General features: G+C 47.4%; 61 protein-coding genes, 1 tRNA gene and 1 pseudogene (1 of these 63 cut by a window edge). 36 read left to right on the top strand and 27 right to left on the bottom strand.

Annotation, left to right across the window (positions count from 1 at the left end):
* Positions 1-181, bottom strand: the 5' portion of a protein-coding gene (locus HNY42_RS15655) for a winged helix-turn-helix transcriptional regulator (RefSeq protein WP_012371654.1). 140 nt of this gene lie to the left of the window's left edge; only the first 181 of its 321 coding nucleotides appear in the window; its start codon is at positions 179-181; the stop codon falls past the left edge of the window.
* Positions 182-364: 183 nt separating this feature from the next.
* Between HNY42_RS15655 and HNY42_RS15650 the strand changes: the two genes are divergently transcribed.
* Positions 365-763, top strand: coding sequence for a DoxX family protein (locus HNY42_RS15650; RefSeq protein ID WP_131971983.1), 399 nt, complete (start codon positions 365-367; stop codon positions 761-763).
* Positions 764-784: 21 nt separating this feature from the next.
* The gene (locus tag HNY42_RS15645; RefSeq protein WP_131971986.1) at positions 785-1,378 is read left to right on the top strand and encodes a flavin reductase family protein; all 594 of its coding nucleotides are present in this window, start codon (positions 785-787) and stop codon (positions 1,376-1,378) included.
* 69 nt (positions 1,379-1,447) lie between these two features.
* Here the strand turns inward: HNY42_RS15645 and HNY42_RS15640 are convergent, their stop codons facing one another.
* Positions 1,448-1,840, bottom strand: a complete 393-nt coding sequence (locus tag HNY42_RS15640) for a hypothetical protein (protein ID WP_131971989.1) — start codon at positions 1,838-1,840, stop codon at positions 1,448-1,450.
* Positions 1,840-3,741, bottom strand: a complete 1,902-nt coding sequence (locus tag HNY42_RS15635; RefSeq protein ID WP_188004850.1) for an ABC-F family ATP-binding cassette domain-containing protein — start codon at positions 3,739-3,741, stop codon at positions 1,840-1,842. Before HNY42_RS15635 ends, HNY42_RS15640 begins: the two co-directional genes overlap by 1 nt.
* 156 nt (positions 3,742-3,897) lie before the next feature.
* On the opposite strand from HNY42_RS15635, the gene HNY42_RS15630 reads away from it, so the two are divergent.
* The 11 genes from HNY42_RS15630 (at position 3,898) to HNY42_RS15580 (ending at position 12,552) form a co-directional block, all read left to right on the top strand.
* Positions 3,898-4,557 (top strand): redox-sensing transcriptional repressor Rex, encoded by a 660-nt coding sequence (locus HNY42_RS15630; RefSeq protein ID WP_012371649.1) that lies wholly within the window; start codon positions 3,898-3,900, stop codon positions 4,555-4,557.
* A complete protein-coding gene (locus HNY42_RS15625) occupies positions 4,557-4,760 on the top strand; it encodes a twin-arginine translocase TatA/TatE family subunit (RefSeq protein ID WP_026827260.1) in 204 nt (67 codons plus the stop codon). The genes HNY42_RS15630 and HNY42_RS15625 overlap by 1 nt, the downstream gene beginning before the upstream one ends.
* 7 nt (positions 4,761-4,767) lie before the next feature.
* Positions 4,768-5,547 carry a twin-arginine translocase subunit TatC gene (gene tatC / locus HNY42_RS15620; RefSeq protein ID WP_131502471.1) on the top strand — a complete coding sequence of 260 codons (780 nt, stop codon included), beginning with the start codon at positions 4,768-4,770 and terminating at the stop codon, positions 5,545-5,547.
* A gap of 107 nt (positions 5,548-5,654) precedes the next feature.
* A tRNA-Ala gene (locus HNY42_RS15615) sits at positions 5,655-5,727 on the top strand.
* A gap of 245 nt (positions 5,728-5,972) precedes the next feature.
* The gene (locus HNY42_RS15610; RefSeq protein WP_188004849.1) at positions 5,973-9,716 is read left to right on the top strand and encodes a S8 family serine peptidase; all 3,744 of its coding nucleotides are present in this window, start codon (positions 5,973-5,975) and stop codon (positions 9,714-9,716) included.
* Between the two features lie 160 nt (positions 9,717-9,876).
* The gene (locus HNY42_RS15605) at positions 9,877-10,035 is read left to right on the top strand and encodes a hypothetical protein (protein WP_014971497.1); all 159 of its coding nucleotides are present in this window, start codon (positions 9,877-9,879) and stop codon (positions 10,033-10,035) included.
* A 94-nt stretch (positions 10,036-10,129) separates the two neighbouring features.
* On the top strand, positions 10,130-10,579 hold the full coding sequence (locus tag HNY42_RS15600; protein ID WP_131972001.1) for a hypothetical protein: 450 nt from the start codon (positions 10,130-10,132) through the stop codon (positions 10,577-10,579).
* A 14-nt stretch (positions 10,580-10,593) separates the two neighbouring features.
* Entirely contained in the window at positions 10,594-11,070 is a 477-nt protein-coding gene (locus tag HNY42_RS15595; RefSeq protein WP_188004847.1) for a hypothetical protein, read from the top strand.
* 20 nt (positions 11,071-11,090) lie between these two features.
* Positions 11,091-11,552, top strand: coding sequence for a hypothetical protein (locus HNY42_RS15590; protein ID WP_188004845.1), 462 nt, complete (start codon positions 11,091-11,093; stop codon positions 11,550-11,552).
* An 18-nt stretch (positions 11,553-11,570) separates the two neighbouring features.
* A complete protein-coding gene (locus tag HNY42_RS15585; RefSeq protein WP_188004844.1) occupies positions 11,571-12,044 on the top strand; it encodes a hypothetical protein in 474 nt (157 codons plus the stop codon).
* 22 nt (positions 12,045-12,066) lie between these two features.
* Positions 12,067-12,552, top strand: a complete 486-nt coding sequence (locus HNY42_RS15580; protein WP_188004843.1) for a hypothetical protein — start codon at positions 12,067-12,069, stop codon at positions 12,550-12,552.
* Between the two features lie 55 nt (positions 12,553-12,607).
* Here HNY42_RS15580 and HNY42_RS15575 read toward each other — a convergent pair whose 3' ends face one another.
* The 4 genes from HNY42_RS15575 to HNY42_RS15560 form a co-directional block, all read right to left on the bottom strand.
* The gene (locus HNY42_RS15575; RefSeq protein WP_188004842.1) at positions 12,608-13,615 is read right to left on the bottom strand and encodes a FecCD family ABC transporter permease; all 1,008 of its coding nucleotides are present in this window, start codon (positions 13,613-13,615) and stop codon (positions 12,608-12,610) included.
* Complete coding sequence (locus HNY42_RS15570; RefSeq protein ID WP_188005469.1) at positions 13,612-14,619, bottom strand: FecCD family ABC transporter permease; 1,008 nt, start codon at positions 14,617-14,619, stop codon at positions 13,612-13,614. The genes HNY42_RS15575 and HNY42_RS15570 overlap by 4 nt, the downstream gene beginning before the upstream one ends.
* Positions 14,620-14,682: 63 nt before the next feature.
* Complete coding sequence (locus HNY42_RS15565) at positions 14,683-15,594, bottom strand: iron-hydroxamate ABC transporter substrate-binding protein (protein ID WP_131972014.1); 912 nt, start codon at positions 15,592-15,594, stop codon at positions 14,683-14,685.
* Between the two features lie 3 nt (positions 15,595-15,597).
* Positions 15,598-16,389 carry an ABC transporter ATP-binding protein gene (locus HNY42_RS15560; protein ID WP_131502463.1) on the bottom strand — a complete coding sequence of 264 codons (792 nt, stop codon included), beginning with the start codon at positions 16,387-16,389 and terminating at the stop codon, positions 15,598-15,600.
* A gap of 184 nt (positions 16,390-16,573) precedes the next feature.
* Between HNY42_RS15560 and HNY42_RS15555 the strand changes: the two genes are divergently transcribed.
* The 4 genes from HNY42_RS15555 to HNY42_RS15540 all read left to right on the top strand — a co-directional run bounded on the left by HNY42_RS15555 (position 16,574) and on the right by HNY42_RS15540 (position 20,050).
* A complete protein-coding gene (locus HNY42_RS15555; RefSeq protein WP_131972020.1) occupies positions 16,574-17,632 on the top strand; it encodes an NAD(P)/FAD-dependent oxidoreductase in 1,059 nt (352 codons plus the stop codon).
* Positions 17,633-17,788: 156 nt separating this feature from the next.
* Positions 17,789-19,084, top strand: a complete 1,296-nt coding sequence (locus HNY42_RS15550) for a cation:dicarboxylate symporter family transporter (protein WP_188004841.1) — start codon at positions 17,789-17,791, stop codon at positions 19,082-19,084.
* 364 nt (positions 19,085-19,448) lie between these two features.
* Positions 19,449-19,736, top strand: coding sequence for a hypothetical protein (locus tag HNY42_RS15545; protein WP_119924022.1), 288 nt, complete (start codon positions 19,449-19,451; stop codon positions 19,734-19,736).
* A 20-nt stretch (positions 19,737-19,756) separates the two neighbouring features.
* On the top strand, positions 19,757-20,050 hold the full coding sequence (locus HNY42_RS15540; protein WP_026831838.1) for a DUF2089 family protein: 294 nt from the start codon (positions 19,757-19,759) through the stop codon (positions 20,048-20,050).
* A 48-nt stretch (positions 20,051-20,098) separates the two neighbouring features.
* Here the strand turns inward: HNY42_RS15540 and HNY42_RS15535 are convergent, their stop codons facing one another.
* Both HNY42_RS15535 and HNY42_RS15530 read right to left on the bottom strand, forming a co-directional pair.
* A complete protein-coding gene (locus HNY42_RS15535; protein ID WP_026831839.1) occupies positions 20,099-20,332 on the bottom strand; it encodes a DUF4305 domain-containing protein in 234 nt (77 codons plus the stop codon).
* 21 nt (positions 20,333-20,353) lie between these two features.
* A complete protein-coding gene (locus tag HNY42_RS15530) occupies positions 20,354-21,046 on the bottom strand; it encodes a CPBP family intramembrane glutamic endopeptidase (RefSeq protein ID WP_188004840.1) in 693 nt (230 codons plus the stop codon).
* Between the two features lie 220 nt (positions 21,047-21,266).
* Between HNY42_RS15530 and groES the strand changes: the two genes are divergently transcribed.
* The 4 genes from groES (at position 21,267) to HNY42_RS15510 (ending at position 25,584) form a co-directional block, all read left to right on the top strand.
* On the top strand, positions 21,267-21,551 hold the full coding sequence (gene groES, locus HNY42_RS15525; protein WP_012371631.1) for a co-chaperone GroES: 285 nt from the start codon (positions 21,267-21,269) through the stop codon (positions 21,549-21,551).
* Between the two features lie 19 nt (positions 21,552-21,570).
* A complete protein-coding gene (groL, locus tag HNY42_RS15520) occupies positions 21,571-23,208 on the top strand; it encodes a chaperonin GroEL (RefSeq protein ID WP_188004838.1) in 1,638 nt (545 codons plus the stop codon).
* A 490-nt stretch (positions 23,209-23,698) separates the two neighbouring features.
* Positions 23,699-24,910: an AAA family ATPase gene (locus HNY42_RS15515; protein ID WP_188004837.1), complete on the top strand. Its 1,212-nt coding sequence runs from the start codon at positions 23,699-23,701 to the stop codon at positions 24,908-24,910.
* Complete coding sequence (locus tag HNY42_RS15510) at positions 24,907-25,584, top strand: hypothetical protein (protein ID WP_188004835.1); 678 nt, start codon at positions 24,907-24,909, stop codon at positions 25,582-25,584. The genes HNY42_RS15515 and HNY42_RS15510 overlap by 4 nt, the downstream gene beginning before the upstream one ends.
* 193 nt (positions 25,585-25,777) lie before the next feature.
* Here HNY42_RS15510 and HNY42_RS15505 read toward each other — a convergent pair whose 3' ends face one another.
* Both HNY42_RS15505 and HNY42_RS15500 read right to left on the bottom strand, forming a co-directional pair.
* A complete protein-coding gene (locus HNY42_RS15505) occupies positions 25,778-26,017 on the bottom strand; it encodes a hypothetical protein (RefSeq protein WP_188004833.1) in 240 nt (79 codons plus the stop codon).
* A 70-nt stretch (positions 26,018-26,087) separates the two neighbouring features.
* A complete protein-coding gene (locus HNY42_RS15500; protein WP_188004831.1) occupies positions 26,088-26,801 on the bottom strand; it encodes an LTA synthase family protein in 714 nt (237 codons plus the stop codon).
* Between the two features lie 172 nt (positions 26,802-26,973).
* Between HNY42_RS15500 and HNY42_RS15495 the strand changes: the two genes are divergently transcribed.
* The 5 genes from HNY42_RS15495 to HNY42_RS15475 all read left to right on the top strand — a co-directional run bounded on the left by HNY42_RS15495 (position 26,974) and on the right by HNY42_RS15475 (position 31,105).
* The gene (locus HNY42_RS15495) at positions 26,974-27,516 is read left to right on the top strand and encodes a GNAT family N-acetyltransferase (protein WP_188004830.1); all 543 of its coding nucleotides are present in this window, start codon (positions 26,974-26,976) and stop codon (positions 27,514-27,516) included.
* 241 nt (positions 27,517-27,757) lie between these two features.
* Positions 27,758-28,333 (top strand): TetR/AcrR family transcriptional regulator, encoded by a 576-nt coding sequence (locus HNY42_RS15490; RefSeq protein WP_188004828.1) that lies wholly within the window; start codon positions 27,758-27,760, stop codon positions 28,331-28,333.
* 74 nt (positions 28,334-28,407) lie between these two features.
* On the top strand, positions 28,408-29,256 hold the full coding sequence (locus HNY42_RS15485) for an alpha/beta fold hydrolase (protein ID WP_188004826.1): 849 nt from the start codon (positions 28,408-28,410) through the stop codon (positions 29,254-29,256).
* 33 nt (positions 29,257-29,289) lie between these two features.
* Positions 29,290-30,291: an NADP-dependent oxidoreductase gene (locus HNY42_RS15480; RefSeq protein ID WP_188004824.1), complete on the top strand. Its 1,002-nt coding sequence runs from the start codon at positions 29,290-29,292 to the stop codon at positions 30,289-30,291.
* A 31-nt stretch (positions 30,292-30,322) separates the two neighbouring features.
* A complete protein-coding gene (locus HNY42_RS15475) occupies positions 30,323-31,105 on the top strand; it encodes an SDR family NAD(P)-dependent oxidoreductase (protein WP_188004823.1) in 783 nt (260 codons plus the stop codon).
* Between the two features lie 63 nt (positions 31,106-31,168).
* On the opposite strand, the gene HNY42_RS15470 is transcribed toward HNY42_RS15475, so the two are convergent.
* Entirely contained in the window at positions 31,169-32,968 is a 1,800-nt protein-coding gene (locus tag HNY42_RS15470) for an LTA synthase family protein (RefSeq protein ID WP_188004821.1), read from the bottom strand.
* Between the two features lie 271 nt (positions 32,969-33,239).
* Here HNY42_RS15470 and HNY42_RS15465 point away from each other — a divergent pair, with 271 nt between their 5' ends.
* The 3 genes from HNY42_RS15465 to wrbA all read left to right on the top strand — a co-directional run bounded on the left by HNY42_RS15465 (position 33,240) and on the right by wrbA (position 37,123).
* On the top strand, positions 33,240-35,273 hold the full coding sequence (locus HNY42_RS15465) for an acyltransferase family protein (protein ID WP_188004819.1): 2,034 nt from the start codon (positions 33,240-33,242) through the stop codon (positions 35,271-35,273).
* A gap of 107 nt (positions 35,274-35,380) precedes the next feature.
* Positions 35,381-36,415, top strand: coding sequence for a DUF2332 domain-containing protein (locus HNY42_RS15460; protein ID WP_188004818.1), 1,035 nt, complete (start codon positions 35,381-35,383; stop codon positions 36,413-36,415).
* 105 nt (positions 36,416-36,520) lie between these two features.
* Positions 36,521-37,123, top strand: coding sequence for an NAD(P)H:quinone oxidoreductase (gene wrbA, locus HNY42_RS15455; RefSeq protein WP_131502452.1), 603 nt, complete (start codon positions 36,521-36,523; stop codon positions 37,121-37,123).
* Positions 37,124-37,167: 44 nt separating this feature from the next.
* On the opposite strand, the gene HNY42_RS15450 is transcribed toward wrbA, so the two are convergent.
* Positions 37,168-39,606 carry an ATP-binding protein gene (locus HNY42_RS15450; protein WP_131972035.1) on the bottom strand — a complete coding sequence of 813 codons (2,439 nt, stop codon included), beginning with the start codon at positions 39,604-39,606 and terminating at the stop codon, positions 37,168-37,170.
* Positions 39,607-39,859: 253 nt separating this feature from the next.
* Between HNY42_RS15450 and HNY42_RS15445 the strand changes: the two genes are divergently transcribed.
* Positions 39,860-40,033, top strand: coding sequence for a hypothetical protein (locus HNY42_RS15445; protein WP_188004817.1), 174 nt, complete (start codon positions 39,860-39,862; stop codon positions 40,031-40,033).
* 54 nt (positions 40,034-40,087) lie between these two features.
* On the opposite strand, the gene HNY42_RS15440 is transcribed toward HNY42_RS15445, so the two are convergent.
* Positions 40,088-41,101: a zinc-binding alcohol dehydrogenase family protein gene (locus HNY42_RS15440; RefSeq protein WP_131972915.1), complete on the bottom strand. Its 1,014-nt coding sequence runs from the start codon at positions 41,099-41,101 to the stop codon at positions 40,088-40,090.
* Positions 41,102-41,281: 180 nt separating this feature from the next.
* Here HNY42_RS15440 and HNY42_RS15435 point away from each other — a divergent pair, with 180 nt between their 5' ends.
* On the top strand, positions 41,282-41,719 hold the full coding sequence (locus tag HNY42_RS15435; protein WP_131502450.1) for a hypothetical protein: 438 nt from the start codon (positions 41,282-41,284) through the stop codon (positions 41,717-41,719).
* 53 nt (positions 41,720-41,772) lie between these two features.
* Here HNY42_RS15435 and HNY42_RS15430 read toward each other — a convergent pair whose 3' ends face one another.
* From HNY42_RS15430 to HNY42_RS15415, 4 genes are all read right to left on the bottom strand, one after another.
* Positions 41,773-42,270 carry a PCYCGC motif-containing (lipo)protein gene (locus HNY42_RS15430; RefSeq protein WP_131502449.1) on the bottom strand — a complete coding sequence of 166 codons (498 nt, stop codon included), beginning with the start codon at positions 42,268-42,270 and terminating at the stop codon, positions 41,773-41,775.
* A 93-nt stretch (positions 42,271-42,363) separates the two neighbouring features.
* Positions 42,364-43,281 carry a metal ABC transporter substrate-binding protein gene (locus HNY42_RS15425; RefSeq protein ID WP_188004815.1) on the bottom strand — a complete coding sequence of 306 codons (918 nt, stop codon included), beginning with the start codon at positions 43,279-43,281 and terminating at the stop codon, positions 42,364-42,366.
* Complete coding sequence (locus HNY42_RS15420; protein WP_131502447.1) at positions 43,278-44,138, bottom strand: metal ABC transporter permease; 861 nt, start codon at positions 44,136-44,138, stop codon at positions 43,278-43,280. The genes HNY42_RS15425 and HNY42_RS15420 overlap by 4 nt, the downstream gene beginning before the upstream one ends.
* Entirely contained in the window at positions 44,135-44,875 is a 741-nt protein-coding gene (locus HNY42_RS15415; RefSeq protein ID WP_131502446.1) for a metal ABC transporter ATP-binding protein, read from the bottom strand. The genes HNY42_RS15420 and HNY42_RS15415 overlap by 4 nt, the downstream gene beginning before the upstream one ends.
* Positions 44,876-45,110: 235 nt before the next feature.
* Between HNY42_RS15415 and mgtE the strand changes: the two genes are divergently transcribed.
* Positions 45,111-46,463 (top strand): magnesium transporter, encoded by a 1,353-nt coding sequence (mgtE, locus tag HNY42_RS15410; RefSeq protein ID WP_131502445.1) that lies wholly within the window; start codon positions 45,111-45,113, stop codon positions 46,461-46,463.
* Positions 46,464-46,534: 71 nt separating this feature from the next.
* Here the strand turns inward: mgtE and HNY42_RS15405 are convergent, their stop codons facing one another.
* The 5 genes and pseudogenes from HNY42_RS15405 to HNY42_RS15385 all read right to left on the bottom strand — a co-directional run bounded on the left by HNY42_RS15405 (position 46,535) and on the right by HNY42_RS15385 (position 50,428).
* Positions 46,535-48,103 (bottom strand): glycosyltransferase, encoded by a 1,569-nt coding sequence (locus HNY42_RS15405; protein ID WP_131972039.1) that lies wholly within the window; start codon positions 48,101-48,103, stop codon positions 46,535-46,537.
* Between the two features lie 106 nt (positions 48,104-48,209).
* Complete coding sequence (locus HNY42_RS15400; RefSeq protein WP_131502443.1) at positions 48,210-48,842, bottom strand: hypothetical protein; 633 nt, start codon at positions 48,840-48,842, stop codon at positions 48,210-48,212.
* 14 nt (positions 48,843-48,856) lie between these two features.
* Positions 48,857-49,183, bottom strand: coding sequence for a potassium channel family protein (locus tag HNY42_RS15395; RefSeq protein ID WP_014971462.1), 327 nt, complete (start codon positions 49,181-49,183; stop codon positions 48,857-48,859).
* Positions 49,180-49,533, bottom strand: a pseudogene (locus HNY42_RS15390) (GGDEF domain-containing protein); the annotation flags it as partial. The pseudogene HNY42_RS15390 and the gene HNY42_RS15395, both read right to left, overlap by 4 nt.
* A gap of 55 nt (positions 49,534-49,588) precedes the next feature.
* A complete protein-coding gene (locus tag HNY42_RS15385) occupies positions 49,589-50,428 on the bottom strand; it encodes an SDR family NAD(P)-dependent oxidoreductase (RefSeq protein WP_188004813.1) in 840 nt (279 codons plus the stop codon).
* 131 nt (positions 50,429-50,559) lie between these two features.
* On the opposite strand from HNY42_RS15385, the gene HNY42_RS15380 reads away from it, so the two are divergent.
* Genes HNY42_RS15380 through HNY42_RS15370 form a run of 3 tightly spaced genes read left to right on the top strand, consistent with a single transcriptional unit; the run spans position 50,560 to position 52,807 of the window.
* Positions 50,560-51,321: a DeoR/GlpR family DNA-binding transcription regulator gene (locus tag HNY42_RS15380; protein ID WP_188004812.1), complete on the top strand. Its 762-nt coding sequence runs from the start codon at positions 50,560-50,562 to the stop codon at positions 51,319-51,321.
* Positions 51,318-52,358: a Gfo/Idh/MocA family oxidoreductase gene (locus HNY42_RS15375; RefSeq protein WP_188004811.1), complete on the top strand. Its 1,041-nt coding sequence runs from the start codon at positions 51,318-51,320 to the stop codon at positions 52,356-52,358. Before HNY42_RS15380 ends, HNY42_RS15375 begins: the two co-directional genes overlap by 4 nt.
* Positions 52,355-52,807 carry a heme-degrading domain-containing protein gene (locus tag HNY42_RS15370; protein ID WP_188004810.1) on the top strand — a complete coding sequence of 151 codons (453 nt, stop codon included), beginning with the start codon at positions 52,355-52,357 and terminating at the stop codon, positions 52,805-52,807. Before HNY42_RS15375 ends, HNY42_RS15370 begins: the two co-directional genes overlap by 4 nt.
* Before the next feature lie 57 nt (positions 52,808-52,864).
* Here HNY42_RS15370 and HNY42_RS15365 read toward each other — a convergent pair whose 3' ends face one another.
* The 4 genes from HNY42_RS15365 to HNY42_RS15350 all read right to left on the bottom strand — a co-directional run bounded on the left by HNY42_RS15365 (position 52,865) and on the right by HNY42_RS15350 (position 54,660).
* Positions 52,865-53,344 carry a DMT family transporter gene (locus HNY42_RS15365; protein WP_188004809.1) on the bottom strand — a complete coding sequence of 160 codons (480 nt, stop codon included), beginning with the start codon at positions 53,342-53,344 and terminating at the stop codon, positions 52,865-52,867.
* Positions 53,345-53,357: 13 nt separating this feature from the next.
* Positions 53,358-53,786, bottom strand: a complete 429-nt coding sequence (locus HNY42_RS15360) for a DMT family transporter (RefSeq protein ID WP_188004808.1) — start codon at positions 53,784-53,786, stop codon at positions 53,358-53,360.
* 70 nt (positions 53,787-53,856) lie between these two features.
* Positions 53,857-54,174 carry an ArsR/SmtB family transcription factor gene (locus HNY42_RS15355; RefSeq protein ID WP_114597294.1) on the bottom strand — a complete coding sequence of 106 codons (318 nt, stop codon included), beginning with the start codon at positions 54,172-54,174 and terminating at the stop codon, positions 53,857-53,859.
* A 36-nt stretch (positions 54,175-54,210) separates the two neighbouring features.
* A complete protein-coding gene (locus tag HNY42_RS15350) occupies positions 54,211-54,660 on the bottom strand; it encodes a GNAT family N-acetyltransferase (RefSeq protein ID WP_131972051.1) in 450 nt (149 codons plus the stop codon).
* 170 nt (positions 54,661-54,830) lie between these two features.
* Here HNY42_RS15350 and rpoE point away from each other — a divergent pair, with 170 nt between their 5' ends.
* A complete protein-coding gene (rpoE, locus tag HNY42_RS15345; RefSeq protein WP_131502435.1) occupies positions 54,831-55,355 on the top strand; it encodes a DNA-directed RNA polymerase subunit delta in 525 nt (174 codons plus the stop codon).
* Positions 55,356-55,406 lie beyond the last annotated feature (51 nt).

Genomic DNA, 55,406 nt, shown 5'->3' with positions numbered 1-55,406 from the left:
CCTTCATGCGCTCCGTCAGCATACGACCAGATAACTCTGGAATCGCATCTTGAATTTCGTTGAAACGACAGGTCTTCGTCATGAGATGACGTAAAATCAAGCCCGTCCACTTCTTGCCCAAAATTTCAAAGGCATGTTCGACTTTCGGACAAAGGGCAGTCGGAATCAATGTTTCTTCCATCAGCACTCATCCTTTCTATAGTCTTAGTATACCCACTCTGATTCAAAATTACGAATTATTTTACTTAAAGTAATAAAATAAACAAAAACAAATCTGTTTACTTTTAGTAAGTGTTAGTTTATAGTCGTATTTAGGTTACTAAAAGTAATTAAAAAACATTAAGTAAAAGGAGTTTTGATCAAGATGATGGATTTAGGATTATTTCTTATTCGATTGGTGATTGGATTAACATTTGCAGCACACGGGACACAAAAATTGTTTGGCTGGTTCGGCGGGCACGGGATTGCAGGGACGGGCGGCTGGTTCGAATCGATCGGGATGAAACCGGGTAAAATGCTTGCGCTTACGGCAGGACTGGCAGAACTGATTGGTGGTTTACTATTTGCCGGTGGATTGTTCTTATGGTTCGCGGCAGCACTGATTATCGGGTCGATGCTCGTTGCAATCATCAAGGTGCACGGGCAAAATGGTTACTGGGTGACACAGAACGGGTACGAATATAACATGGCACTGATCGTCATCGCCCTTGGCGTCGCCTTGATTGGTGCCGGAGACTATTCACTCGCAGCCATGCTCGGGTGATCAGAGAAAGCGGGTAAAAAGATGAAGTTTGATGCACAGTCACTCAGTCCAAAAGAAAACTATAAATTGTTGATCGGGAGTATCATCCCGAGACCGATTGCCTTTGTCACGACGAAAGGAGCGGACGGAACGGTCAATGCCGCCCCGTTTTCCTTCTTCACCGTCGCTTCGAGCCATCCGCCGCAACTGTTGATTGCCGTCCAAAAGACGGATCAGGGCGAAAAAGACACCGCTAAAAATATTTTGTTGAATAAAGAGTTCGTTATCCATATCGTCAGTGAAGAGATTGTCGAAGCCGTCAATGAAACGGCAGCACCTCTTGCTTACGGGGAAAGTGAATTGAACCGGACGAATCTTACGCTGATCGACAGCGATTTGATTGATGTCCCGGCGGTCGCGGAAGCGAAAATCCGGTTTGAGCTGAAACTGTCACAACACATTGAACTGGAAACAGCTGACTTATTAATCGGCGAAGTCATCCGGTATCATGTCGCGGATGAACTCGAGGAGTCGTTCCGGATTGATGCCGACGGTTTAAAAGCAATTGCCCGTCTTGCCGGCAATGATTATGCGAAAATCGGTGATATCTTCACAATTACCCGTCCAACGAAATAAGATAAAGTCATGCCAAATAGACGAGGGAAGCAGATTCGATGTCTGCTTCCCTCGTCTATTTTTTGTTGCTTACTCCATGTTATGGCGTTTACTGTACTGGAAACCGTCGAGTAGATAAAACAGGACGGCGAGCGCCCAAATCCCGACACAGCTGATTAAAAAGGCCGCTAATGGGGAGACGGCACCGTAATACATGATGATCATCGGATCATTCAGTTCGACGAACGACTGAATCGTCAGCAACGTGCAGATCAGACCGGATAATAAACTGATGAACAGTCCGCTCCATGTCTGAATGACAAGACCGATCATACAGGAAATCAGGATAAACAACGGATAAACGGCATTAAACGCATCCGGACGAATGAAAGCCGAGACGTAGTCCGCATACATCGGAACGAAGTAGAGGACACCGGACAATAGTCCTTGGATCAGATTGATCAGATAACTTTTCGAGCGCATCAGTGGAACGACTCCCACTGTTCCATCAAATCAAGCAAGTCGACATCAATCTGATCGCGTTCTGCCGAAAGGGCGGTCGCTTTCGGAATATCATTAAAGACTTCCGGTTCGCACAACAACTGTTCGATTTCGACCGACCGGTTCTCCAACCGTTCAATTTCTTGTTCGAGCTTCTCCAGCTGTTGTTTCTTTTTGCGCGCTTCTTTTTGCGCCTCTTTATCAATCGTCTTCGTCGAAGCGACTTTGATCGCTTTCGCTTCTTCTGCTTCGAGGCGGGCGATTTCTTCCTTCTCGGCTTTTTTCTCCATATAATACGAGTAGTCACCGAGGTAATCGGTCACGCCGTCTGTACTCATCTCGATGACACGTGTCGCGACGCGGTCGATGAAGTAACGGTCGTGGGAGACGAACAGTAACGTGCCTTCGTAATCGACAAGTGCATTTTCGAGGACCATTTTCGAATCAAGATCCAGGTGGTTCGTCGGCTCATCCAGCACAAGCAGATTCGTTTTCCGTAACTTCAGCTTCGCGAGCGCCAGACGTCCGCGTTCACCGCCCGACAATTCATGGACGAGCTTGAAGACATCATCGCCGCTGAACAGGAACTGCCCGAGAACGGACCGGACTTCCTGTTCGCGCATCAACGGCCATTCGTTCCAAATTTCATCAATGACCCGATTGCGGTCGTTCAGTTCCGCCTGCTCCTGATCGTAGTAGCCAATCGAGACGCCAGTACCGAAACGATAGTCACCGAACAGCGGTTTCAGACGGCCGACAAGCACTTTCAGTAACGTCGACTTGCCGATTCCGTTTGGTCCGACAAGCGCCAGTGATTCCGCACGTTGCAGCCGGAACGTAATGTTTTTCGAGACGGCTTCTTCGTAGCCGACAGCGAGTTGATTGACCTGCAGCACATCATTGCCGCTCTGCTTTTCAATCGGGAATGACAGAACCGTACTGCGTTCGTCACCGTCCGGACGGTCGATCCGGTCGACTTTTTCGAGACGCTTGCGGACACTTTGCGCCCGTTTCGTCGTCGTCGCACGGGCGATGTTACGCTGGATGAAGTCCTGCATCTTCGCGATGTCTTCCTGCTGCTGTTCGAACTGTTTCATTTCCTGTTCGTACAGTGCCGCTTTTTGTTCGAGATACTTCGTATAGTTGCCTGTGAATTTCCGCGACACGTTCCGGGACAATTCATAGACGACGTTGACGACTTGATCGAGGAAATAGCGGTCATGGGAAACGATCAGGACAGCACCACGGTAACCGGACAGGTAGCTTTCGAGCCAGGACAACGTATCGATGTCGAGGTGATTGGTCGGCTCATCGAGAATCAACAGTTCCGGTGCCTGGAGTAACATCTTCGCCAGGGCAAGCCGGGTCCGCTGTCCACCGGAAAGCGTCTGAATCCGGCGGGAATAATCGTCCGGATAAAAACGCATCCCGTGTAAGACAGAGCGGATGTTGGCTTCGAACTGATAGCCGCCGGCTTCCGAGAAGTCGTGTTGCGCTTGATCGTACGTTTTCAGGAGACGGTCATAGGCAGTCGGATCATTTAAAATGTGCTCCATGCCCATTTCGATTTCCATCCGACGAAGCGCCCGTTCCTGATCCTGCAGATGCTCAAAGACGGTCAGCATCTCGTTCCAAATCGATTCGTTCGACTCGAGTCCGCTGTCCTGCGCGAGATAACCAATCCGGACTTCCTTGCTTTTCATGATCTCCCCCGAGTCATGTGACAGCTCCCCGGCGATGATTTTTAAAAGTGTCGATTTTCCGGCACCGTTTCGTCCGACGAGGGCAATCCGGTCCCGTTCCTGTACTTCGAGTTTAATATTGTCTAAAATCGGCTCTACGCCGAATGATTTTGAGAGTTGGTTTACTTGTAAGAGAATCATATCCATCCATCCTTCCACCCTTTAGTCTATCACGAAAAATCCTGCCGAATATAATATTTGTTACTCTATGTGAAGTGGTTTACAATCAAGGAGAGTAGAATTCTTTGCATTGATTTGGGTGCCACGTCAGAACGTGGCCGAAGGGGGAACTGCAGTATGAATGGGCCAGACACAAAAATACCACAAGCAACGGCGAAACGACTGCCGTTATATTATCGTTTTATCCAAAGTCTCTATAACTCCGGCAAGCTGCGCGTCTCGTCAGCAGAGCTCAGCGAAGCGGTCAAAGTCGACTCTGCGACGATCCGTCGTGACTTTTCCTACTTTGGGGCGTTAGGGAAAAAAGGGTACGGTTATAACGTTCAACATTTGTTAACATTTTTCCGAAAGACACTCAACCAAGACGAGGTCACGAATGTCGCCTTAATCGGGGTCGGACATCTCGGAACAGCGTTTGCAAATTATAACTTTTTAAAGAATAATAGTACTCGTATCGTCATCGCGTTTGACGCCGATGAAGACAAGGTCGGAACAACGACGCAGGACGTTCCGATTTATCACGTCTCGGATATGAAAGAACAAATCAAAGCGAACCATGTCGATGTCGCCATCTTGACGGTACCGTCGCAGTTCGCGCAGTCAGTAGCGGATGAGTTAGTTGAGTACGGTGTGACCGGCATTCTGAACTTTACACCGGCCCGGTTGAATGTCCCGGCCCACGTCCGGGTGCATCACATCGATCTGTCAATCGAGCTGCAGTCGCTCGTCTATTTCATGAAGCATTATTCGCAATCAGCTGAAGGAGTGAAATCATAATGGAAAACTTAATCCCGTTAACACTTGGTATTGGACCGGCAAGCATCGCCTTGATCGGTGTCGTCGCCCTCATTATCTTCGGACCGAAGAAATTACCGGAACTCGGCCGCGCGGCCGGTCAAACGTTAAAAGAGTTCAAGAGTGCGACACACGGCATCATGGAAGATGATAAGGATAAAAAGGACGAAATGAAAGAGAAGTGAGTGAATCATGGCGATCGATCAAGAACAGAGTGTGACATCGCACTTAGATGAACTGCGTAAGCGGATCATCTGGTCGCTCATCATCGTGGTAGTCATGTTTATCGCAGCCTTTCCGCTCGTCCGGCCGCTCGTCCGTTTCTTACAGGCCGACTTAAAGGAACTCGGAATCGGTTTAAATGCGTTTAACGTCGTTGATCCGTTGATGTTATATCTGAATCTTGCGTTCATCATCGCAATCGTCTTGGCGTCCCCGTTTTGGATGTACCAGCTTTGGGCGTTCATCCGTCCCGGTCTGCACGACCAAGAACAAAAAGCGACGTTGACGTACATTCCCGTGACGTTTTTCTTATTCCTTGCGGGTGTTTCCTTTTCTTATTTTTGGCTGTTGCCGTTTTTACTGGAAGTATCAACGGAACTCGGACAAGAGCTTGGGATTGAACAGGTCATCGGGGTCGAGAACTATTTCAGTTTCCTGATCCGGTTGACGATTCCGTTTGGTCTGTTGTTCCAGTTACCGGTCGTGACGATGTTTTTGACACGGCTCGGACTCGTAACGCCGTTCTTCATGCGGAAGAATCGGAAGTATGCGTATTTTGCGTTGTTCGTGATCGCGGCGTTGATCTCACCGCCCGACATTACGTCGCATTTGATGATTTCTGTTCCTTTGTTCATCCTCTATGAAATCAGTATCATCATCTCGGCACGGACGTATAAAAAAGTGCTGATCCTGGAGCAACAGGCTGAACTGGAACGACAAGCGGATATGATGCGTGAGCTGAACAAATAACGGAAGATTCTCCTTTGCCGGTAAGGTGAGGGAGATTTTTTTGTAAGCGGTCTAATTTTATATTGAAAAAATGAACAGCAATGGGTATACTCATTATAGAAACACACGGGGGCTTAGCTCAGCTGGGAGAGCGTTTGGCTGGCAGCCAAAAGGTCGTCGGTTCGAGCCCGATAGTCTCCATATTGCTTTACCTGCCGAAACCTTGGGAAACCAAGGTTTTTTTTGTCCTTTTTTATTCACCTGTAAGAAATAGATAAGGGAATATAAGGATTTATTCATTTTGTGATGTAATAAACAAACAAATATTTTTAAAAAGCACCAAATTTAAATTGTATATTAAGCGAAAGTTAATTAAACTAAAAATACAGAATTTTCGTTTAATACGTTTTTGCTCCACATTACATTTTTGGAAAAGAGGAAAAGGAATGAAGAAAAAGAAGATTGCTCTGATGGCGGCTGCCCTCATGACATCTTCCAGCCTAGTTCATGCTGAGGGACACGTGTCATCACAAAAAGTGGATGTACAAAAGCCACAAGCACTCTCACTGAAAAAAGCGGGTCAAGAAAAGTCATACAGTCAAAACGAAAAAGTACGGATTGTCGTCGAGCTCGATCAAAAAGCAGCGATTGAACACGCGCAGGCACAAAATAAGCGTTACAGCACGTTAAGCAACACGGAAAAAATTATTCTTAAGAATCAAATCGTCAACAAACAGAAGGAAGTCAAAGCGGCAATTGCCCAAAAAGACATTTCTGTTTCGTATAAAGAAAGCTTCACGACCGTATTGAACGGGTTCAGCGGGGAAGTCAAATATGGTGAAATCAAGGAACTGAAAAAATTAAGCGGGGTCAAAAACGTACATATCGCACACGAATATGCGCGTCCGGAAGTCGAAAAGGGCGCAACACCAAACATGTTACATAGTAAAGACATGGTCAATGCGAAGCAGACATGGCAGGACTACGGCTATAAAGGGGAAGGAACGATCGTTGCCGTCATCGATACGGGAATCGATCCGACGCACAAGGACATGGTCCTCAGTCCGGAGACGAAAGTCGATTTGACGTCGTCAAAAGTCGAAAGCTTTAAATCGTCAAAAGGTTTAAAAGGAAACTACTTCACGGAAAAAGTACCGTACGGCTATAACTATGCGGATCATGACAGCGAAATCCGTGATCTTGGGCCAGGCGCTTCGATGCACGGGATGCACGTCGCCGGTACAGTGGGTGCCAACGGCGATGAAACGAACGGTGGAATCAAAGGGGTTGCACCGGAAACACAACTCCTCGCGATGAAGGTCTTCGGCAATGATCCAGGGATGCCGTCGACATTCAGTGATATCTATATCAAAGCGATTGATGATGCGATTGCGCTAGGAGCAGACGTCATCAACATGAGTCTTGGTTCAACGGCATCCTTCGTCCAAAAAGATGATCCGGAACAAAAAGCAATCGTCAATGCGATGAACAACGGTATTTTGTGTGCAATTTCAGCCGGAAACTCGGCATTTGCCGGAAGCGGCGCCGGAAACCCGTACGCGTCGAATCCAGACGTCGGTGTCGTCGGCTCGCCGGGCTTAATCAGCGAATCGCTGCAAGTCGCGTCAGTTGAAAACACACAGCTGACACTCGAAGGAATGGCATTGACGGTCGACGGGCAGGACGCAGGTTACCTCGCTTATCAGAAACAAGACTCGCCGAATCCGATTGCGGTCTTTGATAAAGAGAAGATGGATGTCGTCTATGTTGGTGACGGCAGTGAACCGAATTATGCTGGCAAAGACGTCAAGGATAAAGTCGTCTTCGTCGTCCGGAACGGCAGCTTCAACTACGGCATGATTCAAGCGGAAGCCGAGAAACAAGGCGCGGCCGGTGTCATCGTCCGCGGACGTGTCGATCATGGCGATTACGTCAGCATGGCACTTAATAAACCTACGATTCCGCTCGTCTCGTTAAGCATTGCCGACGGAAACGAACTCGAAGCGAAAGCGAAAGACGGCAAGGCATTGACAGTGACGTTTGACGGAAAAGCAGTCTCGACACCAAACCCGGTCGCAGGCGAAATGTCTGACTTCACATCATGGGGTGTGACGCCGAACCTTGACTTCAAGCCGGAAATCACGGCACCGGGCGGGAAAATCTACTCAACACTCAACGATAACGAATATGGCGTCATGAGCGGAACATCGATGGCAGCACCACACGTCGCCGGTGGAACAGCACTCGTCATGCAGCGGATCGACAAGGACTTCAAGGTCAGTGGAGCGACACGTGTCAAACTCGCGAAGACGATTTTAATGAACACGTCACGTCCGCAGCTCGATAAAGGAAAATACAATGCGGAAGCAAAAACCGGTAACTATTATTCTCCGCGTCGTGAAGGTGCCGGACTGATGGACTTACGTGCGGCGATGAAAACACCGGTCGTCGTTACGGAAACGAAGTCGGGTGAAGGAAAAGCCGCCTTGAAACAAGTCGGCGACAAGTTCAGCTTCACGTTAGACCTGAAGAACTACAGCAATGAGAAGTTGACGTATAAACTTGCCGGAACGGTCCAATCGGATCTCGCCGTCCAAGGTCAAAATTTCCTGGAAGCCAACGGTATATTCAAAAAAGGAACAGTTGATGCGGTTGACGCCAACAAAGGCACGTTCCCGATCTCCTTCACGGTCGGCTCGAAGAAAGCAAGTTCAGTCGCGATTAACGCGAAGAGTACAACAAAAGTCAACGTTACGGTTGATTTAAAAGATACAGTCGATTGGGCAAACGGTGCACCGCTTGAGTCAATCTTCGAAAACGGCTACTTCGTCGAAGGATTCGTCCGTCTGATCGATACGAACAGCAAAAATCCTGAGTTGACAGTTCCGTACGTTGGTTTCAAAGGAGCATGGGACAAAGCACCAATCCTTGATGCACCACTCTACGATGACAACACGTTCTACGGCGTCACAGGTCTTGCGACAGAAGTGAAGGATAACTTCAACCTCCTCGGAACGAATGCTGCAGGCGACGTCGTTAAAGAAAAAGTCTCGTTCTCACCGAACGGTGACGGCAGTGCCGATGAGGCCTTCCCGGTCCTGTCATTCTTACGGAATGCGAAAAAAGTCGAGTACTCGATTCTTGACCGCAATAAATCAACACTCCGCAAACTCGAAACGCAGTCAGACGTCATCAAAAACTATTACGATGGCGGATCGGAAGATGGTTTCACACCGGTGACGAATGCGGCGTGGGATGGAACGGTCAACGGTTCAAAAGTCAAAGATGGTCTGTACTACTACCAAGTGAAATCGGTCGTCGATTATCCGAATGCGAAATGGCAGACGGCTCTATTCCCGATCTACATCGATACGAAAATTCCGGCTGCGACTGTTAAATGGGATGCTGACAAAAAAGCAGTTTCCTGGACAGCCGGTGACCAAGGAACGGGTGTCGCTTCATTCGATATCCTGGTCGACGGAAAAAGTGTCTTGAAACAGCCGCTCGCTCCGTCTGTTAAAAACTACACGCTGACGGATCTGCCAAGCCGGGCGAAAGTCACGTTCGTCGTATCAGATTATGCCGGTAACAGCGTGAAGAAAAACGTCAATACATCAGGTGTCGATAAAGCGGTTCCGAATGTCCAAATCGATACACCGGAAGCACTGGGCTTAACGACATCCCAACAAGTGAAGGTCTCAGGAAACGTTTCTGATGAGTCTGACGTCAAATCATTCAAAATTAACGGAAAAGCCGTTAAATTACGCTGGGATGCGGTTCAACAACACTATGCATTCAGCCATGACATCACGTATACGACGGATGGTGTGAAGTCGTTTAAAGTCGAAGGCTATGATGGAAAAGGTAATCGTGTTGCCTTCAGCCGTCAAGTCATCATCGACTCGGAGCGTCCGACAATCCGTGTGACAGCACCAAAAACGGTTTCAAGCAAAACGAAAACAGCTAAGATGACGATCGTCCTGCGCGACAACTACGATGAGTTACGCTTTGATCTGAACGGTAATGCGGAATACCGCCGTTCGTTCAAAGAACCGTATGAAATGCGTGCCTTCAAGAAAACAATCTACAAGACTGTTACCTTGAAAAAAGGTCAAAACGTCTACAACTTGAAATTAAAAGATCTCGGTGGCCATGTCGTCGAGAAGAAAGTTGTCATCACGAAGAAATAAGGATTTGAAGACAGTGTTGGTTCCGGTAAAGCTTCACCGGGATCGGCACTGTTTTTTGTTTGGAGGTCCAGTGTGTTACAGAAAGGCTTTCGGTGTTTATCAAGTTCCGGGAATGGGAAATTTCTTTATAGGATAGGTTATTTTTTGAGGGGGAACTCGTATGAATCCATTTACTACACTCATTGCCTTCATCGTCGGCTGTCTGGTCCTCTATCTCGGAATTCGGGATAAGAACGGTTGGTTGATTGGTGTCGCAATGATTCCGCTCGCCATCGTTGCGTACAGTGTCATCTATCTGATCATCCAGGTCTCGGCCTAGAAACTTCTTTTGCAGAAGTTTCTTTTTTTTTGAAACATAACTGGTAAAATGTAAGTATATGACAGTAGAGAACAAACGAAAGGAACGTGCCCGAATGGAAACTGTAACGGTTCAACAAACCGAATTAAAGGTGCTCTATCAAAACATGCATCAACGAACGACCGCTAAATTATGGGGTGTCCTGGCCCTGTTTTTATTCGTCAGCAATATGATCGAACGACCGTTGCTTGCCTTAATCATTCCGATTCTGTATTTCATATATGATGTAGTGATGCAACGCCGCCGTTTTCAAATCGTTGCCCGTCACACGTCAAAAAAATCAGCAGACCGTCTGTTCCGTCTGCATGTCGGCGTCGGCCTGTTTCAATACGGAGCGCTGGCTGCGTTGATTGTTCTCACGGCTAATCGTTCGAGCACGGTCTTTTTGCTCGGACTGTGTCTTGGCGTCATCCCGTTTTACTGGCTCTGCCGACGCTTCTTGACGTACCGTTCCAAACAGATTGATCCGACCTATATCAGCGAAACAGAGATTCAGCAAGGATAAAGGAGGAAAGCCGGATGCAAACGGCACGGGACGAACGGTTACACGAACTGACGCTTGCTTATATCGACAAGAGTCAACTGCAAAAGAACGTCTGGGTGATGGCGGCAGTAGCGGCGACGCTCGGCATTTTTTCGGAAACGATGGATTCAGCCCTTTACTTTGGTCTGTTGCCGCTTGTCTATCTGATTTTTGATTTCCCGTTCCAGCTGGAAAAACGCAGGATTTTAGAACGGTATCTCTCCAAAAATCAGATCATGACACAATCGATGCTGTGGCTCGGAATTCAGATTATGTTATATGGCTCATTGCTCATGGTTGTACTCGAAACGAAAGGTCTGTCCTTATGGAAGATGACTTTTTGGATCATCTTGATTCTCGCTCCAATTTATTTTGCGACCGATTGGCTGTTTAAGAAAATGGCACGGTCAGGTGATCCCGACTTCGTCAGTGATCAGGAAGTGCATAAGCACGTGAAGTATCTGGAAGAATGACATCTAAAGGAGAGAACATCATGCGCACGGCACGGGATGAACGGTTACATGAGTTGACACTGGCTTACATGGAGAAAGACCTTTTAGGAACGAAGTGGTTATGGACAGTTCTACTTTTGATGGGTATCGGGATTTTAATGACATGGTTTGATTCGGTTCTGTTGACGCTGTTATTTCCGGCTGCTTTCCTTGGATCCAATCTTCGTTATCAAGTCAAAAAACTTCAAATTCTTGAATCGTACATTGGTGAAGAACTGGCAACCAGACACTGGCGGTTTTGGCTTGTCCAAAACGTTGTCTTAAGTGTTACTTTTGCAATCCTTTTGGTACAGACGGTGAAGATGTCGTTTTGGCAGATGTGGGGGACGATTCTTATTATTTTGGTCCCGATTTACTTGGTGTCTGAATGGTGGTTTAAAAGCCGTATGCGACGCGATGATCCGGATTTTGTCAGTGATCAGGAAGTGTACAAAAATGTGTAAAGTAGGAGCGAAAATCAAATGAACACACTGCTTGAAAAAAATACACGGTTAAACTTGCTTGGACCGCCGCTCAAAAAACTTCAACATCTGACGCCGGTTCCTGTTTTGGTCCTCGCATTGATTGGTTGGTTCATTCCGGGTTTTTGGGAGACCGGACTGTTTACGTTGTTTGCGATTACGGTACTTTGCCTCGCAGGTGTCGTCCGGGAAATCATGCGTTTGCGGATTTTAAAACGACGTCTGCCGGCTGAATTGTATCAAGAGACCGTCTTGAAGGTCGGTCGGGCTTCGATGCTCGGCTATCTTGTCCCTATCCTTTTATTCTATGCAGGAATGATCTTTCCCCAGTATTCAAGTGTTTCCTTCACCTTGATTCTGTTCTGGGTGTTTGCGATTACGTTGTATGTTTCCCGATTAAACAAGATAGCGAAACAACTTGATCCGGCGTTCGTGACGATGTGGGAAGTCGAGCATTACCGGAAAAGAAGATGATTCGATGGGAGGGGAGAATGTCATGGAAGAGATTGCGCGGCAACGAAAACAAGACTATCTGCGCTTCACGAAACGCGCCCGGCGTGTCCAGATGGTATTTTTTCTACTCGTTTTGGTGATCTTTTTGTTTTTGGCAGATGATTTAAACTTCTCCGAAGCCTCGATGCATTACTTTTTACTGATTCCCGTCCTCGGCTACCAATGGACAGTCCGCTTGTTAAAATACCGTTACTTCACGAAACGTTTTGACCGGATGGAAGTCTGGGATCACCTCGGGTTACCGTACATCGTCGTTACGATTACCGAGCTGCTACTTGTCGTGGCGTCCCAGTTCTTGATTCCGTATGTGTCGCGACCAACGCTGATCGGACCGATTCTTGTCTTTTTACTGTCCGTCTTGTCACTCGACCGTCTCGTCGATTCCCGGATCAAACGACTCGATCCGACGCATTTATCGGAACGTGAGCTGATTCTCGCGGAACGGGAAGCACGGCGCGTTAAATATTGAACAACAAAAAAACGAGTAGCGGAGTAAATATCCGGACCTCGTTTTTTTGCTGTATTCACTTTTTCAGAAGCAGATAAATAAAGTACGGGGCACCAATCAGGGCAACGACGATACCGGCAGGCACGCCGTCCGGATCGGCAATGTTGCGTCCTATTGTATCGGCCAGGACGAGCAAAAATCCGCCGATTAACAGGGCAATCGGTAAAAACCATTGATGGCGAGGACCGACGAGCGCACGGGCAATGTGCGGCGCCATCAAACCGATAAAGGAAATCCCACCGGTGACAGAGACGGCGGATGCAGCGAGTGCGACAGCCGTCAGCAACAGTTGAATCCGTTCCTTCTCAATCGACACGCCGACGCCAATCGCAACCGGTTCATTCAAAGCGAGCAGATTGAGCTTATTCGCTTTATAGAGCGTAAACGGAATCAGGACGATCAGCCACGGCAGTAAAGCATAGACAAACGTCCAGTCCGTCCCCCAAATGTTACCGGCAAGCCACTTGGCGATGAAGTCAACTTTCTCACGTTTCGTTGATGAAATCAGAATGACCATGATTCCGGACAATGCCATCGAGAAACCGACACCGATCAAAATCAACCGGATCGGTTGTAAGCCGCGATTCCGGTCGTAAGAGAGCGCGTAAATCGCGACAGCGGTCACTAAAGCACCTAAAAATGCAGCAACCGGTAATCCGTAAATGAATGAGCCGACATCGACCGGGAAGTAGAGGAAGAAAATCGCCACCGCGACACCGGCTCCTGTATTGATCCCGATGATTCCAGGGTCCGCCAATTCATTACGAGTGATGCCTTGTAAAATCGAACCGGACAAGGCGAGTGCCATTCCCGCAAGTAATGTAATGATAATTCGTGGCAGACGGAGCGAGAACAGGACAAAATCTTCTTTAAATGACCCTTGACCAAACAGTGTCGGAAGTAGGCGATCGTAAGAGAGCGACGCAGGACCCAGGCCGATACTGACGACAATCGTTCCGAGCAATAACAGACTTAATAATAAAAAGATCAGGCGTTGACGGTTGCGTAAACGGGTTTCCATCATGAGAATGCGTGACCTCCTTTACGAACAATCAATAAGAAGAACGGTAAACCGAGCATCGAGACGATGGCGATGACCGGGGTCTCATACGGCGCAAACAGCGTCCGTCCGATTGTATCGGCGAGCAGCATGAACGTCGCCCCGAATACAGCTGTCATCGGCAGAATGTAACGGTAATCGGTCCCGACGATCGCCCGGACGATATGCGGAATCATCAATCCGATGAAGGCTATGTTGCCGACTAAGGCGACGGCGGCACCGGCAAGCAGGATGACGACGACGTACAACACGGCTTTGATCCGGGTGATGTTTTGACCAAGACCGAGTGCGACTTCTTCCGACAGGCTGAGAATCGTCAATTGACGTGAGAAAATCATCGCAATCAATGTACCGATGATGATGACCGGCGTGATGGCTTGCAGTTGTCCCCAGGTCGTGCCGACGAGACCGCCTGACGTCCATTGCGAGACGTCCTGAGCAATCTTAAAGTAAATCCCGATCCCTTCAGCGATCGCATATAAGAACGCTGAAATCGCAGAGCCGGCAAGAACGATTCGGAGCGGCGAAAAGCCGCCTTTCCGGGAAGCCCCGATACCGAAGACGAGTGCGGCACCGAGTGCTGCTCCGAGGAAACAGGCGAGCATGATGCCGTAATAGTTGATACCGGGAATAAAGACGATTGCTAAGGCAAGCGCCGCATTGGCACCGGCTGTTAGACCGAGCAGACCGGGATCAGCCAGCGGATTCCGAGTCATTGCCTGCATGATCGCACCCGAGATACCGAGTGCAGCACCGACCAGAATGGCGGCCAGTTCACGCGGGAGACGGATTTCCTGAATGATTTTTGCTTTATCGTTAAGCGGACCAAACGTCAAGGCGTTCCAAACTTCACGAATGGACGTATCGGCAGCCCCGAACGTCATCGACAGCCAAAACATGATGACAAACAGAATCAGTCCGAATGAGATTTTTAAGCCGAAAGGTAGTCGAGCGGATGACACAGGTATCGCCTCCAGTTTGTATGAATCCAAAAAAGGAGGGAGCGATGAGGCTCCCTCCTTTAGTATACGTTACGCGCCCAGGAAATTTTTCTTGAAGAATTCGAGTTGACGTTCCAATGTGAGTGGATCGTTAAAGTAGAATTCTTTTGAATCGACTTCGAAGACGTGGTTATTTTTGACGGCAGGGATATTTTTGTACGTGTCCGTTTCTGTAAACGAGTTATCAGCTTCCGCAGTTTTGCTGAAGATCAGGTAGTCGCCTGCATATTCTGGTAAGACTTCAGGTGATAACGCATAATAACCGTCTTTTAATGCCATCTCCGTGACTTTTTTTGGCATTTTCAGCTTCATCTCTTGATAGAGAATTTCTGTCCCGCGGCCCCAGTTGTCGCCGAAGACATAAAGTTGTTTTTCGAAGCTTTCGATGACGGAAACCGTCGCATCTTCACCGATTTTGGCTTTGATTTCTTTACCGGCATCTGCTGCACGTGTTTTGAAGTCTTTGACCCAGTCACGTGCTTCCTGTTCTTTGTTGAGCAATTTACCGATTTCGATGTGTTGCGTCAAGTAATCAACTTTTCCGTATGTGTACGTGACAGTCGGTGCGATTTTTTTGAATTGATCGATGTTTTTTGTCGTATCGTAACCAATGATGAGATCGGGTTCGAGTTCGATGACTTTTTCAACATTTTCTTCCGATACTTCTTGGACATCTTTCAAATCAAACTTCGGATTCGATTTTGACCATGAATCGACACCGACGAGCGGGACGTCGAGTGCCATGACGTTGCCGGCGAAACCGGCCAGGACGACGACACGTTTTGGATCAGCCGGGACTTCGATGTCACCTTTTTCGGATTTATAGGTAATCGTTTCTTTTTTTGTATCAGCGGATGATGTCTCTTCTTTTTTCTCCGTGTTGCCACAGGCGGCAATCACAAGTGTTAACAATAAAAGAACCGGTAATAACAGTTTTTTCATGATTCAATCTCCCTTAATTAAGTTGTAGGTGACGCACATCGGTTTATTCGTGCGCGGATCACGACCGATTTCGGCATCGATATGGAATACATCTTTGAGGACGTCCTTTGAGATGACTTCCTCACACGTTCCGGCTTTGACGACTTCACCGTGTTTCATGGCGATGATGTAATCGGCGAAACGTGCCGCTTGATTCAAATCGTGTAACACCATCACGATGGTCCGACCTTCTGTCCGGTTGAGCTGTTCCAGTAACTCCAGGACTTCAAGCTGGTGAGCGAGATCGAGGTAGGTCGTCGGCTCATCAAGGAAGATGATGTCGGTTTCCTGCGCGAGTGCCATCGCAATCCAGACCCGTTGCCGCTGACCACCGGACAAAGCGTCGACAGGACGATGCTTAAACGCCATCGTGTCTGTCGCTTCGAGTGCCCAATCGATGATCTCGTAATCGTGTTTCGTCAGACGACCAAAACCTTTTTGATAAGGAAATCGACCGTATGAGACAAGCTCTGCGACCGTCAGACCACTTGCGCTTTCCGGTGTTTGCGGCAGGATAGCCATTTTCCGGGCAAGCAGTTTTGTACTTTCCTTCGCAATATCGAGACCATCGAGCAACGCACGCCCTGATTGATGGGGTATGATCCGGGTCATCGCTTTTAATAACGTCGATTTTCCGCATCCGTTTGCCCCGATGATCGTCGTGATTTGTCGATCGGGAATCTGGACCGTCAAGTCTTTGACGATGGTACGATCTCCGTAACCGATGCTGATTTCTTCCGTTGCTAGACGTACCATACACACAGACTCCTTTTCGGTTAAAATCGTATTCGTTGATAATGATTATCACTATCGTCCACCTAACCATACCAGTTTCATAAAAACGCTGTCAACATTTTTTCTTGTCTTCAAGACATGTTCACGTTATCATTGGAAATGAGAATGATAATCAGTCGTATCGAATCGTGAGGGAGTGAGCGAGATGGAACAGCAGGAATTGTTCGATGTAACGGTAATTGGTGGAGGCCCGGCCGGGTTATACTCTACTTTCTATAGTGGACTACGCGGAATGAAGACGAAATTAATCGAATATCAGGCAGAACTGGGTGGAAAGATTCACGTCTATCCGGAAAAGATGATTTGGGACGTCGGAGGTCAGCCACCTATTACCGGTGCAAAGCTGATGGAACAGCTGGTCGAACAAGGACTGACGTTTAATCCGACAGTCCATTTGAACGAAAAAATCATCTCCATCACGAAAGATGTGTTCGGCAACTTCGTACTCGAAGCAGAGTCGGGGACGATCCATTATTCGAAAACGGTCATCGTTGCCGTTGGAGGCGGGATCCTCAACCCGCAGAAGCTGAAAATCGAAGGCGCAGAACGGTATGAAGTGTCGAACTTGAACTACACTGTCAAATCGATTGAACGGTTTAAGGATAAGACCGTCATTATTTCCGGCGGGGGGAACTCGGCAATCGATTGGGCGAACGAGCTCGAACCGGTCGCAAAAAAAGTTTACGTCACATACCGGAAAGACTGCTTCACGGGGCATGAAGCGCAAGTTGAACAGCTCGTCAACAGTTCCGCTGTTTGTCTGCTCAACACGACAATTCATAAGCTGGTTGCGAGTGACGACCATCACCGGATTGCCTCGGTCGAACTGATTGACTGTACGACGAACGAGACGGTGACGCTGGAGATTGATGAAGTCATCATCAATCACGGCTATGAGCAGGATGCCGAGTTGCTTTCGAACTGCGATCTTGAGTTGCAACAGGTCGATGATTTTTACATCGCCGGGACAGCATCGAGTGAATCAAGTGTGCCTGGTCTCTATGCAGCGGGTGATATTCTGTCGCATGATGGCAAAGTTCATCTCATCTCCGGTGCATTCCAGGATGCAGCGAATGCTGTCAACCGGGCGAAGAAGTTTATTGAACCGGAAGCACCGAAAGTCGCGATGGTGTCGTCGCATAATGAAGTCTTTAAAAAGCGGAATCGAGAATTGATTCAGGAAATGGTGAACCAGAATCATTAACAAACAGAGCAAAAACGTGTTTCTACAGCCTTTTCGGTTGCGGAAGCACGTTTTTTGTCTGTTCTGTACTACTACAGAATGATTTGACATCTAGCTGTATTTAGGACAAAATTCACTTATGTGTTTTTTAAATGTGTGAAATTAAGGAGGCAGATTATGTCAGCAACAAAGCGCAAACCACTTGGTCTTGCTTGGCAGATTTTAATCGGATTGATTCTCGGGATTACCGTCGGTGGTATCTTTTACGGGAATCCACATGTCGCGGAGTGGCTGAAGCCAATCGGTGATATCTTTATCCGGATGATGAAAATGATCGTCGTCCCAATCGTCTTTACGACAATCGTGCTCGGTGTCTCATCGGTCGGAAGTCCAAAAAGTCTGGGACGCCTTGGCGCGAAGACGCTCGGTTACTTTACAATCGTCACGATGATTGCTATCTTTACCGGATTATTCGCAGCAAACCTTGTTGAGCCGGGAGCCGGTATCAATATGGCGACGCTTGAAAAGACGGACATCTCAACGTACGTCGCAACGGAAGAAACGACGAAAGATCAAGGTCTTGTCGAAAAAATCGTCAATATCGTGCCGACGAACATCCTGGACGCGATGGTGCGCGGTGATATGCTGGCCATCATCTTCTTCTCGGTTCTGTTTGGACTCGGTGTCGGATTTGCGGGCGAAAAAGGCTTGCCGGTCGTCCGCTTCTTCGAAGGTGTCGCAGCGACGATGTTCAACCTGGTTAACATCGTCATGAAGTTCGCACCAATCGGTGTATTCGCCTTGATTGGTGTCACCGTCTCGACGTTCGGAATCGAATCACTCGGTTCATTGTTTAAATTGATTGGAACATTATATGTCACGGCGCTTCTTTTCATGGTCATCGTCTTCGGATCGATCATGAAGTGGGTCGGCATCCGGGTATCGGATTTCGTCCGTGTCTTTAAGGATGAATTGCTCCTGACGTATTCGACGGCATCGTCGGAAACAGTGTTACCACGCGTCATGGAGAAACTGGAGAAGATGGGTGTGCCAAAATCGATCGTCAGCTTCGTTGTTCCGACGGGTTACTCATTTAACCTCGATGGATCAGCACTTTACCAAGCCATGGCTGCGTTGTTCATCGCGCAGATGTACAACATTGATTTATCGATCGGCACGCAGTTGACGCTTGTCTTCGTTCTGATGCTGACGTCAAAAGGAATGGCTGCTGTACCGGGAGTTTCGTTTGTTGTGTTGCTCGCAACACTCGGAACGGTCGGGATTCCACCAGAAGGTCTCGCCTTCATCGCCGGGATCGACCGGATCATGGATATGATGCGTTCTGTCGTCAACGTGACAGGGAACACGCTCGCATCACTCGTCATCGCGAAGTGGGAAGGTGTCCTTGATTCCGACCAACTCGACGAGTTCATGTCGACGGAAGGTAAGCAGGATAAAGTGAAAAGTGCATAATAGGTACGACAGCAGACCAGATGAATCGTCATCTGGTCTTTTTTTGTATTCGTAGAACGATGGTGTCGTTTTTGTCACGCCCGCTTTTCTCGGGCGGAACGCAAGCCGCGGTCGTCTCTGACGACCGGGTCTCGCCTGTTCCTGACGGAAGCGGTGCTTCCTTTTCCCGTAGAAGTCGGGCGAAACACACGCTACCTCTGTTGAATGGGTTGAATATCAGATTGTCAAAATATATCAAATCGTATCGTTTATGAATAAAGTAATGAATTTATCACGATTGTTTAAAATAAGTTGAATAATGTTTAAATAAAAATTAATATTATTGATATAGAACGGTGGATAGACAACAAAAGGAGGAAAACAAGTGGATATATTTATTTCGGTAATGATCACGATTGGATTGTTTGGAGGACAGTTTTATCTCGCAAGAAAAAGTAATTGGCTCGGAGTGATTCTGCCTGTACTTGCCTTAGTGGCAGGAGCATACATATACTTTTATACAGGGGAGCATTCCGATGACCGTGAATCATTGATTCGGGTTGGCACGCTCATGCTGACGTCAACCTTAGTCAGTATATCAGTGGAGGGAAACAACTCGCGCAAGAAAAAACTGCAACGCGAAAAGGACCGCCTCGATATTCAAGATTTGTAAGAGAGAAGTGAGGGAAAACGATGGAACGACAAGATGTACCTGCTTGGGTACTGGCTTTAGAACAAGAACATCTCGAATTCATCCGGAAGTTCGTCTTAAACTCCGGTTCTCTAAAAGACATGGCAACTTCTTATCAAGTATCATATCCGACCGTCCGGACGAAGTTGAACCAATTGATTGAACGAATCGAGTCCGTGCAACAAGAGGACGTCGAATTCATCAATATGATCAAGAATCTCGTCCTCGACGAACGGTTAAATCTCGATATCGCGAAAGTGATCATCGACTCCTACCGAAAAGATCAGACAAAGTGAAGGAAAACAAAAATGAGATCCCCGATTCCTCGGCGATCTCATTTTGTATTATTTCTTGTCGTCCTTTTTTTCCTGTTCTTTCTTGATCATCTTCTTAGCTGCCATCCGGAAGCGGAAGATGAGGTAGAGACGGTAAAAGTCGACGGCTGCGAACAGCGTCAAGAGAATCGTCCAGAAGTTGAAGACGGTTCCTGCCTCGATTGAGTTGCTGTACGCGAGGTACATGAACAGAATACCGAAAATGGCATAAAAGAATGCCATGAAGTTTGAACCTTGTCGCATGAAAACACTACCTTTCGTTAATTAAGTCGTTGCGTAGAGGGCAAGCACGACGATGCCGTTGTTAAAGACGTGAATGGCAATCGGTGCGATGATGCGGCGGGTCTTGACGAAGACGAGCGAGAAGACGAAGCTCATCGCGACGTAAATCAAGAACTTGTTGTCGCCGTGGATCAGACCGAAGATGATTCCACTGAGAACGAAGCTGAAGATGAAGTTCAGTTTCGTCGACAAGTTTCCGAACATGATGTGGCGGAACAGAAACTCTTCCATGATCGGACCAAGCAGGACGACCATCAGTTGGAGAATCGGAATGACCTGGATCGCTTGCATGATTTGATCCGTATTTTGTGATTTCGCGATGTTTTCAATCCCACCGGACAACCAGGCATCAATCAAGTTGACGCTGATTAAAGAGACATACAGTAAGACGATTCCGATTCCGATCCACTTTAACGTATCCATCGTATCGGTTTGGTTGCCCTCTGCTTTCCACTTCTGCCAGTCAGGACGTAGACAATAGAAGGAAACGATGACGGCTACGGTAAAACCAATCGCGAGCCACCAGCCGAGAACACCCGGAATTTGGCTTTTTGACAGGAAACTCGGAAAGGTTGCTGGGACAAGTTGCACGATTAAATAAATCACAATCGGAATGATGTGACGGATTTGCCACTTCTCTGCCATGTTGAACGGCAGATTGACGGAATTTTTCATCGGTCGGGACACAACTCCTTTGTAATGAAGGTACTGTCCCGATTGTAACAAACAAACCGACCGGGCGCACGAATGGTGATGGTTCAAAGATGTCGATTTCGGGAAAACGGATAAGGGTTCGGGCTTGAATTCCAACTGGAAACCGTTTAAGATAAAAATATGTTAGCACTCCAATTAAGTGAGTGCTAAAAAACAGTCATGTTCAAGGAGGATGTTTCGCATGTTAAAACCACTTGGTGATCGCATCGTGATCGAAGTCGTTAAAAAAGAAGAAACAACACTCGGAGGAATCGTTCTTCCTGGGTCAGCGAAAGAAAAGCCGCAAGAGGGTAAAGTCGTCGCTGTCGGTACAGGCCGTGTGACGGAGCAGGGTGTCCGTGTACCACTTGAAGTGAATGTCGGGGACCACGTCATCTATGCGCAATACGCAGGGTCAGAAGTGAAAGTCGATGGCAACGAATACTTAATCTTACGCGAAAGCGATATTTTAGCAGTAGCAAACTAATCAAAGGGGGATTTCAGTCATGGCAAAAGATATCTTATTCAGTGAAGAGGCACGCCGGGCGATGCTTCGTGGAGTAGACGCATTAGCGGACGCAGTCAAGGTGACGATCGGACCAAAAGGACGGAACGTCGTCCTCGAACGTAAATTCGGTTCACCACTCATCACGAATGATGGTGTGACGATTGCAAAAGAAATCGAACTCGAAGATCACTTCGAAAACATGGGCGCGAAGCTTGTGGCAGAAGTCGCATCGAAAACGAATGAAATCGCAGGGGATGGTACAACAACAGCGACAGTCCTCGCACAAGCGATGATCCGTGAAGGACTTAAAAACGTCACAGCGGGTGCGAACCCGATGGTCATCCGTAAAGGGATCGAAAAAGCAGTCCGTCGCGCCGTCGAAGAACTGCACGCGATTGCGAAACCAATCGAAGGCAAAGAAGCGATCGCACAAGTGGCGGCGATTTCGGCAGCTGACGAAGAAGTTGGTCAATTGATTGCCGAAGCGATGGAACGTGTCGGTCAAGACGGTGTCATCACAATCGAAGAATCACGCGGCTTCACGACGGAACTTGATGTCGTCGAAGGCATGCAGTTTGATCGTGGCTATGCATCACCATACATGATCACGGATTCCGATAAAATGGAAGCGGTCCTTGAGAACCCGTACATCTTGATTACGGACAAAAAGATTTCGAACATCCAGGAAATCCTGCCGGTTCTTGAGCAAGTCGTCCAACAAAACAAACCACTCTTGATCATCGCGGAAGATGTCGAAGGCGAAGCACTCGCGACACTCGTCGTCAACAAACTCCGTGGAACGTTCAACGCCGTTGCGGTTAAAGCACCTGGTTTCGGAGACCGTCGGAAAGCGATGCTCGAAGACATCTCAATCGTCACTGGCGCAGAACTGATCACAGAAGAACTCGGTCTTGATCTGAAAGAAACACAAATCACGCAACTCGGCCGTGCGTCGAAAGTCGTCGTTTCAAAAGACAACACAACAATCGTCGAAGGAAACGGACACAGTGATTCAATCACAGCCCGTGTCGGTACGATCCGTTCACAAATCGAAGAAACGACAAGCGACTTCGATCGTGAAAAACTCCAAGAGCGTCTCGCGAAACTCGCAGGCGGCGTAGCCGTCGTCAAAGTCGGCGCCGCAACGGAAACGGAACTGAAAGAACGGAAACTCCGGATTGAAGATGCGCTCAACGCGACACGCGCAGCCGTCGAAGAAGGAATCGTTGCCGGTGGAGGAACAGCCTTCATCCACGTCACGAAAGCCGTTGAATCGATTTTGGCTGTCACAACAGGCGACGAAGCAACGGGGGTCAACATCGTTCTTCGTGCGCTCGAAGCACCACTCCGCCAAATTGCGGAAAATGCCGGTCAAGAAGGTTCCGTCATCGTCGAGCGTCTCAAGCATGAAGCGCAAGGCATGGGTTACAATGCCGCAACAGACGAGTATGTCGACATGATCGAAACAGGAATCGTCGATCCGGCGAAAGTAACGCGTTCAGCACTTCAAAACGCAGCCTCTGTTTCAGCCATGTTCTTAACGACAGAAGCCGTCATCGCCGACAAACCGGAACCAGCCGGTGCACCTGCAATGCCTGATATGGGCGGCATGGGTGGAATGGGCGGAATGATGTAACTTTCATTCTATACTTTTATACAGTGCTATTTGTGACTCGCTAAAAAGAATTTTAACATTCAAAAAGCTAATTTATTCGACATTTTGGTTTCGAATAAGTTAGCTTTTTGATATATATGTGGGTATTTTATTAATTTAATATTAGCTATTATAGTTTTACCTAAATATAAAACATGTGGACATTTATTATGTTTATGGATTAAAGGAATAATAAAAAATATTGAATGATTCAACTTATCAATGGAAAAAGAAGTTTAAACTTAGTTTTGAAATAAATTTTAATAATCCATATCAAGGTATTTTTATTTAGTGAAAGGTAGTAAAATTGTTTGATAAGTAGATAATAAAAAAGAGAAGATATTTTTTTATCTTAGGTATATTATATTAAATCTATTAAGAAGACATAATTATTTTGAAGGTGATACTTATAAAAGTGAATTTTGAAATAGTTAACTATTAAAGAAAAAATAAATAACTGGAGGGTTCTAAAATGAAAATAAAAATCTCTCATTTTAAGTCTCTTTTAAATGTATCTTTTGATCCAGGAGTAGTTAATGTGTTTATAGGATCAAATGGTAGCGGTAAAAGTGCTATTTTAGAAGCGTTGGGAGTATTAAGTGCAGCTATTTCAGGAAATGTGAATGATTCAGTTTTATACAACAAGGGTGTAAGACTAGGAACCCCTTCTCTATACAAATCTTCTTTTAAAGATCAAAAGAGACTATCATTAAATATTGAATTTGATATAGATTGGGAAAACAAAAATGATCATTGGAATTATAAGGTTAATTTGAGTAATCCTATAGAAAAACCTAATCCTAATTGGAACTACTACACTGAAAAGCTTGAGAAAAATAACAAAAAAATTTTAGGTAGATCTAGAGCTTCGAAATTCCAACTTAATAATTTTCCCAAAATGGAGTTAGACTCTTCTAAAGGATTACTTTCATTTGCTCAAGGGATTGAATCTGACGAAACAGATTTTGCGAGTGATTTATATGATTCGATTAAAGATTATGCAATATACACTCCTAATACAACTACTTTAAGAGGAGTTCAAATTGATCCTTTTCAAAAAGAGCCTCTAGGGCTTTTAGGAGGTCAGCTTTCTAAAGTAATAGAAGATTTAATGAATTTAGACGAGGAATTATTTGGAACTATGGATTTAGATGATTTACTAGAGCTGATTTCTTGGACTAATGAAGTTTCGACAGGAAAAGTTTCTAAAGGAATCATATCTCCAAATGTCCCGACAACTCCGAAAACTATTAAATTTACTGATAGATTTATGAGAGAGGGACGAAACGAACTTACTGCTTATGATGCTAGCGAGGGTTCATTATATGTTTTATTCTTATTATCGCTAGTGATGCATGAATCTTCACCTAGAATGTTAGCTGTTGATAATTTTGATCAAGCACTAAATCCAAGACTGGCTAGAAAAGTTACAAAGTTTTTTTGCGATGAGGCAATAAAACATAACCGAAGATGCTTTTTAACTACGCATAATCCCTTAGTTTTAGACGGCTTAGATTTAAATAATGACGAAATAAGACTATTTACTGTAGATCGAAATTATTACGGTCATACAGTTATAAATAGAGTAGAAATTAATAGTAATTTAAGAGAACTAGGTTCAAAAGGATACAGTTTATCAGAACTTTGGATTGAAGGAAGATTAGGAGGAATACCTAATATATGAGTCAAAAAATTATAGGTATAGTCTCGGAAGGACCAAGAGATTTTGATGTTTTTAATGCAATTATAGAGCACTTATCTCCGAATACCTTTAGATGTATTCCAATTCATCCAGTACAATCAGAAACTAGCGGATTTGGATCTCATGGAGCAGGATGGAAGGGTGTACTTTCTTGGTGTAGTCAATTCAATAGTAATGAGGATATTGAAACTTATTTAAATTCATTTCAGCCCTCAATAGATGCATTGATTATTCATATAGATGCAGATATTGCTCGTGAATCTGAGATAAACTGTTATCAAGATTGTGAAAACATGTTACTAACAATAAGGTCATTAACAGATTTGTTAAAAAACCATATGAGTATTAATGAATCAGATAGTAACGAACGGATTATATTTTGTATACCCAGCGACAATACAGAAGCATGGATTTTGTGTGCATTTAGTCCTGAATTAGATAATCCTCCAGACAGTATTATCGAATGTATTAATAAACCAGACCTAAGATTAGCAACTCACCCCCTATCTCTATTAAAGCTAAAAAATGGAAAACCCAAAAAAAGCGCTAATAAATATTTAGAAATATTGATACCGAAAATGATATCAGAATGGGATGTTGTTAAAGAAAAATGTACTCAAGCAAATCAACTTTCAGATAATATTCTGAGTTTATAAACATTACAAATTTGATTTTTTTTAAAATGAAATGACCTTGTTTAAAAAATGAATTATATACTGTTGATTAAATATGATTTATTAAAGTGATAACCATGTATATTACATTCAATAGATAAACGAGTTCGATTTTCTCTTCAAATCTAAGGGAGGTTAGGCATAATTATTATTTAATTAGTCATTATGCTTTTCATTACTCCAGCTCATTCTCTTCAATAATCTTATCCGACAACTTTAATTGTTCGCTCACATCCTTCACTTGATTTCGACAGAACTTCATCTCGACTTTTTTTTCCGTTGAGACGTCATAGCAAGTGCCTTCGCCGGATGCTTTCGCCAAATCCGCTTCATAGTAATAGTCCTTGTAGCCGAACGAACCATCGCGAAAGCCCGTCAGATTCGGTTTGTCGTCGATGAGTGATTGTCCCATCATATAGAGGACGTCTTCACATTTAATAAATCAACAATCGTTGGTGCGATATCAATCTGTCCACCATTTTCTTTCATGACCCGACCGGTTTGCTGGTCGGGTTTTTTGATGAAGAGCGGGATGCGGCGCTCGAGCTCAAAGGTAGAAGTGGGAGACGAGTCCGCTTTTTGTGCAGCGCAGTGCCTTCATTGACGAGTCCACTATCGTGATCGCCATAAAAGATGATGAGGGACTGATCCCATAGGTCTCGCTGATTCAACTCGTCAATCATCCTCCCGACATCGGTATCAACGTGATGCACGGTCTGATAATACCATTTCAACATCGGATCCTCAAATTCCGACAGATCAAGCGTCTGGTCTTCCTTGTAGATCTCATACGGAGTATGACTCGTCAATGCGACTAAATAAAATGAGAAGAACGGTTCTTGCAGCGTTTCCATGTGATCAATTGATTCGAGGAAGAACTGCTGATCGTTCAGCGCCATCCCGATTTTCTTCTCTCTTGAATAATTCTTTTGACTGAAGAAGTGCTTAAAACCGATATTCTTATAGACATCGTCACGGTTCCAGAAGAATTTTTCGTATGCATGCATCGCTGCCGTATCGTATCCGTTTTTTTCGAGTAACGCAGGCAGCGGTTCAAATTCATTCGTTGGACATTGCGTATAGACAGAACCTGATTTTAATGGATAAAGCGATGTGTTCGTGATGAATTCGGCTTCCGAAGCCCGTACGTCATGCGTCTGGTGATACAACGACGAAAAGTAGAGCGATTCTTTCTTCAACCGATTCAGGTCGATGTCACTTCTTCACCATTGATAGTTTAATCGATGACAGAAGCCTGGAACGACTCGAGCTGAAAAAGAATGTATAAGCTTAGATTTATGTTCTTTTCTCTAATAGGTCAGTATTTACAGTCTGCTATTATTAGAAATATATCAGAAAGGCAGGAATATTATGAAGAAAAACGCAGAAATCACAATTCAACCTTTAATGGAACAATCCATAGCTATCATCAACGACACAAATGGACCGTTTCCAATCATCGGAAAGATTCTCCCAAGTTTTTCGAACGGCGTCTGGTCCTACGAAGAAGAGTTATACGATACTCCATCTGAAATCCGTTTCCCGGATGACAAACTGGATTGGTCTGCTTATATCGACAGCAGTGAAAAGATCGTCTTGTTAGCCTTCCGCGAAGATGCGTGCGTCGGTCAAATTCGTCTCGTCAAAGACTGGAACCGGTTTGCCTATATTGAAAACATCGCCGTCAAAAAAGATTTCCGGAAAAGCGGTGTCGGTCACTTATTGCTTGAAGCAGCTGAAACCTGGGCGAAGAAACAGTCGTTGATCGGCTTATCGCTTGAAGCGCAAAATGATAACTTGATTGCCTGCCGTTTTTACGTCAAAGAGGGATTTGTTCTTGGGGGTGTGGATACGCTGAAACAGTCCGCTAATGCCGAAATCGATATCACGTTGTATTGGTATAAGTTGTTTTAAGTTTAAAGTTAAGAGTGACTTAAGTAATCGCTTCAGGTGATTTCATAATGATCTGAGGCGAATTTGATATAAAATCTTGAGGGGAACAGGAACACTAAAAATAAAGACAATGCTTCATTCTTTACTAATCGTTCTAGAAAGGGTATGATCGGTTTGTAATTCGAAATCAATTTACCTTTTTTAGAACGTTCATTCTAAAAAACAACGATGATGTTCACGTAACGATTGAAGGAGAAATGACATGGCTAGAAGTAAAGAGTTTGACGAAACCGTTGTCTTAAAAAAAGCGATGGAGTTGTTTTGGGAGCAGGGCTATGAAAAAACATCGATGCAGGATTTAGTCGACCGCATGGGGATCCACCGGAGAAGTATTTATGACACATTTGGTGACAAACGTTCACTGTTCCTGGCGGCTCTGGATGCATATGAAAAATTCATTACGCATGAGATGGAGACGATCATCCGTCAAAAGACGTCGGTTCACGCGGCGATCCGTGACGTGTTCCTGTTCATCCTTCGTTCTTCGGACCAGTATCCAAAAGGATGTTTGTCAGTGAATGCGGCAGTCGAACTGTCCTTACTCGATCAGGAAATCGACCGGCTCGTGACAGCGATGTTCAACCGGACGGAAGGCATGTTCGAGGAGTTGATCCGGCACGGACAGCAAAACGGCGAACTGTCGGACGAGATTGATCCGGTACAGACGGCGCGTTTTCTGCACAACAATCTGATTGGTCTGCGCGTATTGATCAAAACGAACTACAGTCAAAAAGAATTAGAAAGTATCATCACCCTGGCACTCAAAGTGCTGGACTGACTTTCTTTTTTTTTACTCATTCTAGAACGTTCATTCTAAAAAACAGCTTTACTATTTGAAGGAGGAAAATAATCATGACTACGACTCAACTACCAACACAATCACAATTTATCGAAGCAGCAGGAACACGTTACGCCTACCGGACAATGGGACAGACGGAAGGAATGCCAGTCGTCCTGTTCGTCCATTTCAGAGGAACGATCGAAAACTGGGATCCGAAACTGTTGGCACCGCTCGCAGCAACACGCCCGATTATCCTGTTCGACAACAAGGGAGTCGGTGAGACGAGTGGTGAAACACCGGACAGCGTGACAGAGATGGCACAAGACGCGATCGCCTTCATCGAGGCACTCGACCACGAACAAGTCGACGTCCTTGGTTTTTCAATCGGCGGTATGATCGCCCAGGAAGTCGCACTTCAAGCACCGCACCTCGTCCGGAAAATGATTTTGGCAGGAACGTCGCCGGAAGCAGGCGTCAATCCGAGCGCGGAAATCTTTGAGCGGATGAACCGTCACGAAGGAACGGAAGAGGACGGAATCAACGACTTCATGTTCTTCTTCTACGGACCGACCGAGACGAGCCGGGCAGCCGGAATGGCGTCGCTCGAACGGATTTTTGCACAGAAACAGTTTAACAGTTCGGATCAGGTCAAAGAGGCACAAATGCGGTCCGTTGCCAAATGGGCGCAGGCGAAGCCGGACGAAGACTACGAATGGTTACGGACGATCGAACATCCGGTCCTCGTGACGAACGGTGTCGATGACGTCATGGTTCCAACACAAAACAGTTACATCCTGACGGAAAAAATGCCGAACGCACAACTGATCATTTATCCGGATTCAGGTCATGGTCACTTGTTCCAATTCCCGGAACTGTTTGCTGCACACGTCAACTTATTCCTGGATTCAGATGCGATTTAAGCATCTGTCGGCACAGACAAAGGAGGACCTCTCATGAAAGCTGCTCAAATCAGTAAGTATTCCAAAACCATCAAGGCCCAGGTCAACGAAGTACCTGTTCCTGACATCAACGAACACGAAGTATTGATCAAGGTCAAAGCCGCCGCCATCAACCCGCTTGAGATGCTGATTATGACGGGCAGTGTCAAGCTCATTCAGGATTATGCGTTCCCGTTGACGATCGGAAATGAACTGGCCGGTGTCGTCGAAAAGGTCGGGAAACAGGTGCACGGCTTTTCAGTCGGCGATGACGTCTACGGTCGTTTGCCGATTGAAAAAATCGGAGCGATCGCTGAATACGCGGCTGTCGATGCGGCAGCCCTTGCCATCATGCCGAAGAATTTATCGTACGAAGAGGCGGCAGCTGTCGCGTTGACCGGATTGACAGCTTACCAAGGACTGCACGAAGAACTAAACGTCCGGTCCGGTAAAACGGTCTTTATTCCGGGCGGGTCCGGCAGTTTTGGTCAGATGGCAGTTCCGGTTGCGAAAACACTTGGACTGAAAGTAATCGTCAGCGGAAATGCCGAATCCCGTGAGCGGACGATGCAGCTCGGTGCCGATCAATACCTCGATTACGCGACGCAAAACTATGAGGACCTTTTGACGAACGTTGATTATGTCATCGATACGCTCGGACCAAAGGAGTTCAAAAAAGAACTCAGTATCCTAAAAAAAGGCGGACGATTGCTGTCACTGCGGACCGGTCCCAATAAACGGTTTGCACAGGACCGGAGATTTCCGTTTTGGAAACAGACCTTATTTTCACTCGCCGGCGCCGGTTATGACCGGGCAGCGAAAAAACACGGTGTCGAATACCGGTTCATCTTTGTCCGCTCGGACGGTGGTCAGTTAAAAGAAATCACGTCAATCGTCGAAGCGAACCAAATCGTTCCGGCCCTGCATCCGAAACGGTTTACAATCGCTGAAATCAACGAAGCACTGGAATTAGTTGCGACGGGGCGTCCGAAAGGAAAAGTCATCATCACGTTTTAATTGCGGATGAGACAGAAAAGGAGGAATTCCCATGCGGAAAACCGTTTTAATCACGGGTGTCTCCGGTGGTATCGGTAAGGAACTCGCCGACCGGTTTGCCCGGGACGGCTATGAGATGGTGCTCGTTGCCCGGAGTGAAGCGAAGATTTTAGAACTCGCGACACATTATCAAATGACGTACGGTGTCGGCGTCACGGTCATCGCGAAGGATATCGCGGCACCCGGTGTACCTCAGGAAATTTTTGAAGAGCTGCGTCAGAAAAAAATCCAGGTTGATTATTTGATCAACAACGCCGGATTTGGTCTGTTCGGACCATTTGTCGAAACGGATCTCGAACAGGAAACGAACATGATTGACGTCAACATCAAAGCATTGACGATCATGACGAAATTGTTTTTACCGGATATGGTACAGCGGAATCAGGGGGGCGTCATGAATGTCTCCTCGATGGTCGGCTTTTTCCCGGGACCGTTGATGTCGGTCTATCATGCGACGAAAGCATACGTCCTGTCGTTCACGGAAGCCCTTGAAAATGAAGTCAGCGGGACAAACGTAACGGTAACGGCGCTTTGTCCGGGCCTGACGGCAACCGGATTCGCTGATCGCGCCAGCATGGAAAAATCAAACATGCTGCAAGGTAAAGTGATGGAAGCAGGCGAAGTCGCCGACATCGGCTACCGCGGATTTCTAAAGGGCGAGACGCTGATCATTCCCGGCACACAAAACCGGATCTTTTCGTTTGTTCCGCGTCTCCTGCCGCGCAAACAGATTACCCGGATCATCCGTAAGATGCAGGACGGGGCAAAAACCTGATTTGTACAACAAAAAGCAGGCGTCGGATGCGAAATCCGCGCCTTCTTTTGTCATGGGGGAAAATCATTCCAACCCGTTCTTTTCAATGATTGCGTCTGATAGACGCAAATCGTTTCGGACTTGTTTCGTCTGCGGTCGGCACATGTCGCGCGCGACCGCTTCTTTTGTCGAGACGTCATAACAGGTGCCGTTACCGGCTTTTTCCGTCAGGTTCGCTTCGTAATAATAGTCTTTGTAGCGGAAAGAACCGTCGCGGAAGGCGGTCAGATTCGGTTCGTCATCGAGTAAGGAGTTGCCCATCATATACGGTGACTCAAGATTGAGTAAATCAACAATCGTTGGAGCGATATCGATTTGTCCGCCGTTCTCTCGGATAATTTCACCTGTATCCTGATTCGGTTTCTTGATGAACAGCGGTACGCGACGGTCGAGTTCAAAAGCATCGACGGCATTGTCGATTCCGAGTTCCCGTTGCATCTCACTGTCTTTGTTCGTCAGACCGCTGTCATGATCGCCGTAAAAGATGACAAGTGTGTCGTCCCACATGTCTTTTTTCTTCAATTCCTTGACCATCTGTCCGACGGCTCCGTCGACGTAGTGGATGGTCTGGTAATAGCCTCTTAACATCGGATCGTCATAACCGGACAAGTCGAGTTGCCGTTCGTCTTTTGGTATCTCGTATGGCGTATGACTTGTCAAGGCGACAAGGAAGGAGAAGTACGGTTCTTTCAGCATTTCCATATGTTTAATCGATTTTGTGAAAAACTGTTTGTCATTCAGGGCCATGCCGATTTTCTTTTGTTTCGGATAATCATCTTGGCTGAAAAAATGTTTGAAGCCGATATTTTGATAGACCTGATCGCGGTTCCAAAAGCCTTTTTCATACGCATGCATGGCAGCTGTGTCGTACCCGTTCGTACGCAACAGATCTGGCAGCGCGTCAAACTCGTTGTCCGGGAACCGGGTATAGACAGAACCGGATTTTAACGGATAAAGCGAAGTGTTCGTAATGAATTCGGCGTCCGAAGTCCGCCCTTCGTGCGTCTGGTGGTAAAACGACGAGAAGTACAATGATTCCTCTTTCAGTTTGTTTAAATTCGGAGTTAAGGTCTGACCGTTCACTTGTTGGTCGATGACCGATGCCTGAAACGATTCGAGCTGCACTAAAATGATGTTTGGTTTTTTCGTGGCACCACTCGTGTCGGAAGTTTTCGTTTCGTCGATCTGTTGTTGTTCCGACGTGGTCAACGCTTTGTCCGGCGCAATGGCGCCTTGGATACCGCGCAACAAATCAATGCCGTGATATCCCCAAAATCCGAGCTGGTAATAGTCGCGCATGTCGGACACGGACCGGCTGAGCCGTTGGTCTTCTTTGACGACGCTGTATGTGACCGGAGCCGCAAACAGAACCATACCGGCAAGGAAAGCGAGTCCGGCCGTTTTTCGGCGTGTCTTTTTCGCAACGGCAAATGTCCGCTTTCGCATGAAGAACAAAAAGCCGATGAAAATCAGACTGTCCGCAAACAACAGGAAGTCCGATGGCAGAATCAAGGCAGCAAAACCGCTGCTGACATCTCCCATCTGCATCATCTGTGACATGAGCGAAACGGACAGGAAGTCGTCAAAGTAACGGTAATACCACATATCGGAAATCAGTAAAAAACTGTGGGCGATGAGAAGGCCGAGCCAAATCCAGCGGCGTTTTTGCCAGTCGATTAATAGGGTCCAACTCGACAGCACCAGCATACCGCCGAGATTCATGAAAAAGAGATCGAGCGGAAAAGCCGTATCGGTATAAAAACTAAACAGCACGAATTTTAACGTGCCCAACAATAAATAAAACGCGTAACCGAGTACAATCATGATTTGCTCCTAACGTTCGTCATAGTCTTGAAATAGTCTATACCCTGAAGCGAATGAGAACGAACGTTTGAGTCGGTCGTTATGTGCTGTGCATTTGAAAAAGCCGGGATTCAAGCAGTGAAGGAGAAAAGAAACATCGAAATAATAGGAATGTTATAGATTTTATAAGTAATTTACATTAGGATGAATTGGTGCGTATTTAATGTTTGAGGGAATTTTTTCAATTTCAGTCGTCCCGTCATGAATCAAAAAGTATAGGAGCTAATGTAAAATGAATCAACTGAATCAAAAAGAAGTGCCGCAACAAAAACTCATTAACACCAAAAGCCAGTTCCGGCCTGAAATCGAAGGGTTGCGTGTCGTTGCTGCCTTACTGGTCGCAGTCTATCATATCTGGTTCAACCGCGTATCGGGCGGTGTCGATGTGTTCTTCGTCATCTCCGGATTCCTGATCACGACGTCGATTATCTCGACGATTAACCGGACCGGTGAATTCCGCTTTTTGCCGTACGTCACGAAACTGATTAAACGGTTACTGCCGTCGGTCCTGTTCATTTTAGCCGTCGTCCTCGTTCTCAGTTCATTTTTACTGCCGCAATCGATTTTAGAGAAAACGATTCGTGAAGTCGTCGCCTCGATGTTCTTCTATCAAAACTGGCAACTCGCCATCTCGAGTACGGATTATCTGGATGCGAGTCAGATGAAATCGCCGGTCGAACATTTCTGGGCACTGTCGATTCAAGGTCAGTTCTATATGATTTGGTTTATTCTGTTCTCATTCATCTTATGGATGGTCAAAAAGTATACGATTAAAAACGTCAAACCGATGATCAATACGATTTTAGGGGTGTTGTTCGTCACATCGTTAAGCTATTCGATTTATTTAACGGAAGTCAACCAGCCGTGGGCGTATTTCATCACGATGACGCGCGTTTGGGAATTTGCGTTGGGCAGCCTGCTTTGCATCAACCTGTCGTCGATTCATGTTCCGAAATGGATGGCGACTTTGATGGGCTGGCTCGGATTAATAGGTCTTGTCCTGACCGGGATTCTCTTTAACGTCTCGCAAATGTTCCCGGGCTACATCGCCTTGTGGCCGATGACATGTGCGTTGTTCATCGTCCTGTCCGGAACACGCGACACGACGTTCGGCATCAAACGTTTCCTCGGATCAAAGCCGATGGTCAAACTCGGAGGGATTGCATTCGGGATTTACCTTTGGCACTGGGTCCTGCTGGAGTTTTACCGGTACAACGTCCAGCAGACACCGGGTTTCCTGGTAGGAACTGCCATCATCCTGTCGGCGATTCTTCTGTCGTACCTGATGACGGAATTTATTGAGAAACCGATCCGCAGTGCAACAGTCGACCGGTCCGCTTTCAAGAAGCTCGGCATCATGATGAGCATCAACGTGTTGTTGATCGGTTCACTGATCGGGCTCAAGTATTTCGAAGAGCAGGAATTAAAGAAGGGTGTCAGCGCAAACGATTATCCGGGAGCGATGGCAGTCAAGAATCCGGATCAAACGCCGGAGCGCGATCCGTTTCCGTCCTATGCCAACGTCTTTGATGACCTGCCGCTCGTCCATACTGATGGCAGTAATCAGGGACTGAGCAAAAGTGATGTCAAAGTCGGCGAATACGGCGAAACGAAAAACTACATCGCAACGATTGCCCTCGTCGGCAGTTCGCACTCGGAGCAATGGTTCGGAGCGATTCATGAAGCCGCAAAAGGTGAGAAGTACCGGATCTTGAACATCACCCGTTCCGGAACACGCTTCTCGACCGGCTACGACGATAACGTCCTAAAAGGCATCTGGAATCAAAACGTCCTCGACTATTTGAAGGATGCCGATGTCGATCTGATCATCTCGCACGTCACGGCGGCGGATGCGACGAAAGATAAGATTCACCAACAGATGGTCGATCAAATGCAATACGTCAAAGACGAGTACGGCATCGACGGTCTGGCACTGCGGGATAATCCGCGTTACAGCTTCAACGTCCTCGAGTCGCTCGAGACGACGAGCATCGAAGAGACGACGAAGAAGATGAATGCCGAAGTCAACCAACGTGATGGAGCGTATTGGAAAAACTTCGAAAAAACGAACAAATCGCTCTACAAACTCGACTTGACGGATTACTTCCGCGTCAACGGTGAATTCCGTCCGGTCATCGGGAATGTCGTCATCTATCGTGATATCAGTCATATGACGAATTCATATGCTGAAAGTTTCGGACCGGTCTTCAAACAGAAACTGAATGAAGTCGTGACGGATATCCTGAAGAAAAAAGAAGAAAAGTAAGAACTGAAACACTTCCGCTTATGGGTGGAGGTGTTTTTTGTAGAGAAAACAGGTCTTTGGAATAATTTGGGGAATACAATAGGGAACGTACAAAGGGGGAACTACACATGACAGAAACAGAACTCGCACAACGTTTTCAAACGTTTGCGGAACGGGAGTGCCGCGACTCCAGTCCGTTATACGAATACTTATCACTCGAGATTGCGAAAAACCCGGAAATTCTCGCATTATGCCAACACGCACGTGACGGTCAGCCGGTTCCGAACCTGTTATTTGGTGCCGTCCATTATCTGTTGTTAAAAGGCGTCGGTCATCCGCTCGCCGCGTATTATCCAAGCGTGACTGAACGGCCAAAACCGTTTACAGATGCCTTTGCCGATTTTCAGTCATTTTGCGCGACATATGAAGCCGAGTTGATTCCGCTCCTGGCACATCGTCTTGTCCAAACAAATGAAGTTCGGCGCTGTACGTATCTCTATCCGGTCTTCAGTCAGATTCATCAACAGACACAGAGACCGCTCGCTCTACTTGAGATCGGTACAAGTGCCGGCTTACAGCTGCTGTTTGATCAATACAGCTACGCGTACGGAAACGGAGAAGTCGTCGGGAACCCGGTATCGCGTCTGCACTTGACGTCGGTCATCGAAGGAACGGAAACGCCGGCCGTGGCACAAACGCCGCCGCCGGTCGCAAGCCGGATCGGACTTGATCTGAACATCGTCGACTTACATGATGCCGATGAACAGTTGTGGCTGAAAGCACTGATTTGGACGGAGCACCGGGAACGGCTCGAGATGTTCGAGGCGGCAGCGCGTTACGTAGAAGAGTACGCGCTGGAACTCGTCGAAGGGGACGGAGTGAAGTTGTTGCCGCTCTATGCAGCACAGACACCGGACGATAGTATCCTCTGTATTTTCCATACGCATGTTGCGAACCAGATGCCGCTCGCGGTCAAAAAAGAATTGCTCCAGGTCGTCAGGGAAATCGGGCGGACGCGTAATCTCTATCACGTCTACAACAATGTCCAGGACCGTTACCTGCATCTCGATGCCTACATCGACGGTGTGTTGACGGAACAGACGATTGCCGAGACGGACGGACACGGTCGCTGGTTCAAATGGCTCGTGACACAAGAAGTATAAAATTATCTTGGATTCAAAGGAAAAGCGTTACTTTATCCAAAAAACGGGAAAAGACGACATGTACATCCATCGTCCGTCACTGTTTTCGAAAAAAGGAGCGAAGTCATGTCTAATGTGAAACTGGCTGTCATCTATTACAGTTCGACCGGAACCAATCATCAACTCGCCATGTGGGCGAAAGAATCAGGAGAAGCCGCCGGTGCTGAAGTCCGTCTTGCGAAAATCAAGGAGACGGCACCGGCAGAAGCAATTGCCTCGAATCCACTTTGGCAAAAACATACCGATGCTACGCGTGACATCGAGGAAGCGACACCCGACTTGCTTGACTGGGCAGATGCGATCATCTTCAGCGTCCCGACCCGTTACGGACACGTTCCTGGACAATTCCAGCAATTCCTCGATACGACAGGTGGTCTCTGGGGACAAGGAAAGCTGGTCAATAAAGTCGTCAGTGCCATGTCGTCTGCGCAAAATCCGCACGGTGGTCAGGAAGCGACAGTTCTTGCTGTTTATACATCGATGTTCCATTGGGGTGCGATCGTCGCAGCACCAGGGTATTCGGATCCGGTCCTGTTCGCAGCAGGCGGAAACCCGTACGGAACGACGGTCACTGTCGATCAGGACGGAAACATGGTCGAATCGGTTGAACCTGCTGTTCGTCACCAGGCGAAACGGACGGTCGATATCGCAAGCCGTATTAAAGGATAAGCAAAAACCGCGCCGTTCCGCAAGGGAACTGGCGCGGTTTGTTGTTATAACGGTGGTGTCGGATTAAGCGGTAAGTCGACCGTGAACGTCGAACCTTGTCCTTCGATTGATTCGACATGAATTTCGCCATCATGGGCACGGGCGATCTCGCGACAAATCGATAACCCGAGTCCTGTTCCACCGATTTTTCGGGTATCCGAATTATCGACACGATAAAACTTTTGGAACAGTTCGCTCATCGCGGAAGCGGGAATTCCGATTCCGTGATCGGTAATCGCGATGGTTACCCGATTAGTGTGTTCCGTTAAACGAACTTCAATTGAGCCGCCTGCTGGAGAATACTTAATCGCATTGTTAATCAAGTTTCCAAACAGCTGACGAATCTTTTTCGTATCGGCCTCAATCAAGAGCGACGAAACGTCAGTCAAGATGCGAATAGTATGTGTAGAAGATGAAAGACTATGAAGTTGCTTCAAATCCTTCAGCATCGCGAGTAGATCAAACGGTTCGAATGTGTACTGCTGACGGTTGGCTTCCATCCGTTGCAGGTCGAGGAAGTCGTTGATTAACAATGACAGTCGTTCGGTTTCCGAATGGACCGCTTTCAGATATTTTTTTTGACGATGTGGAGGGAGATCCCGTTGAATCATCAACTCGGTGAATCCATAAATCGAAGAGAGCGGTGTCCGTAATTCATGGGAAATTGTTGAAACGAGTTCGTTTTTAATTCGGTCAATTTCGACTTCATTCGTCACATCACGTAAAACGAGAAGAATCCCGCGGAATTTTCCGCCGTAATGGATTTCTTCCGAGTATGTCTTGATGAAACGTTTTTCACGATCGATCGAAAAGGTAATACCTTCTCCGGTTTCACGATTAATGAATGTTTGGTGCAGATATCGTTCGAATTCAGAGAGCTGATCCACTCGATTTTTCAGATAGGTGATCGAGTCATCGATTTCAATCAACCATTCTGCTTTCGAGTCGACGGCAGATGGATGATCGAATAAATCGAGTAACGGACGATTGATTAATTGAATCGGTCCGTCGGGTTCGATGTAGACAATCGATTCGCGGATCGAGTTCAACAAGCGGGCTGTTTTTTCCCGTTCCCGTCCAATCTCATCAAACGTCCGCATCCGGAGTAACGATAAGGCCAGCTGACGTGCAAAGGCAGCAAGCTCCTCTTGTTCCTGCGGGTCAAATGGATGATGGAGACGCATCAGGTAGATATAGGCGATGATCTCATCAGTGCTGGCATCAAGAACCGGTGTGACGGCAATCGCGCGTTGGGCAAACTGAGCGATGTGCGGGACTTTATCCTTTCGTGCTCGGCGGATGACAGGTTCGATTGTCGCAATTAAATCGTCTTGTTCTTGTTCCGTCAGACCGTAGGAAATGATATTCGTCACCGTTGTTCCTTCCTTAAAAATCAAGGAACCGTTCGTTGAATCGGTAATCTCGACCATCTTTTCGATGACGGCCGGATAAGCGGTGACTGTATCACGGGAAGCAAGAGTTTCCGTCAGCTGATTCCGGATTTTCAAGTGTGCTTCGTTCCGTAAAGTGATTCGCAACGCTTGTTCTAAATTATCATTGGATGACATCAACCGGTGTTTATTGTCGGTCAGGGCCGTCGCCATTTGATGAAAAGATTTGCTGAGCTCACCGATTTCATCGGTCCGATTCATGGGAATCAGCGGTGCGGTATGTTGCCCTTGGGCAAGCAGTTTACTTTCTTTACTGAGGAGCTGGATTTGACGTGTCGTCCGTGCGATGAACGGTCGAATGATCAACAGAATGACAAGGAACAGGACCAACAGATTGATGAGCCAAATCCATTCCGCGTATTTCGTTTGTTTGATTAGTTTCTCTTTCGCCATTTCTTCTTTCGCCTGGAGACTCGTCCGGTAACTGGTGAAGACACTCTCCATCGTATTAACGCTTTTGCGCATCGTTTCACTGTTCGATGCATTCATCTTGAATTTCCGGTTCGGATCCCGCTTGACCTGCGGCATCATCGATTTTAAACTCGGCATCTGTAAAAACGTTTCGTCCACGGTACCGTCCTGTTTGGCTTTGACATATTTAATCAGGCTCGGCATGACGAATGTCGTGTAGGACGTGTACAGGGAACGGACATCAGACGCATAAATCTGATCCGCTTGATATTTTCCGTTTTTCTCGAACCATTCGGTTTGCTGTTCAAGAGATGATTTTTTTTCATTAATGGTTTCAAGAACGGCGTCATCACCGAAAACGATATATCCGCGCATTTCATATTGTAAGGACTGCCAATCGTCCCATAAGGACGTCGCCCGTTCCTGCCGTTCACTGATCGCATCGAGACTTGTCTTGGCGCTCATCACCTGATGATTCGTATAAAAGTAAGCGGCAATCGAAGAGACTGATAACGTGATCAGTATAAGGTAAAAAGCGGACATGATTTGCCGGCTGATTTTTTGATTGAACCATTTTTTCATATGATTGTGGATGCCCCTTTGCTTCAGCGTTCCGTATTGAACATAGATGTAATTACTATACTTATTTCTTACCGTAATCGTACATTTTTTAGACTCAGAAATACAGTGTTATTAGAAAATTATCTTAAATACAAGAAATTCATACCAGAAAGTGCTAAATCAAGGGTAAGGATTAAGAAGTTGAAGGGCAGATGTCCTTTGGCAGGAAGAATGCAGAAGTATTAACATTTTGAAATGAAAGGGGAGAAGAAGGATGAATTATCGATTTTTAGCGGTGCTGTTCGCAGCGGATGCTGCCATCCTCATTATCGGAGGAATGTTGCTGCGCGATACATTTCAGTACGCACCGGTCATCGGCTGGGCGGGAGGACTCCTGTCATTGCTTGCTGCCATCGTCTTTTCAATGAAACGTCAAAAAAGCAGATAATCGAAAAACAGGATGTTCTTTCTCTTTTCGAGAAGAACGTCCTGTTTTTTTAGATTAATGCTGTTCGACGACAATCTTACCAATCGTCTTGCCACTTTCGACGAGACGGTGTGCTTCTTTTAAATTCTCTGCATTCAGTCCGATCAACGTCTGAGTGACAGTCGTCTCAAGTGTTTCTTCCTCGAGCCAAGTCGCGATGCGGGTCAGAATTTCATGTTGGCGAATCATGTCCGGTGTCCCGAACAGGGAGCGGGTGAACATGAACTCCCAGGCGAAAGTGGCACTCTTTTGTTGCAAAGCGCTGAGATTGAGTGCCTGCTCCGTCTCGACGATACTGCAGATGGTCCCTTGCGGTGTGATGACATCGACCATCGCATCAAAATGCTGATCGGTCGCATTCAGACAAAAAATGTAGTCGACGTACGAATAACCGAGTTGTTCGAGTTGTTCCCGGAAATCTTTGTGGTGGTTAATCGTATGATGGGCGCCGTGTGCTTTCGCCCAGTCAATCGTTTCCGGACGGGAAGCGGTCCCGATGACGGTCAGGCCGGCATGGTTCGCAAGTTGTGTCGCGATCGATCCGACACCGCCTGCTGCACCGATGATTAGAATCGTCTTCTCGAGATTTGATTTGGCATCAAACGTGATATGCATCCGGTCAGTTAAAGCTTCGTAAGCCGTCAAGGCAGTGAGGGGAAGCGCCGCCGCCTCGCTGAACGTCAAACGTTCCGGCTTCTTCGCAACAATCCGTTCGTCGACGAGCTGGAATTCACTGTTGGAACCGGGACGATTGATGGCACCGGCGTAGTAGACTTCATCCCCGACGGAAAAGAGGGAGGCGTGATCACCGACTTCAACGACGACGCCGGCTGCATCATAGCCGATGATTTTCGGTTCCTGTTCGTCCGCGCCCTTAGCCCGGACTTTCGTATCGACCGGATTGACGGAAATGGCTTTAATTTCGACTAGCAGATCGTGTCCTTTTGCGACGGGACGTTCGATTTCAAGATCAATCAGACTGTCGGCTTCCGTAATCGGTAAATGTTTGTGGAATCCAATGGCTTTCATCTGTTGCATGACAAAACATCCTTTCAGAGATAAGTATCTTTTGAACTTTTCCACGCGTCATGAAAAACGAAACCCGTCCAAAATTAGAAAACCTGTTTCCTTCCTGTAAGGTCCATGCGTTGAATTGGAAATTTGTAGTAGAATGCAGAGTGTAGATCTTATTAAAAGGAGTCGAATTGTATGCATGATGTCATTTCTTTTCCGGCTGCCCCGACACAATCGATCATTGAACAGTATTTAGTCCATGCGCATCCCTATCCCCGTTCGTATCAACCGGCGAAATTGATTGCGCTTCGACGGGAACGAGGGGTCATGAACCGGTTGTACCGGACAGAACGGGAACTGGTTCTCCGTCCGAGCGAATCGGTTGCTCCGCAAGTCCAGCGCCTGTCGCTTGAGCAACAACAGCGTTTGATTGGTTATATGGAAGCCCGAAAAAATAGTTTCGGGTTTGACGAAGCCGAGACATACAAATTTTATCTGCTCGAAATCGCTTATGAATTACGGCATCTTCCGCGGACAAGTCAACCGCTTCGGGCACATACGTATTATCAGCTGGAGGAATTGCTGTCCGGTAAACCGTTTGTTCTCCATGCGACGGCTCGCCGACAAGGATAAGTCTTTACTCCAAAGAAAGCTGCCTCGACGTGATGTCGAAGCAGCTTTTTGATTTAGAGGGCCGTTGTCGGTGTCGGCTTGGCACCCGTCTTTGCATAGGCCGCATCAATGTCAGCACGGATTTGTTTGACCGGAGTATCTTGTTGGTAAGCGACGATTGATTGGGCGGCGATATCGAGACACGTTCCGCACGTAATGCCGTGTGTCGTCCAAGTCGTTTTTCCATCTGCTGTTTGATCAGCGATGAAGCAATCATAGTTACTCGTGTGTCCGGCCGATTCCCCGCACCCGCAATAACACGGCATCTTTTCCAACAGATCCTGATGTTTGGCGACAGACAGGTAAATCGTCTGAATCGAAGAATCCGTTTCTTTTAAGAACGCCGGTGCAATCGCCGGCGACGTCGTCTGTTCCAGCTGATCGGCACTTGTGTGCGTCGCATGGGCCTCGTGGTCAGTATGCGGCGCACTCTTTTGTTCCGTCTGTCCGCACGCACCGAGGGCAAGCGTCGCCGACAGTGTCATGATCATCCATCCGGTTTTTCCAGGCATCTTCATTCCTCCATCACTCGTTGATTCTTTCCTTAGTATACGGTGGAAGGTTCAACGGCAGGTAAGGAGGTAATGGCGATTCGATGACAGTTCTTATCGCGTTAACTGTTGTTCGATTGTCTCGAAGTTCGTTTCTATCATCGTCAAGTATGTTGAGGCGTCTGTTCCTTTTGCCCCGAGGGAATCGGTGTAGAGGGTTCCGCCGATCGGAATGCCGGTTTCACGGGAGACCGTCTCCATGCTGCGCCGGTCGACACTCGTTTCGACGAACAGCACCGGAATGTCCTGTTGTTTGATTAAATCAACAATCCGCCGGACTTGGTCGGGCGTCCCTTGGTTATCGGAATTGATTTCCCAAATATAATCCGCTTTAAAATCATAGGCAGAGCTGAAATATTTAAAGGCGCCTTCACTCGTAATCAGATGACGTTCGGCATCCGGTATCGCAGTAAAGCGTTCTTTTGCTTTCATGTCGAGTGTTTGCAGTTCTTTAACATAAGCCGACGCATTTTTCTCATAATCCGCTTTGTTCGCCGGGTCTTCTTTAATCAATGCGTCTTTGACATTTTCAACGTATTGGATGCCATTGCTGAGATCGAGCCAGGCATGCGGGTCGGTTTCCTGTTCCTTTCCGGCTGCCGTCAAATACTTTGGTTCGACCCCTTTACTTAAAGCATAGACCGGAGCATCCTTCTCGTCCTTATTCGTACTAGAGCGGAGTTTATTGAACCAGGATCCGCCGGCTTCGAGATTCAGACCGTTGTAAAAGACGACATCGGCATCCGCCATCTTCCGGACATCGGTTGGCAACGGCTCGTATTCGTGCGGATTTTTGCCGATCTTGACCATGCTGTGGACGTCGACGTGTTCACCGCCGACGACCCGGGTCATGTCTTCTAAAATCGAATAGGTCGTAACGACTTGTATTTTGCCGTCGTCGGCAGAATCGGTAGAACAGCCGGCCAGCAAAAGGGCGAGACCGGCTAAGGGGATGAATCGTTTGAAGGTCATGGCGTGAGCTCCTTTTTCGGTAATTTCCATTTCCGGAGCAATCCGTGGCGCGGTGAGAAGATGAAGACCAGCGCAAACAAGGCGGTCGCGACCAGGACGATCGAGGCTCCGGACGACAGGTTATAGGTGAAGCTGAAGTATAGACCGACGACGGAAGAAATCGTCCCGAGACCGGCAGACAGAAAAATCATCCGCGACAACCGGTTCGTTAACAGATAGGCGGTCGCCGCCGGTGTAATCAACATCGCGACGACGAGAATGATACCGACTGTCTGAAGCGATGCGACCGTGACGAGCGTCAACATCGTCATCAGCAGGTAATGAATTAATCGGGTCGACAGACCATATGCTGCCGCCATCGTCGGATCAAATGAGGTGACAAGCAATTCTTTGTAGAATAGAAAAATTGCCCCAAGGACAATCAGACCGATGGCGAGCGTCATCCACATATCGCTTGGACGGACGGCAAGGACGTTTCCGAACAGAATATGGTACAGGTCGCTGCTGCTGCGTAAAAAAGAAATCAGGATGATCCCGAGCGCAAAGGCTGACGTAAATAAAATGCCGATGGCCGTGTCATTTTTAATCCGGCTGTTTTGACTGACGAAACCGATCCCGAGTGCGGTCAGAAGACCGGTCGCGACGGCGCCGATGAAGAAGTTAATCCCAAGCAGGTACGAGATGGCGACACCCGGCAGGACAGCATGGGAGATCGCGTCCCCCATCAGCGACATCCCGCGTAAAATGATGAAGCAGCCGATGACACCACAGATGATGCCGACCATAACGGACGTCACAAGTGCTTTCTGGAGAAAATCATATTCGGTCAAAGCTTGAATGAAATCAAGGACATTCATGACGAAACCTCCACTTTCTGAAGGAAGGCAAGCGGATTGCCGTATGCGCCTTCGATGATATGCGGCTGCAGGACATCGGTTGGCGGACCTACTGAAATGACCCGTCGATTGAGGAGTAACAGTGTATCAAAGTAATCGGCCGCCTTACTTAAGTCGTGGTGGACGACGATGATTGTCTTTCCTTCCTCACGCAACGTGCGTAACAAGTCGATGATGACTCCTTCACTGCCGGCATCAACGCCGACGAACGGTTCGTCGAGCAATAACAGGTGGGCTTCCTGCGCTAAGGCACGGGCCAAAAAGACACGTTGTTGTTGACCGCCGGACAGTTCCCCGATTTGACGGTCAGCGTAATCGAGCATCCCGACCCGTTCGAGGCAGGAGCGGGCATGCATCCGATGGTGCTTCGTCGGACGCTTGAATAGACCAAGTTGTGGAAAACAGCCGATCAGAACGGCATCGATGACGCGGATCGGAAAATCCCAATCGATCGCACTGCGTTGCGGGACATAAGCGACCTGCGTCCGAGCCTCTTTCATCGATTGACCAAGCAAACGGATCGTAGTTGCTTCTGCCGGAATCAAGCCCATGATTGCTTTGATGAAGGTTGATTTCCCGGCACCATTCGGACCGATGATTCCAATGAGTTGACCCGGCGTGAAGCGAACCGACACTTTTTCTAAGGCGATGTTTTCGAAATACGAAACGTTTAATTGTTCTACTTCTATTGCGTACATGTGAAGACACTCCTTTCAACTGCTTGAATTTTAGTGTGAAAAAAAATGTTTCCTTAGGGAAAGAAAAAGTCTAAAAAAAGAGATTGCCTTATCGCATATATTGTTCTACGAACTAATAATTTTTCCTTTAGGCAAATTTTAAGGTGAGACGAAATAAATGTCAACTGCTTTCGTAGAAGTGCTTTTGAAAACATCGTGCTAAGATGGAAGAGGAGAAAAACGCGGGGGTGAGAGGATGAGTCAGTCAGAGGAACAACAATGGAAGTTGCTTTTACTTGAGGCATTGGTAAAAGAGCGGCGTGAAGATGCGCAGCAAGTGATTGAAGAAGTCTATCCATACGATTTAGCGAACTGGTATGGTGAGCTCGGTGCGACGGAGCAAGAACGGCTCCTCCGTTATCTCGATCATGAGCGTTTGGCAGACGTCATCGAGGAACTTGAACTTGAACAGCAACTCGAGGTGTTACGACGCCTTGATGTCGAGCATGCCGGTCATGTGATGGACTTGATGGAAAATGATGATTTGGCGGACATACTGGAAGAATTACCAAAAGAAGAAGTCGACCGGTTGTTGTCCGGCATGCGTCAGGATGAGGCACTTGTCGTCCGCAATTTATTGACGTACCCGGCAGAGACAGCAGGCCGCCTGATGACGAACCGGTTCATCTGGGTAACGGAGGAGTCGACGATTGGCGAGACGATCGAGAAGATGCGGGACTATATCGAATACTCGGAGACAATCAATTACGTCTATGTCGTCAATCAGCTGAGTCAGCTCGTCGGCGTCATCTCATACCGTGATTTGATTCTCGCGAGTAACGACGAGCGGATTGCGGACGTCATGGACCGAAAAGTGATCAGCGTCTCGTCCGAGACCGATCAGGAAGATGTCGCGAAAATGTTTGAACGCTACGACTTAGTTTCGTTGCCGGTCGTCGAAGGGGACGTCCTCGTCGGATTGATTACGGTCGATGATGCCCTCGACGTCTTACGGGAAGAAGCCAACGAAGACATCGAGAAGTTATCCGCGTCCGGTAAATCGATTGATTTTGATACGAAGCCCTGGGTGGCCGCGACCCGGCGTCTGCCGTGGTTGATTTTGTTATTATTCATTGGACTGGTTTCCGGATCAATCATCAGCCAGTTTGAGGAAACCTTGTCAAAAGTCGTCGCGTTGGCATTCTTCATGCCGATGATTGCCGGGATGACCGGAAATACCGGGACGCAGTCGCTCGCTGTCGTCGTTCGTGGTTTGATTACGCGTGAAGTCGACAAAAAAGTCGTCACCCGGCTGATTCTCCGGGAGTTACGTGTCGGTCTGATCATCGGTGTGACATGTGGAATCTTGATTGCCATCATCGCCTATGTCTGGCAAGGGGATCCGATTCTTGGTCTCGTCGTCGGCAGTTCACTGATTATCACGTTGATTTTCGGGACATTGGCCGGAACGATCATCCCGTTGATTTTGCATCGTCTGAACATCGACCCGGCGATTGCATCCGGTCCGCTCATCACGACGCTGAACGATATCCTGTCGTTGCTCGTCTATTTCGGGATTGCGACAGCCTTTATCAGCCGTTTGATGTAACACAAAAAAAGTATCGTTTCGCCGGATCTCAACAGATTCGGCAGAACGATACTTTTTTTATCGACTGGAAATCAGTCGGTCTGGGCATCAAGTGTCTCTAACAAGTTCACCCAACGCGTTTCATAGTGTTGATCCGAGAACGGTTCAAGTGCTTTAGCGGCACGTGATCCCATCAGTTGTCGGGCATCGGGATGTGTCATCAAGTCGATTGCGGCTTCGGCGAACTTGGCCGTATCTCGTTTAGGAATGAGACGTCCCGTCACCCGGTCCTCGATGATTTCCGCCGGACCGTAACAAATATCGTAAGCAATGACCGGGATACCATAGCTCATGCTCTCAAGAATTGCCATCCCAAACCCTTCGGATTGTGAAGTGAAGAGTGTGGCGACGGCACCGGCATACGCTTCCCGCATATCAGTGACGAATCCTTTGAAATGGATGTGATCGGTCAAAGCCAATTCCTTGATTAATGCCAAAAGATCTTTTTCGAGTTGGTCGTTATAACCAAACCCATAAAAATCAAGGAAAGCGTTTGGATTGTGATCGACGATCCGGCGCATCGCTCGAACGCTTTCTGCGACATCTTTTTTGACTTGAATCCGTGATACGACGACAAACCGATTCGGATTGACGGGATCAACAAGTTCGCCCGAGGCTGTGTTCGTAAACGCATGAGGGATGGAATGGAACAGGGACGCGTGACCAAACTGCTGTTTCATATGGTCGGCCTGTCGGGATGTCGCTGTAATGACAGCACTCCACTCATCAATCCGTTTGAACAAAGTATTCCAGACACCACTGACTGTGGCGGTTTCATCAAAAGGTGAGACAAAGTGGTTACTGTGTCCAAACGCAACTTTTCGGATGTTTGGATGATTGACGTTAAGCACGACGGCATCTAAATTCTGTTTCGGTAAGTTCGGCAGACGGTCCCGGAATTCGGACGACAGCATGACGGCCGGATATTGCCCCAACAAACGATTGAGCGCAAAGGTATAAAAAGCAGCAGGGTCATTGAATTGGAGCTGTTCGTTTTTTCCGAAATAGAACAGATGACTCCAGTCCACGGAATTCATCTTGTGCCAAAGCGTTAAATAACAGGTACCGTTACCGTGAAGAAACTGGCGTGAGACAGGTTTGTTCGTCGTCGTGGAATAATGAATGATTTGGAACAGTTGTCCGTTTTCCAAATATTCTTCCCGTTTCAGACGATGACGTGTCTCTGAGAAGTAATCAATGAAAAGAAGGCGATCCATCGCATCAAAACGAAGATACTGAACGTACACTCCGTTGTCGAAAACACGATAGGAGTCGTTTTCTGTCCGGCTGGCGTCATCAAAGACGACGAATTGCCGGTTCAGTTGTTTCAAGAGACGAGTTTTCGTCTGCTTTTCGTTTGCCTTCTGCTGTCCTAATGTATGGATCAGGTTCGTGACCTGGACATTCGGATTTAGAAGGTCAAGCTGTATCATCTCTTCTCGGATGCTGTCGATTTGTGTCTGCAATCCAATCGTCAGGAGGTGGACTGAGCGGTCCGGTTCGGCAGCCGCAATCGTATTCGCCCGCTTGATGACGGCTTTGACGAGACCGCCGCGTTTGGTTCCCAGTGTATTCAATGTGAAAAAAGTAGTTCTTTTCATAGGTATATCAGCTAACGGACATATGGAATATGTGGTTAGCCTTCACCTCCTTTCTTTTCCCTATAGCATAACATCCTAAAAATAGGACGTGAGTAAAAGAACATGTTCAACGCATCCAGACGGCGAGTGGACCGATATCATCAAACCCGGCTTCAAGTGCCGTAATCAATTGGTCGCCATACTCATAGCCGACGAGGTGTTGTCCCGGAAAGTGAGCGGAACTGAGACGAATGATGTCATCCCACAACCGTTCATCGAGATAGTCGGATGTCAGATGCGACAGTCCGGTCGTTTGACCGTTGGAATAGGCGATGAAACCGGCCTGTTGGGCATCAGAAAAGAAGAGCCGGACATCTGTTCGTTCGAATAACGTATCCGGCAAGTCATGCGTTTCGATGAGGGCGAAGAAACGTGCCGCGTCCTCGGAAGTCGTCACGACGGTCCAGTCTGCCGGCAGTGCGCGCCGGTCGAGAATCGGCGGACGGACGATCCATTCCGCTGTGAACAGATGCGTCAGTCCCGCAAGTGAAAAATCATAGCTGGCGGTACAGTCCTTGATACTCATGACGCCAGTCAGATCGAGCTGCTGTTGATGCGCCCGGACCATCATTTCCGGATAGAGCGGCGGGACGTTACCTGTCGCTTTCCAACTGTCGAGTGTTTCCGTGACGGTACATCCGTTCAGTTCACAAATCAGGCGACACCAATCGAAGTTATTTTGAATGGCTGCTTGCCGCATCCCGACATCTCCTTTCAGTCTTCCTGTTCCTTGATTAAGACATAGGCGAGTGTGGCAATCAACGTAAGGAATAAACCACATCCGATTGTAATATAAGCCATCGTAAAGACTTTCCCGAGTGTCGTGACAGGAGCAAACGTCGGATGCCCGACCGTACTAAGCGTCGTGATACAAAAATAAAGTGCGTCGACGACGGTTAAATTTTCCTGAGTGCTGTAAAAAATCGTTCCGGACAGCAATGTCAACAGACAAAGGATCAATAGACCACGGAAATATGATAACTGGAAAGCATGGCGTAATCCTTTGAATAACCGTGAAAAAATCGCAAGCATCGAAATCATCGTGTACCTCCTTCGGACGGTCGCTGGACCGAATAGAGTGTATCATGAATCCGGTATCCGTTTTTACCATTGTATTTGATATGATACATGGCCTGATCGGCATGATGAATCAGTGTATCCAAACTAATGCCATGGTCCGGTGTTTGATTCTGCAGTAGCAAAAAGAATTCATCGCCGCCGACGCGGGCAGCGAAACCGAGTGGTTCAACGGTCTGTTCGAGCAACCGGGTTAAGTGAATCAAAAAGGCATCGCCGATTTGATGGTCGTACGTATCATTGATGCCTTTGCAACCATCCAGGTCAACGACGACGACCATGATACTGTCTTGTTTGAGAATCGCTTGCCCGGTCCGTTCATAAAAAGAAGAAAAGGACGAATCTGATTTATTTTGAAGAAAAGGGGAATCAGTCTAAATTTAGCGTCAGCTGCCGGGTTTTGATCGTCCCGATAAGACCGGACGGATCGTTTCCGGTTTTATGGGCAACAAACGCTTCATCTTCCGGTGCCGTCCGAACACGCAACGGCTTTTCATCGGCTTGGACGAGTTCGAAAATCAACTCGGCAATCGTTTCCGGAGACTGGCGCTTGGCGTGTCGGACGCGGTACGTCCGTAAATAACTTTCGACGATCGGTTTGAAATCATCGTCATGAAGACCACCTGTCTGCTCCAAACGATCGAGGACGTTTGCCGTGAAGTTCGTCTCGACGGCAGCCGGTTCAATTAATGTGACGTCGATCGAAAAAAACGGTTTGTAGTAAGTGGCGAGGCTTTCGAACAAACCTTCGAGTGCAAACTTGCTGGCACAATAGATTTCGTTCATCGGCTGACCGACGAGTCCGCTGATGCTCGAGGTGGCTAATAGGTGACTGCCGTTCGGAGCGGCCTTCAGGAGCGGCAGACAACATTCAATCGTCCGCATGACCCCAAACACGTTGATATCGAACAATTGATTGATTTCATAACTCGTCGCTTGTCCAAGCGCCCGTAACAATCCCTGACCGGCATTACAAAATAAAGCATTCAAGTGACCGACTTCCTGCTCGATGACGGAAACGGCCTGTTTTAGACTCGCGAGATCAGTTACATCGACTTCAAGAAAATGCAGATGCGGTAAGGCGGCTTGTTCCAGTGCTGGTGTCAGTTCACGTGTACCGGCATACACCGTCCATCCTTCTTCAGCAAAACGTGTCGCCGTCGCGAAACCAATCCCGGACGAGGCACCGGTGATGAAAATCGTACGCATGTGTCATTCCTCCTCTTGAATTCCTGGTTATACCGTTCTTTACCCGAATTCACTGAAGTTATTTTACGTTAAAATTGCATATTTTAATCAAAAAACTTAAAATAAAGAAAAAGAACGGGAGGACAGGCAACATGGCGCAACAGGATCGACTTCAACAAATGCGGGAATGGATCAAGACGGCACCTGAAATTTCACTCGATCAGTTGATGGAGGCGTACCGCATTTCGCGTGATACGGCCCGACGTGATTTGATTCAACTGGAGCGGGAAGGAAAAATCATCCGAGTCAAAAACGGTTTGATCCGTGTCGGGACGAACACGACCGTTCAGTACGACCGGCGGACCGAACAGCCGGAAAAAAATCGGATTGCCAAACGTGCTGTTCAGTATATTCAACCGCAGCAAAAAATCATTCTTGATGCGGCATCGACCGTTGCCCGGATGACGGTTCATCTGCCGGCAGAACCACTCCAAATCATTACGAATGCACTGGCGATCGTCGAACAACTCGAAGCCCGTCCGGAAATCGATTTGTATGTGGCCGGAGGGAAGTTGGACCGGCATGCACGCAGTCTCGTCGGTATTAAAACGGCGGATGATATTTTGAACTATCAGGTCGATTGTGTGTTTCTTGGTGCATGTGGGCTGACGGAACAAGGGATATTCGCTGAAAACCTGGAAGAAGCAATCGTGAAAAAGGCGATGATCCGGAGTGGTGCGGAAATTATTGTACTGGCGGATCATACGAAGTTCGAGAAACGATTTCTGCACAAGGTCTGTGATCTTGACCACATCGATGTCCTGATTACGGATGAACGACCGCCTGAACAGTGGCAGGCCTGGTTGCACGAAGCCGATGTCTTACTGGAAATAGCAGAGGAGGAACAAACATGACGACGATTCAAACGACACTGGTCGGATTCGGATTTTCAGCCGTAACGTTTCATGCTCCCTTGATCCAATCGTTACCCGAATATACGGTCCGGCAAGTCGTATCAAGCCAAAAGGATAAAGTGGCAACCGTGTTCCCGGAAGCAAAGGTAATCGGGACACTCGAAGAAGCATTACAAGATGAACAGACGGAACTTGTCATCATCACGACTCCGACAGCTTTACATTTTGTGATGGCGAAACAAGCCATCGAAGCTAAAAAACATGTCCTGCTCGAAAAACCGGCGGTCGTGACGATGGAAGAAGCGATAGAACTGCAACGTCTCGCGACGCGTCACGGCGTCCGTGTCGCTGTCTATCAAAACCGGCGGTACGACGGCGATTTTCTGACGGTGGAACAATTGATCGAGATGAATGAGATCGGGGATTGGCAATTGTTCGAATCACGGTTTGACCGGTATCGTCCGGTCGTCCGGGATCGTTGGCGTGAAAAGCCGGGACCGGGTTCGGGTATTTTGTTTGATCTCGGTTCCCACCTGATTGATCAGGCGCTTGCTTTATTCGGTGAACCGGATGCTGTGGTCGGAGATGTCTTATTCCAGCGTGACGGGGCGGAGACGGATGACGGATTCCACATCACGTTATTTTACGGGAAACGCCGGGTCATCTTGCGGTCCAATTCCTTTATCCAAGGATCACCCCCGCGATTTGAGTTGCACGCCACACGCGGAAGTTATATTAAATACGGCATGGATCCGCAGGAAGCGCGCCTTGCGTCAGGACAAGCCGTCGATGCCTCAATCGGTCAAGAGGAAACCGCCGACTTTGGATATCTGAAGATTGCCGATCATCCGGCCGAGCGGTTGGCGACACTTTCGGGCAACTACCTTGGTTTTTACAAAGCGCTTGCTGCAGGGCTGAAGACGGGTGACATACCGGTTGATTTGACGGATGCCCTCAAGACGATGCAACTCATCGAGGCTGTTCGCTTGAGCAGTGAGACGGGACGCAAAATCTTCCGGAAGGAATGGGATCAATGAAACTGACCGAATTGTTGGCGCAAGAAGAGACACTGACATTACGTCAGTTTACGAATCAAGATGCACTGCATGCCGGACAGTACGTCATCGACCGGGCTTTGCGGGAGCAACTCAGCGTCGCTGTCGAGCTGAAACGGAACGGACAACGGTTGTTTTATGCAGCACTGGACGGGACGGCACCCGATCAGGAAGAATGGATCCGGCGAAAATCGAACGTCGTCCTCCGGCACGGACACAGCTCACTCTACATGCGGTTGTATAATGAAGCGAAACAGCGTGCGTATCATACGATGTATGCCGTCGATCCGGCGGACTATGTGGATGCCGGCGGGTCATTCCCGATCCGCGTCACAGGAGTCGGTGTCATCGGAACGATTACCGTATCGGGTTTGTCACAGGAAGCCGACCATCAGCTGGCGGTTGATGCATTAGCCTTTTTAAAAAAGTAAGTAGACGAAAAACCGGGAGTGCCTTCGAGTTGAAGACACTCCCGGTTTTGTATGGTCTCAAGAAGCCATCGAGTCGGAAGCGGGTGCCTCGACACGTCGCTTGTTCCCGCGATAGATAAAGAACAAGGCGGCCAACATGAACAGAAGACCGGAAAAACGTTTAAGGTCAAACGCCACTTCGACGCCACCGAATGTCCCGAAGTGATCCAGCACCATTCCGGCCGATAACTGTCCGATGACGGTTGCGATGCTCGCTGCCGTGACCCCGATTTTCGGAACAGCGAGAATGGTCAGGAACAGATAGCTGACACCAAACCAGACGGCACTGAGCTGCCAGCGGGGGGCGTCAAGAATCAACAGGACATCTCCTTGTCCGAAAAAGAGGACGGCGAGTGCAAGCAGGAGCATCCCTGTGAAAAAAGTTAAAAATGTACTTTCCAGTGCGCCGGCTTTTTGACCGAAGGCACCGTTGATTGAAGACTGGGCACTGAGGAGAATTCCTCCAAGCAGTGTCATCCCGAGTAATGCGATATTCATCAAGTTTCCTCCTTTAGAAAATCAAAAATAGCGCAATGACCATCAGGCCGGATGCGATTAATTTGTCTTTGTTGATGGCGACGCGGGGACTGCCGAGCCAGCCTTTATGTTCAATGACCATGCTGGCAATCATCTGACCGATGATGACACTGATCATGGCGAGTCCGACACCGACAAGCGGGATGCTGATGATCAGGATCGTTAAATAGATGCTCCCGAGTAATCCGCCCAGCAACGTCCATTTGGGTGCCTTGAATGTATAACCGAGCGAACCTTTTCCGAAAAAGAGCGTGATGATGCCGATGATGATTGTACCGGCAAAGAAATTATAAAAACTGCTTTCGAGTTTTCCGATGCTGTTGCCAAGTTCCCCGTAGATGGCACCTTCGATACTGAGCGCGATTCCGGCGAGGAGAGCCAACAGGTAATAAATGAATTTCAAAATCCGTTCCTTCTTTCTTTTTTAAATCTATATATCGGGAATTGTCGATACATGAACAAAGGAAAACCCTTTAGAGTTCTCCTTTTAGATACTCTGCCAGCTCTTTGATCTTTTCTTCATTTCGACGGTAATACGTCCACTTGCCGTGCCGTTCGGATTCGAGCAATCCGACTTTTTGTAACATCGCCAAGTACTGGGATACCGTGGATTGGGACAAGTTCGCCTTCTCCTGGATATCACCAACACAGACGCCTCCTTTTTCAGCGAGATTCGTTGACAAGTGAGCAGCCGGTTTGTTGAAATGAGTCTCTGGATCCTTGAGCCAGCGTAAGATGTCGAGACGGACTTCGTTCGACAACGCTTTAAAAAGATCTACTTGTTGTGTCATGCCATCAATCTAATCGATACTTCTCGATATGTCAATTCATCGGTTTGAGTTGGCGAAGGATGTTTTATCAATGGTGTGCGTGATTTTTTCGCCGGAAACGAGTTGAAATCCGAGCCCTTGATAAAAGGGATCGGCCTGTTCGCTGTAGAGGACTAACCGATCATACGTCAAAAATGCTTCAGACATGATTTTTTCCAGTAAGGCAGTCCCGATGCCGTGCGACCGGGCTTCCGGCAATACATAGACGTGGCGGATCCGACCCGTTCCGGATTGACCGGATTGCTTCATATATCCCCCGCAGGCGAGGACTTGATTGTTCGTCGAAAGGACGACGAACATCGCTTCCCCGTCTTTTTGAAACGATTCCTCCCGGCGGTTCCGTAACATCCGCTCGACCAGTTGGAATCCTTCCTGGGAACTTTTAGCGAGCAACGGAAGCCAGTTATATCCATCGAAATCATTAACCCGTTCGATTGTCATGTCCATCCGTGATTCCTCCTTCTTTTCTTTTGGATTATTCCTTTTTCGACGCTGTCAAAAACCCGATTTTCTTTTTTGATGAATCTTTTTTTGCGAGGGACTGGATTTTTAAAAGCCCTTTTGCGTATAATGAGAAGTAATGGATTGAACGCAAATGAAAGGAAGTGGCCGTCACAATGAGCCTCAGCCGTTTAAGTAAAGAAGAAATTACTGATCTTTCACTGATTAACTTCGTCAATGAAATGCTGCAAGAAGCGGGCGAACAGCCTATTACTTTCGATGACATCATTAAAGAAATCGAAAAATTCCATACGTTTAAAAATGAAGAGGATAAGTTCGAGAAACTTGCCCAACTCTATACGGACATGAACATCGATGGGAACTTCGTTAACGTCGGAGCTAACCGTTGGTCGCTTCGTGCATGGTACCCGTTCGATAAATCGGATGAGGATTTGGTTATCGAAGCCCGTCAACGTGGTGAACTCGATGAGTTCGAAGAAGAGTTCAACTATGATGCGGAAGAAGATGAGTTCGAGACGATTGAAGATGATCTCGATACATTCGCGAAAACTGCTGATTACGATGCAGCAGACGACAGCGAAGAAGACACATTCAAAAAAGTTGCGGTCATTGATGACCTTGAAGACGATTTGGATGAAGAAGACCTCGAAGATTTCGAGGAAGATGACGAAGAAGTTTAACAACCGCAACCTGCCATTTTTGAACATGAAAATGGTAGTTTTTTCGTTGAC

Source organism: Exiguobacterium sp. Helios, from assembly GCF_014524545.1.
Classification (GTDB): domain Bacteria; phylum Bacillota; class Bacilli; order Exiguobacteriales; family Exiguobacteriaceae; genus Exiguobacterium_A.
This window is presented reverse-complemented; position numbering and strand designations above follow the sequence as displayed.

Coding starts and splice junctions, on each gene's coding strand:
- HNY42_RS15540 (WP_026831838.1), top strand. CDS start 19,757: ATGGAACGACAAGATGTACCTGCTTGGGTACTGGCTTTAGAACAAGAA.
- HNY42_RS15600 (WP_131972001.1), top strand. CDS start 10,130: ATGGAAACTGTAACGGTTCAACAAACCGAATTAAAGGTGCTCTATCAA.
- HNY42_RS15470 (WP_188004821.1), bottom strand. CDS start 32,968: ATGATTGTACTCGGTTACGCGTTTTATTTATTGTTGGGCACGTTAAAA.
- HNY42_RS15355 (WP_114597294.1), bottom strand. CDS start 54,174: ATGACACAACAAGTAGATCTTTTTAAAGCGTTGTCGAACGAAGTCCGT.
- HNY42_RS15575 (WP_188004842.1), bottom strand. CDS start 13,615: ATGATGGAAACCCGTTTACGCAACCGTCAACGCCTGATCTTTTTATTA.
- HNY42_RS15610 (WP_188004849.1), top strand. CDS start 5,973: ATGAAGAAAAAGAAGATTGCTCTGATGGCGGCTGCCCTCATGACATCT.
- HNY42_RS15625 (WP_026827260.1), top strand. CDS start 4,557: ATGGAAAACTTAATCCCGTTAACACTTGGTATTGGACCGGCAAGCATC.
- HNY42_RS15505 (WP_188004833.1), bottom strand. CDS start 26,017: ATGATGGGACAATCACTCATCGACGACAAACCGAATCTGACGGGCTTT.
- HNY42_RS15510 (WP_188004835.1), top strand. CDS start 24,907: ATGAGTCAAAAAATTATAGGTATAGTCTCGGAAGGACCAAGAGATTTT.
- HNY42_RS15585 (WP_188004844.1), top strand. CDS start 11,571: ATGAACACACTGCTTGAAAAAAATACACGGTTAAACTTGCTTGGACCG.
- HNY42_RS15535 (WP_026831839.1), bottom strand. CDS start 20,332: ATGCGACAAGGTTCAAACTTCATGGCATTCTTTTATGCCATTTTCGGT.
- groL (WP_188004838.1), top strand. CDS start 21,571: ATGGCAAAAGATATCTTATTCAGTGAAGAGGCACGCCGGGCGATGCTT.
- HNY42_RS15555 (WP_131972020.1), top strand. CDS start 16,574: ATGGAACAGCAGGAATTGTTCGATGTAACGGTAATTGGTGGAGGCCCG.
- HNY42_RS15450 (WP_131972035.1), bottom strand. CDS start 39,606: ATGAAAAAATGGTTCAATCAAAAAATCAGCCGGCAAATCATGTCCGCT.
- HNY42_RS15480 (WP_188004824.1), top strand. CDS start 29,290: ATGAAAGCTGCTCAAATCAGTAAGTATTCCAAAACCATCAAGGCCCAG.
- HNY42_RS15640 (WP_131971989.1), bottom strand. CDS start 1,840: ATGCGCTCGAAAAGTTATCTGATCAATCTGATCCAAGGACTATTGTCC.
- HNY42_RS15515 (WP_188004837.1), top strand. CDS start 23,699: ATGAAAATAAAAATCTCTCATTTTAAGTCTCTTTTAAATGTATCTTTT.
- HNY42_RS15605 (WP_014971497.1), top strand. CDS start 9,877: ATGAATCCATTTACTACACTCATTGCCTTCATCGTCGGCTGTCTGGTC.
- HNY42_RS15440 (WP_131972915.1), bottom strand. CDS start 41,101: ATGAAAGCCATTGGATTCCACAAACATTTACCGATTACGGAAGCCGAC.
- HNY42_RS15430 (WP_131502449.1), bottom strand. CDS start 42,270: ATGCCTGGAAAAACCGGATGGATGATCATGACACTGTCGGCGACGCTT.
- HNY42_RS15405 (WP_131972039.1), bottom strand. CDS start 48,103: ATGAAAAGAACTACTTTTTTCACATTGAATACACTGGGAACCAAACGC.
- HNY42_RS15530 (WP_188004840.1), bottom strand. CDS start 21,046: ATGAAAAATTCCGTCAATCTGCCGTTCAACATGGCAGAGAAGTGGCAA.
- HNY42_RS15425 (WP_188004815.1), bottom strand. CDS start 43,281: ATGACCTTCAAACGATTCATCCCCTTAGCCGGTCTCGCCCTTTTGCTG.
- HNY42_RS15420 (WP_131502447.1), bottom strand. CDS start 44,138: ATGAATGTCCTTGATTTCATTCAAGCTTTGACCGAATATGATTTTCTC.
- mgtE (WP_131502445.1), top strand. CDS start 45,111: ATGAGTCAGTCAGAGGAACAACAATGGAAGTTGCTTTTACTTGAGGCA.
- HNY42_RS15635 (WP_188004850.1), bottom strand. CDS start 3,741: ATGATTCTCTTACAAGTAAACCAACTCTCAAAATCATTCGGCGTAGAG.
- HNY42_RS15650 (WP_131971983.1), top strand. CDS start 365: ATGATGGATTTAGGATTATTTCTTATTCGATTGGTGATTGGATTAACA.
- rpoE (WP_131502435.1), top strand. CDS start 54,831: ATGAGCCTCAGCCGTTTAAGTAAAGAAGAAATTACTGATCTTTCACTG.
- HNY42_RS15475 (WP_188004823.1), top strand. CDS start 30,323: ATGCGGAAAACCGTTTTAATCACGGGTGTCTCCGGTGGTATCGGTAAG.
- HNY42_RS15435 (WP_131502450.1), top strand. CDS start 41,282: ATGCATGATGTCATTTCTTTTCCGGCTGCCCCGACACAATCGATCATT.
- HNY42_RS15460 (WP_188004818.1), top strand. CDS start 35,381: ATGACAGAAACAGAACTCGCACAACGTTTTCAAACGTTTGCGGAACGG.
- HNY42_RS15630 (WP_012371649.1), top strand. CDS start 3,898: ATGAATGGGCCAGACACAAAAATACCACAAGCAACGGCGAAACGACTG.
- HNY42_RS15350 (WP_131972051.1), bottom strand. CDS start 54,660: ATGGACATGACAATCGAACGGGTTAATGATTTCGATGGATATAACTGG.
- HNY42_RS15560 (WP_131502463.1), bottom strand. CDS start 16,389: ATGGTACGTCTAGCAACGGAAGAAATCAGCATCGGTTACGGAGATCGT.
- HNY42_RS15380 (WP_188004812.1), top strand. CDS start 50,560: ATGGCGCAACAGGATCGACTTCAACAAATGCGGGAATGGATCAAGACG.
- wrbA (WP_131502452.1), top strand. CDS start 36,521: ATGTCTAATGTGAAACTGGCTGTCATCTATTACAGTTCGACCGGAACC.
- HNY42_RS15580 (WP_188004843.1), top strand. CDS start 12,067: ATGGAAGAGATTGCGCGGCAACGAAAACAAGACTATCTGCGCTTCACG.
- HNY42_RS15370 (WP_188004810.1), top strand. CDS start 52,355: ATGAAACTGACCGAATTGTTGGCGCAAGAAGAGACACTGACATTACGT.
- HNY42_RS15565 (WP_131972014.1), bottom strand. CDS start 15,594: ATGAAAAAACTGTTATTACCGGTTCTTTTATTGTTAACACTTGTGATT.
- HNY42_RS15485 (WP_188004826.1), top strand. CDS start 28,408: ATGACTACGACTCAACTACCAACACAATCACAATTTATCGAAGCAGCA.
- HNY42_RS15365 (WP_188004809.1), bottom strand. CDS start 53,344: ATGAATATCGCATTACTCGGGATGACACTGCTTGGAGGAATTCTCCTC.
- HNY42_RS15490 (WP_188004828.1), top strand. CDS start 27,758: ATGGCTAGAAGTAAAGAGTTTGACGAAACCGTTGTCTTAAAAAAAGCG.
- HNY42_RS15465 (WP_188004819.1), top strand. CDS start 33,240: ATGAATCAACTGAATCAAAAAGAAGTGCCGCAACAAAAACTCATTAAC.
- groES (WP_012371631.1), top strand. CDS start 21,267: ATGTTAAAACCACTTGGTGATCGCATCGTGATCGAAGTCGTTAAAAAA.
- HNY42_RS15595 (WP_188004847.1), top strand. CDS start 10,594: ATGCAAACGGCACGGGACGAACGGTTACACGAACTGACGCTTGCTTAT.
- HNY42_RS15645 (WP_131971986.1), top strand. CDS start 785: ATGAAGTTTGATGCACAGTCACTCAGTCCAAAAGAAAACTATAAATTG.
- HNY42_RS15590 (WP_188004845.1), top strand. CDS start 11,091: ATGCGCACGGCACGGGATGAACGGTTACATGAGTTGACACTGGCTTAC.
- HNY42_RS15495 (WP_188004830.1), top strand. CDS start 26,974: ATGAAGAAAAACGCAGAAATCACAATTCAACCTTTAATGGAACAATCC.
- HNY42_RS15375 (WP_188004811.1), top strand. CDS start 51,318: ATGACGACGATTCAAACGACACTGGTCGGATTCGGATTTTCAGCCGTA.
- HNY42_RS15385 (WP_188004813.1), bottom strand. CDS start 50,428: ATGCGTACGATTTTCATCACCGGTGCCTCGTCCGGGATTGGTTTCGCG.
- HNY42_RS15415 (WP_131502446.1), bottom strand. CDS start 44,875: ATGTACGCAATAGAAGTAGAACAATTAAACGTTTCGTATTTCGAAAAC.
- HNY42_RS15395 (WP_014971462.1), bottom strand. CDS start 49,183: ATGATTTCGATGCTTGCGATTTTTTCACGGTTATTCAAAGGATTACGC.
- tatC (WP_131502471.1), top strand. CDS start 4,768: ATGGCGATCGATCAAGAACAGAGTGTGACATCGCACTTAGATGAACTG.
- HNY42_RS15400 (WP_131502443.1), bottom strand. CDS start 48,842: ATGCGGCAAGCAGCCATTCAAAATAACTTCGATTGGTGTCGCCTGATT.
- HNY42_RS15550 (WP_188004841.1), top strand. CDS start 17,789: ATGTCAGCAACAAAGCGCAAACCACTTGGTCTTGCTTGGCAGATTTTA.
- HNY42_RS15445 (WP_188004817.1), top strand. CDS start 39,860: ATGAATTATCGATTTTTAGCGGTGCTGTTCGCAGCGGATGCTGCCATC.